Genomic DNA, 55,341 nt, shown 5'->3' with positions numbered 1-55,341 from the left:
CTACCAGTACATGCGCGGGGTCGCGGACAAGTACGACCTGCGCCGCTTCATCCGCTTCGGCCAGGAGATGACCGGCGCGCGCTGGGACGCCGAGGAGAACCGCTGGCACGTCAGCACCCGCGGCGGCGACGAGTTCGTGGCTCCGGCGCTGGTGGCGGGCGTCGGCGCGCTGCACCGGCCGATGATCCCGGACCTGCCGGGCATCGAGCGGTTCCAGGGCCGCGCGTTCCACTCCGCCGAGTGGGAGCACGACTTCGACTTCGCCGGCAAACGCGTCGCGGTGGTCGGCACCGGGGCGAGCGCGGTCCAGTTCGTGCCGAAGATCGCGCCGGAGGCGGCCGAGCTGACATTGTTCCAGCGCACGCCGCCGTGGGTGATGCCGAAGGCCGACCGCGACATGCCGGGCTGGCTGCGCGGGCTGTTCCGCGCGGTGCCGCCGGTGCAGCGGCTGTACCGGAATTTCCTTTACTGGACACTGGAAGCGCGCGCGATCGGGTTCAACGGCCAGCCGTGGATCATGAAGATCGGGCAGCGGCTCGCGAAGAGCAACATCGACCGCGCGGTCTCGGATCCGCAGCTCCGCGCCAAGCTGACCCCGGACTACACCATGGGCTGCAAGCGCGTGCTGATCTCGAACGACTACTACCCGGCGCTCGCCCGCGACAACGTCGACGTGGTGACCGACGGCGTGGCCGAGGTGCGCGAGCACAGCGTCGTCGACAACGCCGGCGTCGAGCACGAGGTGGACGCGATCGTCTACGGCACCGGGTTCCACGTGACCGACGCGTTCGACAGCCTGGAGATCGTCGGCCGCGACGGGCGGAACCTCGCGAAGGAGTGGGCGACCGAGGGGATGCGGACGCACCTCGGGATCACCGTGAACGGCTTCCCGAACCTGTTCTTCCTGCTCGGCCCGAACACCGGGCTCGGCCACAACTCGGTGGTCTTCATGATCGAGGCGCAGATTTCCTATATCGCGCAGGCGTTGCGGCTGGCCGGCGGCCGGGCGCTTGACCCGCGCGAGGAGGTGCAGGAGCGGTTCAACGCCGAGATGCAGCGGAAGCTCGACAAGGGCATCTGGACCCAGGGCGGCTGCAAGAGCTGGTACCTGGACGCGAAGGGCGTGAACCGGACGCTGTGGCCGGGATTCACCTGGCGGTACTGGCTGGACACCCGGACGGTGCGGCGGGAGGACTACGAACTGCTCGGGTGAGCTGGCACGAGGGGGACTTTCGCGACGGGGGATGGCGTCGCGAGGGTCCCCCTCGTGGTCTCGGTGGCAGTCCACAGTGGACTGCTCGGTACGAGGGGAACCTTCGCGGCAGGGGAGGAGTCGCGAAAGTTCCCCTCGTAGTACTGGGGGCGGCAAAACGGCAGCATTGAACAGGGAGCGGGCGCTCCACAATGGACGCGGGCAAGGCAGCGTTGTCGTTGAGCGGAAAGAAACCTGCGCGGACGAGTGCGCGCGGAGGTTGAGCAGAACGAGGGGGACTTTCGCGGCAGGGGAGGAGTCGCGAAGGGTCCCCCTCGTGGTCTGTGGGTGCGGGTCAGGCGGGAGCGAGCTTGCGCAGGTGCGAAACCAGCTCAGCCGTCGGAAGGCCGCAGAGTTCGGCCATCCGCTCCAGTGCGGCGAAATCGAACGACACCTCGTCGGTCGAGGCGCTCGCCGAAGCGGGCTGGCCCGAAGCGGCGGGAGCGGAAGTGCTTGGCGTGCTTGAGGATCCGGGTACCGCGACCGGCGGCCGGGCGGCGGCGCTCGCGCGGGCGGGCGACCCCGGCATCGCGACTCCGTTCTGCCGCAACCGTCCTTCGGCCCAGCGCCGCAACGGAGTCAGCTCCGGACCGGCCTCCGCGACGACCCGGCGCAGGTCCACGCGGACCCGTCCCGGTTCCTCGGTGAAGACCCGGCTGTGCACCTTCGCCAGCAAATCCTGCGGAAGCTCGTCCATCGCCACGCACAGTTCGACCAGGCGCACCACGGAACACTGCCGGGTGCCCAGTTCGTACGTCGCCAGCGTCTGCAGCGAGATTTCGCTCTGCAGATGCGCGTTCAGCTCTTTGCGCGTCCATCCCCGGCCACGCCTGAGCTTGCGCAGCTCGTCTCCCAGCACTCGCTGGTAGTGCTCAGCGTCGATCACGGCCCCTGCCCCTCAACCAACTTCGCGGACGCGGGCTTGCGTCCCGATGGTGAAAGGGCCGAAGCGGCCGCTCATTACGCGGGTTTCGGGAAGATTTTCGACTTTCCCCGAATGGAGCAACGCGTCAGTTGACGCAGGGCACTCCGTCAGCGGTGATCGGCTGCTCGTCGCTGCCCGGACCCGACGGCGTCGCCGGGGGCGCGGCCTGCTGCGCCGGAGGAGCTTGCGCGGCACCGGTTCCGCTCGAGGCGCCAGCGGAAGGCTGGTAGTCCGAACCGAGGAACACCTTCACGTGGCCCTTGGGCACGCTCTTGTCTTCCTGCACCGTCGCCTTGGTGCCGAGCGCGTCGGCGACCGCCTGCCCGGCCGCCTCGCCGCCGCTTGGGACCCAGATCACAGTCGTCTTCCGCGAGGACGCGTTGTCCGTGTCGCCCGCGGTGAAGCCCTTGTCCACCAGTTGCTTCGACACAGTCGCCGCGAGACCGGTGCGGTCCGAGGCGTTGCGCACGTCGACCGTCGTGTCCTTATGCGACTGGTCCGGCTTCTGCTGCTGTTGCTGTGCCGGGGCGCCGTCGGCTCCGGCCTGCGGACCGGTCAGCCCCTGCACGAAGGCCTTCACCTTCGCCGGGTCGACCTTGACCGCGACGCCGTCGTTCGGCGTGCGGTACTCGACGTTGTCGACCGGGATGGTGCGGAACTCCAGCTGTCCGCCGGTGAGGCCCTTCATCTGCTGGGCGAAGCTGAAGATGTCCCAGTTCTGGTTCAGCACCACGGACTTCTTGATGGCGTCGACCAGCGAGTTGAGCTTGCCCGGGTCGGTCAGCGTTCCCGCGGACAGGATCTTGCGCGCCATGCCCGCCATGAACACCTGCTGGCGCACCACCCGGTCGAGGTCGCCGCGCGGCAGGCCGTGCCGCTGCCGGACGAACTCCAGCGCCTGCACCCCGTCGATGGTGTGCTGTCCCTTGGTGAACTGCGCGCCGGAGTACTCGTCGTCGACGTTGTCCTTCAGGCAGACGTCCACGCCGCCGATGGCTTTCGTGATGTCGCTGAAGCCGAGCAGGTTGATCGCCGCGTAGTTGTCGATCGTGGACCCGGTCAGCTCCTGGATCGTCGCGATCAGCAGCTTCGCCCCGGCCTGGTTGGCCTTGACGTCGAGTTCCTTCGGATCGGTGACGCCTTGCGCCTGCAGGTCCTTGCGCGCCTGCAGCATCGCCCGCGCGTACGCCGAGTTGATCTTGTGTTTGCCGTAGCCGGGGATGTCCACGTACGAGTCGCGCGGCAGCGACATCGCGACGGCTTTGCTGCCGTCGTTCGGGATGTGCACCATGATCAGCGTGTCGGTGTTCAGCTCGCCGTCCGATTCGCCCGCGCGCAGCTGGGCGAGCAGGTCCGGCGACAGCGGGTTGCCCTGCGCGTCGGTGCGGCTGTCGAGGCCGACCAGGAGGATGTCGCGGGCGCCGTCGGCCGGTTTGTCGCCGCCCGCGCCCTCGCCGATCACGTCGGAGTAGCTCAGCCCGTTGACCAGGCCCTGCAGCGACGCCCATGCGTACCCGGTGAGCCCCATGACCAGCAGCGACACCACCGCGAGAGCGATTTTCGCGCCGCGCATCCCGCCGCGGCGGGACCGTCCGGCGCGGTTGCGCGGCGGTGGTCCGGGACGACGAGCCGGCCCTTGCGGTTCGCGTCGCGAGCGGGGCGGTGGCCCGGGCCGCCGCGCCGGTCCCCGGCCGGGCTGGTCCTGCCACGAGCGGGCGGGGCGGCGATCGCCTTGCCCGTTCCGAGGCGGGTAGTCCACGCGGTCGGCTCCTTCTCGTCGTTCTGGTCGTCCGCTTCTGAAGACGCATGGTGCCGGGCGGGGGTTGCGGCGGATTCGCACCTCCCCCGGACGGTGTGGCGCGCACCACCTATCGTCCGGTATCCGAAGCATTTTCGCCCGGTCGGCGGTACGCGTGTCGCGGGTCAGGGCGCGGCGGCGGCAGGCCTCCTCGTCGGCACCATGCACGTACCCGCTCCGACCAGGGCGAATACCGCGGTGAGGGTGTGCAGGACGACAACCGCCGAGCCGTGCGTCTCGCCGCCCGCGGCGGCCACGAGCGACGGCACACAGGTCAGCGCGGCGGCGAACCACGTCGCGGCCGAGGTCGCCGCTCCGCCGGTCCGGACCGCGTGCAGCAGCAGGACGCCGAGGAGCATATGCACGAGGCTCTGGACCGGGTCCAGCCGCAAGCCGAGCACGTCGGCGTCCGCGGCTACCGCGCCGAACCGGGCCAGCGCGAGACCGAACACGCCGAGCGTCGCGTAGCCGATGCCCAGCGCGGCGGCCGCGCGAGTGAGCAGCACCGGACGACGGCCGGTCGGGGTGTACGGAAGCGGCGCGGCCGGTGCCTCGGTGCTGGGCTTGCCGGGGTGTCGCTCGAACCACCAGAAGACCAGCGCCGCGGGCACCAGCAACAGCGCCACCGCGGCGAGCATGCGCGGACGCAGCAGCCAGCTCAGGCCGTTCGCGATCGGCCCTGGCAGGTAGACCACGGCGACGAGCAGCAGCATCGCGGCCAGGAACGCCAGATACAGGCTCATCGGGGCGCGCAGCATGAGCGCGGCGGTGCGGGTGACGCGGTCGCGTGCGGCCCAGCGACGCAGCGGTGTCGCGAGGAGCCCGATGAGGCCGAGTTGCGACACACCCAGCAGCAGCACGGTCCACGGCCTCGCGGACAACGCGGCAGGCGCGCCCGGGTTGCCGAGCAGCACCGGCGAAGCGTCGAAGGCGAACACTGCGACCGCGAGGGCCGCGACGCCGCTTACGGCGGCTACAGCGAGCACTACGCGGCGAAGCCGGACGCCCTCTGCGTACGCGAACGCGACCTGCTGCGCGAGGAGCGCTAAGGCGAGCGTGGCGGCGTAGCGAGGCCAGGACACGTCTGTCCAGCTCGCGGCGAGTTCTCCGGCTACGACGACCGCGGTCAGCGCCGCGACCGACCACAGCCGCGTGCGGCGGTAGAGCGCGAGCAGCATCGGCGCGCCGACGACGGTCAGCAGGTAGACGCCCAGCAACCACAGCGGGTGCAGCGCGATCCGCATGACGGTGGCGTTAGTTCCGGCCGGGATGCCCAGCAGCTCCAGCGCCAGCGGCACGATCAGGGCGACCACGGCGAAGATCAACGCCGGGCGCAGCAGCGGGCTGGACCGCTCGGCCAGGTAATGCCGGTAGCCGCGGTCGCGTTCGGCCCGCCAGCCCGCCGCGTTGGCGAGCCCGCCCGCGAAGAAGAGCAGTGGCGTGAGCTGCGCGAGCCAAGTCAGCGGCCACCAGGTCGCCTCCGGCGCGCCCGCCCAGTCGGCCAGCGCGGTCGCCGATTCGCCGACCATCAGCGCCACGGCGCCGGCGATGCCGAGCACCGCCCATGGCCGGGGGACGCCGCGGGGCAGGCGCGGACGCGGGGTCGTGCGGCGGGCGGTGTGCCAGCCGCGCAGGCGCATCACGAGCAGGCAGCCGATCACCAGCACGCCGGCGACCATCGGGCCGATCGGGTCGCCGACCGGCGGGCCCCAGCGCTGGTGCCACGAGTTGACCACCAGCCCGCCGGTGAACACCGACGCGACCAGTTGGCAGGTGCGCTCGGAGTTCATCGGGTTCAGCTCGCAGGTGCGGTGCATGTCCTGCTCCAGCCGGTCGTCGAGCGACGCCCGGGCGGACTGGTCGAGCGGGTGGCCCTTGTCGTTGGCGTAGCGGAGCAGGTCGTAGCCGAGGTCGTGCGCCTTGCACGGGACGGAGAAGTCCCACTTCGTGTTGTCGTCGCCCCACGGGGCCGAGCAGCCGCCGTCGAGGTGCGCCGCGCGGACGGTGCCGTCGCGGGCGGGCAGCGGGCCGGGCTTCACGCCGGTGACCGCGGTGAAGTCCTTGGGCAGCAGCGCCAGCGCGGTGGCCTCCCCGTCGGGGTGGGCGAGCGCGGCGACGGCGTTGCGCGCCGCGAGCACGCCGCCGGTCGGCGGGCCCTGGTCGGGCGGGGACGCGGGCCGGGAGGCGATCAGGCCGAACCCGAACACCACGAGCAGGACGAGCAGCAGCCAGCCGGACGTCGACCAGGGTCGGCGAACGCGAACGGCGGCCGGGGCACGGTCGTCGGTGGCTGGCATGCGCTCCAGGGTGCCAGCCCGGCACCCGACGCGGGAGGCGGCTGTCCCCCTCACCCGCGCGGGGGGTAACCCCCGGGGTGCCCGCCGTCGAGGTCCGTGAAGGGAACCCTGGGGGAATCAGAGTCCCTCAGGGTTCCCCTCACGGACCTTCGCGGGTACGCAGCCGCACGGTCCGCGGCCGGGTGCGGGGCGGGTGCGAGTCGAGGGTGGACGGAGCGCGGTTGAGTCCGATGCGGTCGCGAGGGATTTTCGGTCTTCGGCCAACCGGGTTCGCCCGGCCCGGCGGCTTTCGTTCCTTCCCGAAAACCGGCGGTCGCGGTTAGCGGTCCGGCGGGCAATTAACCCGGCGGCCCAATCCGGCGGCGGAACGGGGTGCGCGCCGTTGCGCACAGTTGCTGAATCGGTTTCGCGATTAATCGAAAACAGTGCCGGTGATCGGAATTGTTGATCACTCCGGAGGCGGATTCGCATCCGCGAAGCGCACCTGGTTCCGGCCGCCTTCCTTCGCGGTGTAGACGGCCGCGTCGGCGGCTTGCAGCAACTGTTCCAGTGTCGTTCCGTTCACCCCGAGCAATGCGACGCCGATCGACCCGGTGCGCCCGGTGATCAATGCCGAACCGCCGCGTTTGTCGGTCGTCACGATGCGCTGATCGGCGATTGCGGTACGGATCCGTTCCGCGGTCACCTTCGCCGCCGTGGTGTCCGCGTCGGGCAGCAGGATCAGGAACTCCTCGCCGCCGAAGCGGCCGATGATGTCCTTGGGACGCGTTATCTCGTCGAGAGTTTGCGCCACCGTGCGGAGCACGTCGTCGCCCGCCGGATGGCCGTACGTGTCGTTGATCCACTTGAAGTGGTCGAGGTCGATCATCAGCAGCGCAAGGGATTCCCCGCCGCGCGCGGCCCGCGCCAGCGCGCGTTCCGCGGACTCCGACCACCCGCGCACGTTGAAGATCCCGGTCTTCGGATCGGTGCGCGCTTCGGACTGCAGTTGGTTGATTTCCGCCAGCCGGTTGCCCAGCACCGTGATGAGCACGAGGATCACGATCGCCGGCGGGATGTTCACGAGCAGGATCGTCGCGATGGTGCCGAGGCTGATCGTCGACAGCTCCAGCAGGTTGTCGTCCTTGGTGCCCAACACGTTGCGCAGGGTGGGCGCGGACGTGCCGCCGAGCGCGAGCAGCCCGCCGATCACGATCGCCTGCAGCGCCGCGTAACTGAACCCGACGAGCATCAGGATCCCGAAGACCTGCAACGAGTTCGCGGGCGAAAGCCGGGCCAGTTCGGCGGACGCGAAAGTCTGGTACAGGTGGTGCGCCAGCAATGCCGACACCGCATGCGTGAACGAGGTGAACACGAACTTGTGCGGCGGTCGCCGGGAGTTGAACCACCGCTGGACGCGCAGCAGCGCGATCAGCAGCAGCGTCAGCGGGATCGGCAGCAGCAGCGCGGCCGGGAACACCCAGATGCCGGTCAGGTCGATGTGGACGGCGGTGACCCGGTTGCGCCGCCGTTCCTCTTGCCGCCGGGTGAGCTGAATGTGCACCGTCGCGCAGCCGGCGAGGATCGCGAACCGGCCCCAGTCCACGAAATCCGGGCTCGGCGACGTGACGACGCCGAAGGTCAGCAGCGCCACCGCGATCGCGTCCCAGGCGAGCAGGAACGCGATCATCCGGCGCGGTTTCGTCCAGAGATCCCAGGAGGGAATGGGGTTCCCGGCGATCAGCGCGCGCAGCCTTCCCGCGACGCCCTTCGCGGCGGGCGGTTCCTCCCCGGGCCCGCGGTCTTCACCGCGCGCCGGTTCGGTTCCGGGCATCGGGCCGTGCCTCCTCCGGTGTCGGATGCGGTTCCCGGACGGTTCCCGGTTCTGCGCCGTTATCAGTTGCCGGTATCATCTCACTCACCGACTTCGAACGCTGTATTCGGTCGTAGTCTCCGAACCCGGAGACGCCTTCCGCGACAACTGCTGCATCCATGAAGTAAATTGCGGAGGAGCGTCCCCGCCGTCCCCCCGAGTGAGGTGTTTTCCCGTGCGCGACCGCGAAGCGTGAATCGAGCTGTTGTCATTTTCCGATGAATTGTCAGCGAGCGGAGGTGAGCAGCTGTGCGTGACCGTGAAGCGTGAGTTCTGTGACCGATCCACGACGGATTCGTGACAATGCGAACGGAGGTGTGTTCCGTGCGTGACCGTGAAGCGTGAAAAGACTTCCCGTCCGGCGTACCCGGACCCATTCGGCCGGTGCCTCGACCCCGGCCACAGTTCCCTTCGGCAACCCACGATCAGGCCCCGGCCGCGACCGCGTGCCGCACCCGGGTCCACGAGAACGCGGTGGGGATCGCCAGAGCCACGCCGGCCAGCCCGGCCAGCGCGATGGCGGTGATGGCAGAACCGGTCGCCTGTGCGACCACCCCGCCGAGAGCCACCCCGATGCCTTGGGCCACGCGCAGCCCCGTGCGGTAGAGCCCGCCGGCGCCGCCGCGCAGTTCGTTCGGCACCCAGGTGGAGAACGTCGCGGTCACGGTGATGATGTAGGCGCCCATCGCACCGGCGAGCGCGAGCAGCACCAGCGCGAACACCAGATTCGGCTGCAGCAGGAACAGCGCGAGCAGGGCCAGCGACGTCGTCGCCAGCACTCCGAGCAGCCGCTGCCGGACCTCGGCGGACGCGAATTTCGACAGCAGATAGGCCCCGGCGACGAAGCCGAGCGGGTCGGCGGCGAGCAGCCAGCCGACCGCCGCGGACGGCGCGTTCAGCTGCTGGGCCAGCGGCGCGGCCAGCCCTTCGGGCACCACGGCCAGCCCCACGAGCCACGACAACGCGATCAGCACCCGCAGTTTGCGCTGCCCGAACACCCAGCGCGTCGCGGAGAACCAGGTGCTGTGGTCGCCGCCGGCAGCGGGCCGGTTGTGCACCCACACCCGCACGATCACCGCGGCCACCGCGAAACTCACCGCGTCGATCGCCAGCGCCCACGACGTGCCCACGGCTGTCACCAGCACGCCGCCGCCGGCCAGGCCGAGCAATTGCACGGTGTTGGTGGTGATCCCGCGCAGGTCTTGGCTGCGCAGGTACAGATGGTCGTCGGTGAACACCTCGCGGGTGATCGCGTTCTGCGCCGCGTTCGCTGGCGACGCGGCCAGTTGCACCGCGACGAGCAGCAGGCACAGAGCGGCCAGCGGCATTCCGGGCAGGCTCATCAGCCCCACGAGCACGGCCTGCGCGGCGGCACTCACGCTCAGCACGGCCCGTCGCGGATAGCGGTCGGCGAGGAAGGACAGCCCGAGCCCGCCGGCGAGCGCGGGCAGGAAAGTCAGCGCGTAGACGATCGCGGCCCACAGCGCGGAACCGGTGCGGTGGTAGACGAGGATGGACAACGCCACCTTCGCCAGCTGGTCTCCCGCGCTCGAGATGGCCTCTGCCGCCCAGAGCACGCGATACTCGACATTCCGCAGCGGCGCCGTCAGCCGAGAGGTCGCTTCGGTCGTCACGAGATGACCACTGCCCCCTCCCCGATCGAGTGAATGCGGCCGACCCGCATTCTGCCTTCGCCTGGTTCGCCCCTGGCCAGGAGTGTCACTGCTCCGGCCAGGGCATGCACCCTCAGTATGCCGCCGATCACACCAGGGTGAACAGTCGGGAAGAATCCGGTGGCCGGAACGCGGAGCCGTTCGGAGTGACCTGCCGCGGGGTACCCGTAGCACTGATCAGCTTTCCTCGTTCGGCGCAGCGCGACCACCGTTCGTCGCGATCGTCCGGTGCGACTGGGCCGAACGGTCCAACACTGGGAGAGACCCGGCGGAGCGAACGTCCTCGCGCCGGGCGCACCAGCGGGGAGTGAGCGTGGACAGACTGTTGCAGGACAAGGCCGTGGTCGTGACCGGGGCCGGGCGCGGGCTCGGGGAGGCGTTCGCCGTGCACGTCGCGCGCGCGGGCGGGGCCGTGGTGGTCAACGACGTGGACGCCGAACTGGCCGAGCGCACCGCGGAGACGATCCGCGACCACGGCGGGCGCGCGGTCGCGAACGGGCACAGCGTGGCCGATCCGGCGCAGGCGCAGGCGATCGTCGACCAGTGCGTCGCCGAGTTCGGCCGGATCGACGGGCTGGTCAACAACGCGGGGCTCAACTACGAGGCGCTGCCCTGGGAGGACGACGCGGAACAGGCCCGCCAGCTGGTCGAGGTGAACGTGCTCGGCGTGATGTACACCGGGCTCGCCGCGATCCGGGCAATGGTCGGCGCGGGCGGCGGCGGGTCGATCGTGAACATTTCTTCCGGCGCGTCGCTCGGGCAGCGCAAGCTCGGCGTGTACTCGGCGAGCAAGGGCGCGGTCGCGTCGCTGACCTATTCGTGGGCGCTGGACCTCGACGATTCCGGGATCCGGGTGAACGCGGTGTGCCCGGTGGCGCACACCCGGATGGTCTGGAAATCCGAGCGGGCGCTGCGCGCGTGCCCGCCCGAGCGGACGCCGGCGAAGATCGCGCCGCTCGTGCTGTTCCTGCTCGGCGAGGGATCGCACGGCATCACCGGGCAGATGATCCGGTGCAACGGGCCGCAGCTGCACGTGATGGGGCAGCCGTACCTGAAGCAGCCGATCCTGGAGCGCCCGGACTGGGACACCGAGACCGTGCAGCAGGCGTTCGACGAGGTGTTCTCCGCCCACCTGGAGAACTACGGACTGGAGAAGCGCGTGCCGCCGAGGCTGCGCAAGTGGTCCCGGCAGGCCTCGTGAGTGGCGACGCCGGTTAGAACCGGCATCAGCACTCACGAGACAGCCGCGCATGGGCCAGGAGTGCAGCTATGAGGTGGCGTGGCGGGTAATGGTGGCCTCGCTCCGATGGGCGTCGTGAGTGGCGTTGCCGGTTCTAACCGGCCTAGCCGCTCACGAGGAGTAGAGCGAGGCGATGTCGGAGCCGTAGCGGTCGTTGATCACCCGGCGCTTGAGCTTGAGCGTCGGGGTGAGTTCGCCGGTTTCGGGCGTCCACGCGGTGGTGATCACGTGGTAGCGCTTGATCTGCTCGGCCCGCGCGAGCCTGCTGTTGGCTGATTCGACGGCCCGGGCGATCTCCGCTTGGACCGCCTCGTGCGCGGCGAGCGCGTCGATCCCCTCCGCTTCGACGCCGTTGGCCGCCGCCCAGCCGGGGGCGATCTCGTCGTCGAGCACGATCAGCGCGGTCACGTACGGCCGCGCGTCGCCGATCGCGACCGCCTGGCCGATCAGCGGGTGTTCCTTCAGCAAACCCTCGATCCGGGTCGGCGCGATGTTCTTGCCGCTCGAGGTGATGATCAGTTCCTTCTTGCGGTCGGTGATCGTGACGTACCCGTCGTCGTCGATCGTGCCGATGTCGCCGGTGGCGAACCAGCCGTCGGCGTCGGTGGCCGGTTCGATCGTGCCGTCCGGCTGCAGGTAGCCGAGGAAGACGATCGGGCCGCGGACGAGCAGTTCGCCGTCCTCGCCGGTCTTCACCTCGACGCCGTCGATCGGGCGCCCGACGGTGCCCGCGCGGAACGCGTCGGCGCTGTTCGCGGTCGCCGCGCCGGTGGTCTCGGACAGGCCCCAGACCTCGCGGATCTCGACGCCCAGCCCGGCGAGGAAGTACAGCACCTCCAGCGGCAGCGCGGCCGCGCCGCTGGACGCGATGTGCAGCTGGTCAAGGCCGAGCAGGCCGCGCACCGGCGCGAGCACGGTCTCGTCGGTCTTCGCGATGCGCTCGGCCAGATCGGCGGGCAGTTCCTCGCCCGCGCTGCGGAGTTTGTAGCCCTCTTGCAGGAGTTCGTTCGCCGAAATGAGCGCCTCGCGCCGGTCCTCGGGCACGCCGGCGAGCATGTTCTTCAGGCCCGCCACCATCTTTTCCCACACCCGCGGCACGCCGAAGAAGCTCTGCGGATGCACCTGGCCGAGCGCCGCGACCACGCCGGACGGATCGCCGACGGTGTGCACGTGGCCCGCCGCGACGATCGGGAGATAGATCGACAGCTCGCGTTCGGCGATGTGCGCGAGCGGCAGGTACGCGATGTTCGTGGGGTGCATCGGAGCCTTGTGCAGAGTGTGCACGGCGATGCCCTCGTGGATCGCGTTGCGGTGCGACAGCACGACGCCCTTGGGGTCGCCGGTGGTGCCGGAGGTGTAGATCATCGCGAGCGGGTCGTCCGGGCGGATCGCCTGCCACGCTTGATCGAACGCCTCGGGGTCGGCGGCGAGCGCGGTGCGGCCGGCTTCGCGGACCGCGGAGTACGCGACGAACCGGTCGTCGCCGTCCGGGATCGAGGATTCGTCGATGACCACCACGCGGCGCAGCGCGGGCAGGTCGTCGAGCACCGGGAGCCAGCGGGACAGCTCGTCGGCGCCGGCGAGGACGACGACCGGCGCGGCGCTGTGCCGGGCGACGTAGCGGATCTGCTCCGGGCTGAGCGTCGCGTACGCCGTGCACGGGATGGCCGCCAGGTGCACCGCGGCGAGGTCGGCGACCAGGTGGTCCGGCGAACTCGGGGCCATGATCAGCATCCGATCGCCCGCGGCGAGGCCGAGCCCGGCGAGCCCGCGCGACACCTCGGCGATCGCGGTCCGGAACTCGCTCCAGGTGAGCGTCGGACGGCCTTCGAGATCGAGCGAGGTGAGCGCGGGCCGGTCCCCGTACTCGACGGCATTGCGCCGCAGCAGCGACGGGATGGTCTGGCCCTCGGCTTGTTCGGCGATCGACTGGGTCAACGCTGACCTCCTCCGGTGGTGCCTGGTCAGGTCACTGTAGGTCGTCGAAGCGGCGGCCGATAGAGAATCCCGGCCAGCCTCGGCGCTCGATAGACCGGCCCGCCTCCTGTTAGAAAGGGAGCGAACCGGGACCCGAGGAGCGTCGATGACCGAATCCGCTGTGCGCGGCCAGAGCCTTGCCGACGAGGCGGCCGTGCTCGACGCCGCCGACCCGCTCGCCGCGAAACGCGCGGAGTTCGACCTTGACCCGGAAGTCGCGTACTTCGACGGGAATTCTCTTGGCGCGCCGCCGAAACACGTCGCGGAGCGGCTGACCGAGGTGGTTCGGCAGCAGTGGGGGCGGCGGCTGATCCGCTCGTGGACCGAGGGCTGGTGGGAGGCTCCGCAACGGGTCGGCGAGCGGATCGCGCCGTTGATCGGGGCCGCCGCCGGACAGGTCGTGGTGGCGGATTCGACGAGCGTGGACCTGTTCAAGACGCTCGTCGCGGCGGTGCGGGCGAATCCCGGCCGCGACGAGGTGCTGGTCGACGCGGCGACTTTTCCCACCGACGGTTACGTGGCCGACCAGGCGGCCCGGCTCACCGGGCACACCGTGCGGCGCGTGCCGGTGGCGGAACTGCCCGGCGCGGTGAGCGAGCGGACGGCGGCGGTGCTCGTGAATCACGTCGACTACGTCAGCGGACGGCTGCACGACATGCCGTCGGTCACCGAGGCCGTGCACGCGGCCGGCGCGCTCGCGGTGTGGGATCTCTGCCACAGCGTCGGCGCGATTCCGGTTCAGCTCGACGCGAGCGAGGTCGATTTCGCGGTGGGTTGTACGTACAAATTCCTCAACGGCGGACCGGGGTCGCCCGCGTTCATCTATGTGGCACAGCGGCATCAGGCGGAATTCGATCAGCCGCTGGCCGGATGGGCCGGGCACGCGGATCCGTTCGGAATGGAACCGGGTTACCGCGGCAGCGCGGGGATCGCCCGCGCCCGGGCAGGCACGCCGGACATCCTGTCGATGCTGGCGCTCGACGCCGCACTGGACGTCTGGGACGACGTCGACCTTTCCGTATTGCGCGCGAAAGGCTTGGCACTGGGCGATTTCTTCTTCCGGTGTGCGGACGAACTGCTGCCGGGAGCCGACATTCCGACGCCGCGCGACCACGTTCGGGGACACCAGGTTTCGGTGCGCGACGCTGGCGGGCAGCAGACGATGGACGCGCTGCACGAACGCGGTGTCCTCGGCGATTTCCGGCCGCCGGACGTGCTGCGCTTCGGGCTGGCCCCGCTGTACACGACTTACGCCGAGGTGCTGCGGGCGGTGACCGTGCTGCGCGAGGTGCGCTGAAAAGAATTCGCGCAATGTCCCCGCGGATTCGCGGGGATCCGGCCGGATTCGCGGGTCCTGGGTGAACAATCGGTGTCGTGCTCGCCCCTTTGGGTGATCGACGGGGGCGCCGCGCGCTGCCCGGCGGGTATGCTCGGTGCCTGTTTTTTCGCGGGCCGGAGCCGACCGGGGAACGGTACCGCCGGGCGAATCCGGGGCGGAAGGGGCCGAAATGATCGAGACCCGCGGTCGGGAAGTGCCGCTCTCGTATGTCGTGACCCTGCTCGTCGGCGTGGCTCTCGGCTTCCTGCTCGCGCGTTTCGGCGACTTCATCGGGCGCTATCCGGTCGAATCGACGCTGGTGGCGGTGCTGATCGCGGCCGTGGCCGTGCTGGCGTGGGCGTGCCGGGAGATGCTGCACGATCTGCTGCGGCGCGACCGTCCGGAGGTCGCTCCGGAAACGGAACCGACTCCGGTCCCGCGGCTTTCCGCGCACCGGCCGCCGAATGGCGTCCGGCGCTGAATTCCGGAAATCGATCTCGGTTTCCCGTTCGATTCCGCCGCTGATGCGGAAATGCGCATGAGTTTCCGGTGAGTTTTCGCGCGGGCCGGGTCGTGACCGACCTCACGCGCGGGCTCCCGGCGGACGGCGGCGCGGCCGGTGCGACCAAGGTCACGTCCGGTGGTGATCAGTTTTCCAAGCACCGCAGTGGGTTACTAGCAGGTAACAAGAGGATGACGGCAACGCGGGTCCGGACTTGACTCGCCCGTCCGGGTTGCTTACCGTCGTCGCGGGCAACGCAGACCACGGTGAACTGTGATCCGGCTGGTCGGACCGGTGCAACGAAAACACCGAGGACCCGAATACCACAGCAGTGCCGGAAGGAAAACGGATCACGGTGAAGCAGAATTCCGGGCGAAAGGGCCGCGGCTCCTCGATTCGCTCTCGCGTGCTCGCGATCGCGTTGATTCCTAGCGTGGCGTTGCTGATCGTCGGTATCGCGCTCGCCGGATACCTGATTTTCGACGCGTCGCAGGCGCGGAGTTACGCGCAGAAGATTCGCGGTTCGGAAGGCCCCGGCATTCCGTTCCTGCTCGCCGCGGAACAGGAACGCCAGCTGTCGATGAGCGTGCTCGCCGGACAGGACGCCGCGCGCGCCGCGCTGCTGGCCACCCGGCCGAAGACGGACGCGTCCGCCGCGCAGATCACCTCGGTGCTGCAGGGGAACTTCGCGAGCGACTCGAACGTGCCCGCGAGCGTCAAGCAGAACATCGCCACGTTCGCCGCGCTGGAAGCGAAACTGCCGCAGCTGCGCCAGCAGGTCGACTCCGGCCAGGTGCCGCGGCTCGAGGTGTTTTCCTTCTACAACCAGATCATCGACCAGTTCACCCAGGGCGTCGCCGGGCTCGCGCAGGCCGCGCGCGGCGCGGACAACGCCTACGCCCGGCTGTCCGCGATCCCGATTTTCAACGCCGCCGAGGAAATGCAGCGCAGCGACGCGCTGGCGTCGGCCGGGCTCGCCTCGGGCGGGCTGTCCGGCGACGAGCAGCGCGCGTACCTCGGCCAGATCGGCGCGTACCACGCGCAGCTCGAGCAGTCGGTGCCGCAGATGGTGCCCGAGGTGCGGGCGAACTACGACAAGCTCGTCTCGAGTCCCGCGTGGACGACCGTGACGCAGGTCGAGAACGCCCTGCTGTCCGGTGCGAAACAGCTTCCGGTGCCGCTGGAGCAGTGGCGGACCGACGCCAAGCAGGTCGCCACCACGCTGATGACGATGTTCGCCGCGCAGAGCGCGCACGCGACCAACGCGGCGATCACCGACGCGGACGACACCCTGCGGAACTCGATCATCGCGGGCGCGGCGGCGGTGCTCTTCGCGCTCGCCGTGGTGCTGATCGCGCTGCGGCTGTCGAACCGCTTCATCTCCCGGCTCGCCCGGCTGCGCGAGGACACCCTCGACGCGGCCGAGGTGCGGCTGCCGGAACTCGTCGGCCGGGTGCGCGCGGGCGAACCGGTCGACCTCGACGAGGGCGGGCATCTGCTCGACCACGGCACGGACGAGATCGGCGAGGTGGCCGAGGCGTTCAACCTGGCGCAGCAGTCCGCGCTCGCCGCCGCGGTCGAGGAGGCCAAGACCCGGCAGGGCACGAAGGCGGTGTTCCTCAACATCGCGCACCGCAGCCAGGTCATCGTGCACCGCCAGCTGAAGGTGCTGGACGCCGCCGAGCGCAAGCAGGAGGACCCGGACCAGCTGGACACGCTGTTCCGGCTCGACCATCTCTCCACCCGCGCGCGGCGCAACGCGGAGAACCTGATCATCCTCGGCGGCGGCCAGCCCGGACGGCAGTGGCGCAATCCGGTGTCGCTGGTGGAGCTCGTCCGCGGCGCGGCGGCGGAGACCGAGCACTTCGCGCGGGTGAAGACGGCGAAGCTGCCGGAGGTCGCGGTGCGCGGTCCGGTCGTCGGCGACCTCGTGCACCTGCTCGCCGAGCTGATCGACAACGCGACGTCGTTCTCGCCGCCGGAATCGCGCGTCGAACTGCGCGGCAACGTCGTCGGCAAGGGCGTCGTGATCGAGGTCGAGGACCAGGGTCTCGGCATCGAGCAGGAGCAGGCCGACGAGTTCAACGCGATGCTCGCCGACCCGCCGGACTTCGGGATCATGGCGCTGTCCGACGAACCGCGGCTGGGCCTGTTCGTGGTCGCGCGGCTGGCGTCGCGGCACGGGATCTCGGTGCACCTGCGCGAATCCGCGTACGGCGGAACTCGGGCGATCGTGTTGGTGCGCAAGGATTTGCTCGCGCCGATCAGCGAGACGGAACCTTCGGACACCGAGGCTGACACGGAATCGGACGGGACGCCGGAGCTGTCCCGGCTCGCAGTGGAGCCGTCGCGGCCCGCGCCGGAACCGCAGCGGGCTGAGCCGCAGCGGCCGGAACTGCCGCAACGGAAAGCGTCGCGCCCGGAACCAGTGCAAGCGGAACTGCCGCAGCCGTCGCGGGTCGCGCCGGAGCCTCGGGTCGCACCCGAGCCGCGGGTCGCGCCGGAGCAGCAGCGGCCGGAGTTGCCGACCCGCCGTGCCATGCGTCCGGTCGCCGAGGCGCCGCCGGTCCGGCCGCAGCAAACCCGTCCGCAGCACGAGCAGCGTCCGCCCGCGGACAACGGCCGGGCGCCGCGTCCGGCGGTCGAGAACGGCCGCGCCGCGCCGCCGCGTCCGCCTGGTCGTCCGCCGCTTCCGCAGCGGCGACGGCAGCAGAACCTGGTTCCGCAGTTGCGCAGTGACCGGCCGGCCCCGGAATCCGACGACGTCCGCGAGGATTCGCCGGAGGAGGCCCGCTCCCGGCTCAGCGCGTTCCAGCAGGGCACCCGGCGGGCCCGCGAGGCCGATCCCGGGCACGACAACAGGTACGGAGATCGCGACTGATGGCGAACAACGGAGTCAACGAGCTCGACTGGCTGCTCGACGACCTCGTGCAGCGGGTCGCCGGCGCGGACCGCGCGGTGGTGCTGTCCGCCGACGGGCTGCTGATCGGCCGGTCGGGCAACCTGTCCGAGGCGGACGCGGAGCACCTGTCCGCGGTCGCGTCGGCGTTCCAGAGCCTCGCCCGCGGCACCGGACGGCACTTCGGCGGCGGCAACGTGCGGCAGACGATGGTCGAGATGGACCACGCGTTCCTGTTCGTCACCGCGGCGGGCCGGGGCGCCTGCCTCGCGCTGCTGGCCGGGGTCGACGCGGACATGGGGCTCGTCGCCTACGAGATGAACCTGATGGTCAAGCGGGTCGGCGCGGTGCTCACCGCGGCGCCGCGGGCCGGAGCGGTCCAGCGGACCTCGCCGTGATGGCGCAGGGCCGCGAGTCCTGGTACGAGGACGAGGCCGGTCCGCTGGTGCGGTCCTACGCCGTCACCGGCGGGCGGACCCGGTCCGACACGCGCGGGCTCGATCTCATCACGCTCGTCGTCGCGCTGCGCACCGCGAGCGAGACGCCCGGCCTCGAACCGGAGTACTCGCGCATTCTTTCCCTGTGCCAGCGCCCGGTTTCGGTCGCCGAGGTGGCGGCTCGCGTCGACCTGCCGCTGCCCGTGGTGAAGGTGCTGCTGAGCGATTTGATAGAACGCAACCTCGTGCTCTTCCGCACCGCGACGCCGGTGACCGACGCCCCCAGCCCCCACGTACTCCAGGCGGTTCTCGATGGCATCCGGAAACTCTGAGCCCCGCCGGTCGCTCACCGCGCAGGCGGTGAAGGTGCTCGTCGCCGGCGGCTTCGGGGTCGGCAAGACCACCCTGGTCGGTTCGGTGAGCGAGGTGCCGCCGCTGCGCACCGAAGAGGTGATCACCGCCGCGTCCGAGGGCGTGGACGACCTGTCCGGCGTCGAGGGCAAAACCACCACGACGGTCGCGCTCGACTTCGGCCGGATCACCATCAACCCCGAGCTGATCCTGTACCTGTTCGGCACCCCGGGGCAGGACCGGTTCTGGTTCATGTGGGACGAACTGGCCGAAGGCGCGCTCGGCGCGGTGGTGCTGGCGGACACGCGGCGGCTCGAATCTTGTTTCCCCGCGGTGGATTTCTTCGAGCAGCGCGGGTTGCCGTTCGTGGTCGGCGTGAACTGCTTCGACGACGCTTACCGGTATGGGACCGAGGAAGTCCGCGGGGCGTTGGATCTTGATCCGCAGGTGCCGTTGCTGCTGTGCGACGCGCGGGAGCGGGATTCGACCAAGCAGGTGCTGACGGTGTTGATGGAGCACGCGCTGGGGCGGGCGATGCTGGTGAGCGGCAACCCCGGTTAGGTTCCCGGGATTGCCGCTCTGTCGCGGGTTTCAGCGACGGCGCAGGTTGTCCAGTGCGGCCGCCCCCGGCCCCACCACGGCGATGGTGAGGAAGATCCAGGCGAACAGGGCGGCGGGTTCGCCCATGTTGTGCAAGGGGAGAAGGCCTTCCGGGGCGTGCACGGTGAAGTAGGCGTAGGCCATGACGCCGGAGAGCACCGTCGCGGAGATTCGGGTGAAGAGCCCGGCGAAGACCAGGATCGCGCCGACCACCTCGATCACGCTGGCCCACCAGCCCGGCCACTGGCCCAACGGGAGTGCGCCGCCCGCGTTGTCGATGCCGCCGAAGAGGCCGAAGCCCATCAGGCCGTGGCAGAGGAAGAGGAACGACACCACGGCGCGGAAGAGGGCCAGGACGGTGGGGCGGGCCTGGTCTGCCAGGGACTTCTTGCCTTCGGTGATCGCCGTGGTCTTCGGGGCGGTGGTGGTGGTCATGGTGGGGTCCTTCCCGGGTGGCTGTTGGGGTGCTTCTGCCTAGGCGTCGAATGGGGTTGGCTTGGATCGACACATCGCCGGGAAGTTTTTTCCGTGGGGGTGTTTGGGCTGGTCAGTGGGGGGCTGGCAGGGTGGGGGGATGGTTGTCAGGCGTAGTGCTGGGGTGTTGGTTTTTCGGCGGGGCGCGGCTGGGGTCGAGGTGTTGCTCGCGCATATGGGCGGGCCGTTTTGGGCTAAGAAGGATTTGGCTGCTTGGTCGTTGCCCAAGGGGGAGGTTGAGGACGGGGAGTCTCTTGAGGTGGCTGCTCGGCGGGAGTTTGAGGAGGAGTTGGGGGTGCCGGTGCCTTCTGGGGAATGGGTTGCGTTGGGGGAAGTTCGGCAGTCCGGGAAGGTTGTGACTGCTTGGGCGGTGGAGGGGGAGCTTGATCCGGCTCAGGTGGTGCCGGGGGTGTTTGAGATGGAGTGGCCGCCTCGGTCTGGACGGATGCGGGAGTTTCCTGAGGTGGATCGGGTGGAGTGGTTTTCTCTCGAGGTGGCTCGGGAGAAGTTGGTTAAGGGGCAGCGGGGGTTTTTGGATCGGTTGAGTGAGTTGGGGTGACTGCTCGTCGCCTGGCGGCGACATCGCTGGTGGTTGCAGGGGAGCTTCGTATCGGGGTGCGGGGGAGGGGCTGGGTGCCTCGATAGTTGGGTGCAGCGGTGCGGTTTGGGTGTTGTTACTGGGCGAATTGTTGCAGTAGCGCGCTTAGTGTTGTGGTGGTGAAGGTGGGGAGGACTAGGTCTGCTTTGGCGAAGTCCAGTGTTGCGGTGATGGGGTTGGGGACTGCGATGGTGGTGATTCCGGCTGCTTTCGCTGCGCTTACGCCGTGTGGGGAGTCTTCGAAGGCCAGGGCCTCTTCTGCGGTTACGCCTAGGGTGCGCAGGGCTGCCAGGTAAGTATCTGGGTCCGGCTTTGGTTTGTGGCGGTCGCCCGTTTCTACTGCGGTGAAGCGGGATGCCAGGCCTAGGCGTTCTAGCTGGCCGTGTACCCAGGTTCCAGACGAGCTGGAGGCGACGCCCAATGCCAGGCCGCGGCGGGCGGCCTCGTTCAGGTAGTCGAGTACGCCTTCTCTTGGGCCGTCTTCGGCTAGGAGTTCGTGTACTCGCTCTCGCATTGCGGGGCGCAGGGTTTCCGGGTCGATGTCTGCTGCTTGTTCGGCCAGGAGTGTGAACATCGTCGCGGCGGTGTTCTGGGTGCCGATGACTGTGTGCCAGACGTCCAGGGGCAGTTCGACTCCGTGCCTGGCGAACATTTCTTGCCAGGACCGCAGTACCGCCGCTTCCGTGTCGGCCAGGGTGCCGTCGAAATCGAAGATCAATGCTCGCGTAGCCACGTTTCGCAGCTTGCCTCACCTGGTCCGGCGGCGGGATCAGTTCGTGGTGAAGAACTCCGCGAGCACCGGGGCCAGTGCGGCGGTCTTCACCAGGTGCGTCTGGCCGGGCAGGGTGCGGTAGTCGGCGTGCGGCAGTTGGCTTGCTGCCGCTGCGACGCCGTTGCGCATCCACGCTGGGCTCTTGCCGCCGTCGAGGATCAGGGTGGGGGCGGTGATTCCGGACCAGCGGGCTTCGGGCAGCGGGCGGCCTGACTGGTTGTCGTCCATGATCTGTGCGTCGTAGGCGAGGGTGTGGGCGACGCGCTTCATGCGCGGCCAGGCTGGCATCAGGCGCATCGCCCAGACCATCGGGGCGGGGAGGCCGACGCCTTCGACCATGAAGGTCTTGATCGCGTTGCCCGGCTTTCCGGCGGCGACGGCTGCTTCGAGTTTTGCCTGGTAGTCGGCGGGAACTCGCTTGCGGGTGCCGTCGACGACGAAGGGCGGTTCGTACACCGCGACCTTCTTCACCGGCACGCCGCGGTGAGCGGCTTCCAGGACCAGGGCGGCGCCGGACGAGATGCCGTACAGGGAGATCTCTCCGCCGGCTTCTTTGGCCAGCGCGGTGATGTCTTCGATCTCGCGCTCGACGTCGTACGGGCTCGTGTCGCCGCTTTCGCCTCGGCCTCGGCGGTCGAAGGTGTAGACGGTGAAGCGGTCGGAGAGGGCTTTGGCGAGGTCGTCGTTGGGGGTCGAGGTGCGGTAGCAGAGCGCGCCGTCGACGAGGACCAGTGCGGGGCCGGAGCCGATGCGGGAGTAGGCGATCTGGGTGCCGTCGGCGGACGTGACGGTGGGCATGGGGTTCCTCCTCGGGGTGGTGCCGTTGGAAGAACTCTCGCATCCGACTAATTGAGTTGTCAAGACAAAAAAATTATTCGGTGGGGCACGCGGTGACGGCGAGGGGGGTGTGCGAGGGGTTAGGCGCTGCGCAGGGTCAGCAGGGCGATCTCGTTGGGGGCGAAGACCCGGAACGGCGGGCCCCAGAAACCGGAGCCGCGGCTGTTGTACAGCTGGGTCGGGCCGTGCCGGGTGAGACCGGACAGGGTGGGCTGGTCCAGGCGCACCAGGAGGTGGAAGGGCCAGATCTGGCCGCCGTGGGTGTGGCCGGAGATCTGCAGGTCGACGTTTTCCTCGCGGGCCTGGGCGACCTGTTTGGGCTGGTGGGCCAGCAGGACGACGGGAACGTCCGGATCGGAGCCGTCGAGGGCGGCGGCGAGGTCGGGGCCGTGGCCGGGCAGTCCGGAGGCGGCTCCGGTGGGGTCGTCGATGCCGGCGAACAGCAGGCGGGCGCCGTCTCGTTCGATCAGGGTCGAGCGGTTGTGCAGGGTGTCCCAGCCGAGGCTCGCCATGTGGTCCAGCCAGGCCTGGGCTTCGCCGAAGTACTCGTGGTTGCCGGTGATGTAGAACCGGCCGAGCGGCGCCTGGACGCCGCCGAGCGGGTCGACCTGCTTGCGCCGCTTGGCGACCGACCCGTCGGCGAGGTCCCCGGCGTGGCAGACGACGTCGGGCTGCAATCGGTTCAGCTCGGCGACCAGGCGTTCGGACCAGCGGGTGCGGTCGAGCGGGCCGTAGTGGGTGTCGGTGATGACTGCGACGCGCAGTCCGTCGAGCCCGGGGCCGAGCTTCGGCAGCACGACGTCGACCGCCTTCACCGGCGGCACCCGCATGGCGATCCGGTTCCCGCTGACGAGCAGCACCGCCGCGACGGCGAGCGTGGCCGCGGCTACGATCCGTGGCCGCGCGGGATCGTCCACTCCGGACACCAGCAGGACCAGCCGCAGCACGTGCGTGAGGACGCTCCAGGTGAACAACACCCAGACCGTGCCGAGCGTGACGTCCCCGATCCGCGCGGCGGCGTCGCTCTGCTTCGGACCGTGCCCGAGCACCATGAGCACCGGAAAACTCAGTGCGGCCACGCCGAAAACAACCGTGCCGACGACGGTGCCCGCGACCGGCCAGTCCGGCAGCAGCACGAGCACCGACCACGGCTCGCCGAACAGCAAAAGCACCGCGGCGACCACGAAGGCAACCCGACGAACTCCAACCACGGTTCTCTTCCCTTCGCCCAGGTACTACCCAGCGTAGCCGCAGTCCGAAGGTAGGCGTGGTGGTGCCGTTGGGTGGTTAGGGCGAGGCGGGCAGCAGCGGTTCGACGGGGGTGAAGTCGCGGGCCCTGCGACCGCTGGGGATTCGGTCAACCGACACGCGACCGGGCAACCTGCTGCTCAGATTTCGCGTGGCTCAGGATTCTCCGCGACCCGCGCGCCAGCTGGCCACCGTTTCCTCCACGTCCAGCGGCCTGGCCCGCAGCACCGGGCCGTCTTGCGGCATCGCGTGTGCCTTGCGGATGCGGTCGTTCAGGTCCTCGACGATCTCCCGCACCTTGCGTTCGGAGTGGACTTTCGCCAGTTTCCCCGGCAGGTCTTGGATTTCCCTCGGCAGGGCGAGCGACGGCGGCAGGAATGCGGACACGTCGAGGTCGCCTTCGCGGGCGCGGCGGATCGCCCAGTCGGTCGCCGCGTCGCGGCCGGTGGGCGGCGGCAAGGGTTTTCCGGCTCCAGGCAGGTCTTCGAACTCGCCGCGGGATTCGGCGGCGGCGATTTGCCGGTCGACCCAGGTGCCGTACGACACGCCCGGTGGTTTGCGTTCCGTCACGGGAACCACCTCCCTCGCTGCCCAGCGTAGCGGCCAGTGCGCCGGTGCGGAGGGGACGAAGGTCCTGAAACGGCAGGTAAGATCCCACGCTGACCGCACGGAGGGCCGGGAGGGGACGCGATGATCGTCGAGCAGGAGGGCGACGGTCCCGAGGCTGCGCGCGAGGAAGTCGCGCGCACGCTCGCCTTGTTGTGGCGCGACCGCACGGGCGCCCCGGAACCCTCAGCGCGCGGTAGGCGCCCGACGCTCACCATCGAACGGATCATCGTGGCGGCCATCGCGGTCGCGGATGCCGAAGGGCTTGTCGCGACGTCGATGCACCGCGTGGCCAAGGAACTCGGGGTGGGCACGATGACGCTCTACACCTATGTTCCCGGCAAAACCGAACTGATCGACCTCATGGTGGACACCGTTCTCCTCGAACGGAATCTCCCCGGCCCGGGCGAACCTCGGCCGGAGGACTGGCGTGCGCAGGTTCGCGTCTACGCCGACCGGACGCGCGATATTTACCGTCGGCATCCGTGGCTGCGGGAGCGGTCCCGGGTCCGGCCCGCGCTCGGTCCGGGACAGCTGGCCGGTCAGGAATATCTACTGTCCATTATGGATGGACTGGGCTTGCCTGCACGTGAAGTCGTTGCGGCGGCTAGTTCTGTCGCCGGATACGTGGACGCGAACGCGGCGGCCGAAGCGGAGAGTGTCCATCTGGAACAGACCACGGGGCAATCCAACGACGCGTGGTGGGGACAGCGTTCTTCGTTCTGGTACACGTATTTCGACGTCGAATCCCATCCGGCGATGAACCGGACCTGGCTCGCGGGCGGGTTCGACAAGCCTTCCGCGAAGCAGGCGTCGGACGCGTCGGAGTTCGGATTGGACCGGCTTCTCGACGGGATCGCTGACCGGATCGACCAGGTCGGCGAATAGGCTCAAGCACTCGCTCCGCCTGCCGGGTCGCCATCACTTGGGCGATCATGCGCCGAGAGAGACGCCTACGACGTGGAAACCCTTGTGGGTCAAGGCTTCGCAGACCCATCCAAGTTGCGGGCGAGTCAGGAACCCCCGAGCGCGAACCGGATCCCGGTCGCTTCCTCGGAAAGCGTCCACAACCGACCGCCCCGCGCCGCATCCCGCGAAGCGCCCAACGCCGTCCCCAACCGTGGCCGACCCACTCCGCCGAACGCCGGACCGTAGTAGGAACCGCCGGTCGCGGCCGGATCGATCGCGGCCCGGACGGCGGGCCAAGCGCCGTGATCCTTGCCGTGCGTGTAGGGCGCAAGCAGCCGCATCACCGGCACCGGCTTGGTGATTCCCGGCCGGGCGGGGCTGGTGCGTTCGAGGCTGAACCCCGGGTGCGCGAGGATCGACTGCACCGGCGAACCCGCCGCCCGCAGCCGTCGGTCGAGCTCCATCGCGAACGACTGCACGGCGTGCTTCGACAACGCGTACGCACGAAAGTCCGAATACTTGTGCGAGCTCTGCAGATCGTCGATGTCGTACGGATACATCCGGGTGATCAGGCTGCCTGCCAGCACTATCCGCGCGGCCGAGGCGGTCAGTACCGGCATCGCGAGCGCGGTGAGTGCGAAGTGGCCAAAGTGGTTGGTGCCGACCGCCAGCTCCAGGCCCTGTTTCGTGGTCCGGCGCACGGGGCCGGGCGCGGTGATGCCGGCGTTCTCGATCAACGCGTCCACGCGGTCGAGCCGTCCGAGCGCGTCGACGGCGGCCGGAATGGAGTCCAGGTCGGCGAGGTCAAGCGGGATCGTGCTCAGCGAGGCCGAACCGACGCGGGTGCGCACCATCTCGACGGCCGCGCGCAGCCGTGAAGGGTCGCGGCCCAGCAGCGCGACGTGGGCTCCGGCGGCGGCCAGTTGCTCGGTGATGAAGTAGCCGATCCCGGCGTTGCCCCCGGTCACCGCGTAGACCCGGCCGGCGAGGTCGGGCAAGTTCCGGGGATTCCACGCCACGATCGCCCCCAACAGTCCGGTTTCCGGTCGGTCCGGACTATACGAACGCCGCGGTCAGTGCGTCGGCGCGGCCTCCGTAGTGGTGCTGGAAGTCGTCGTGGTGGTCGACGTGGCCGGGTTCGCCGGGGCGGAGCTGGACGGCGTGGTGCTGCTCGTCGGGGTGGTCGGCGTGCTGCTCGTGGGCGTGGTGCTGGAAGGCGTGGTCGGCGGAGCGCTGGTCGGCTTCGCGGGAGTGCTGCTGCTCGGCGCGGTGCTGCTGCCAGGAAGCTGCGTCGGCGTGCCGGGCTGGTTCGGCGTGCCAGGCTGGGCCGGGGCGACCGGCGGCGGAACGGGCGGGGCGACGTCGCCCGCCGGGCTGCCCGCGGCGGCTTCGACCGCGCCGGGGCCGGGCGGGGCTCCGATCGGGACCTTGCTGTCCGGCAGGTTCGAGACGCCGCTGCGGTAGCCGTTCGCGTACGCCAGCACTGTGTCCACATAGGACTGCGAGTTGTTGTACCGGCGCACCGCGAGGCGCTGGTTGGCGTCGGTGGAGAGGTCCAGACCTCCCGAGCACAGGTAGCGCGCGGTGGCGAGGGTCTCGTCGTAGATGTTGTTCGGGTCGGAAATCCCGTCGCCGTTGCCGTCGGAGGCATACGACGCCCAGGTCGACGGGATGAACTGGGTCGGGCCGACCGCGCGGTCCCACACCGGGTCGCCGTCGTAGCGGCCGTGGTCGGTGTCGCGGATCGCGGCGAATCCGCCGGAACCGTCGAGGACCGGGCCGAGAATGCGTTCGAGGGTGTTGCCCTTGGCGTCGACGTAGCCGCCGCGCGCGTGGTTCGACTCGACCCGTCCGATGGCCGCGATCAGCGCCCAGTCGACGTGGCAGCCGGGCTGTTCGCGGGCCATGATGTCGGCCGCGTTGCGGTAGGCGCGCAGCATGCTCTCCGGGATGCCGAGCGGACCGGCGGTGGTGGCCGAACCGGGGCCGTTCGGGTAGCCGGGAACGCCGAGCGCCTGCGGGACCGGCGGCTGCGGGAGGCTGCCGTCCACGCCGATCGGCGGGAGTGTGATGCCGGGCGGCAGGCCGGGGAAGTTCGGCGCGGGCTGGGCGGCAGACGGCGGTTCCGCGGCGCGCAACGCCACCGGGATGCCGGACGACGTCACCGTCGGCAGCACCACGAGCGCGCCTCCGGCGAGGGCGGCGAAAGCCCGGCTCCGGGCGTTCCGTCCCTGCGGGCGGCGTCTGGCCATGCGTGTCTCCCCGTTCGTTCGGCCGGTCTGCGGCCAAAGCTAGCGGATCTGTGCGCGATCCGGTGAGGGGTCGCCGGAATTCTGTCCGTTCCGGCCAACTTTCGTTCGTCTGGCATAAAACCTTCGGTGGGTTCCGGTCATCGGTGCTTAACCGGGATTTTGCTGAATAGGCCGAATGGAGTAATCCGTTCGTCGGGTCCACAGTGGACCACAGCGGACCCGGGGGCGATTTACGCCGCCGGGCCGAATCGTTTCCGGTATTCCGACGGCGACAGCCCGGTGTGCCTGCGCAGCCGCAGCCGGAGGTTCGCGCCGGTGCCCAGCCCGGTGCGGGCGGCGATGCGGTCCAGACCATGTTCGCCGCGCTCGATGAGGCGCCGGGCCAGCGTGACGCGTTCGGCGGTGAGCCAGGCGAGCGGCGTCGTGCCCAGTTCGGCGCGGAACCGGCGGTGCAACGTCGCGGCGCTGGTCGCCGCGCGGGCGGCGAGATCGGCGACCGTGAGCGGTTGGTCGAGGTGCTGCCGCGCCCATTCCAGCACCGGCGCGAGCGAGGCGTCCGGAATCTCCGGCACCGGGCGTTCCACGAACTGTTGCTGGCCGCCTTCCCGGTGTCCGGTGAAAACGAGGCGACGGCTCACCGCGTTGGCGATTTCCGCGCCGTGGTCACGCTGGATTACATACAGCGACAGATCGAGCGCGGCCGCACTTCCGGCGGCGGTGAAAACTGTGCCGTCCTCGACGAAGAGGACGTCCGGCTCCAGCCGGACCCGCGGGTAGCGCGCGGTGAACGCCTCGGCCCATTGCCAGTGCGTGGTGGCGCGGCGATCGTCGAGCACGCCCGCCTGAGCGAGGGTGAACGCGCCGGTGCAGAAGCTCATCAGCCGCGCGCCGCGGGCGTCCGCTCGCTGGATCGCGGCAATGATCTCCGGGTCGGCGGGGGTCTGCGGATCCGGCCGGTTCGGCACGATCACGGTGTCCGCGGCGTCGACCGCTTCGAGACCGGCGACGTCGGCGAGAGTAAAGAACCCGAGGTGCATCCGGGCCTGCCCGCCGGGCGCCGCGAGCGCGAAGTCGTACCACGGCGTCGGCAGTTCCGGCCGGCGCAAGCCGAACAGTTCCGTCGCGACGCCCATCTCGAACGGGTTCGAGCCGTCGCCGGCGATCATCACGACGCGGTGCGAGGATCCTTTCGACATGTGCGATTCCTAGCACTCCCGGCCGCCGGAAACCAGGCCCAAGATCGAACCCATGACAACTCAGCCCCTCGATTTGCAGGCGGTGCTCGCCGGATTCGACGCTCCGTGGAGCCCGCGGATCGTCGCCAACGTCAACGACTACGACATCCGCCTCGCCCGGTTCGCCGGCGAACACGTGTGGCACAAGCACGACAACACCGACGAGTTTTTCCTTGTCCTCGACGGCAGCATCGAGATCGGCCTGCGCGAAGCGGACGGCGAACGGACTGTGACGCTGACGCGCGAGCAGGGGTTCGTGGTCCCGCGCGGCACGTTCCACAAGCCGTCGTCAAAGGAGGGCGCGGTGGTGCTTCTGGTGGAGCCGTCCGGGACGCTTTCGGTCGGCGACGAGCACGAGGAAGTGCCCGACACTGTCGACGTGACCGTCGGGCATCGCGTCTGACCTGCTGGGTTGCACCGTGGGACGGCGTATCCTCGCCGTCATGAAACGCACTTCCTTCGCGCAGTGGCCGTGCTCGATCGCCCGGACCATGGACCTGCTCGGGGACTGGTGGACGCCGCTGGTGCTGCGGGACGCGTTCTACGGCGTCCGCCGCTTCGACGAGTTCCAGCAGGCGCTCGGCATCGCACGCAACACCCTCGCCGACCGGCTGCGCAGGCTGGTCGACGAGGGTTTGCTGGAGAAGCGCGCCTATCAGGCCGAACCGGTGCGCTACGACTACGTGCTCACCGAGAAGGGCCGCGATTTCTGGAGCGTGCTGGCCGCGATGACGGCCTGGGGCGACCGGTGGCTGGCCACCGAAGCAGGCCCGCCGATCGTGCTGCACCACGACGCCTGCGGGCACGACACGACCGCGACCGTCGTCTGCGCTGATTGCGGCGAGCCGCTATCCGCCGACGACACCCGAATGCGGCGGGGCCCAGGCTTCCCCGAACGCCTCTCGCAGCGCCCCGACGTCCAAGCGCGGTTCGCGCCCCAGGAGTAGCCGTCCGTGAGGGGAACCCTGAGGGACTCTGAGTCCCTCAGGGTTCCCCTCACGGCTTTTGGGCATCCCCCGTGATTGACATGGTTAGTCTTGTTACGCAACTATGCTGGTCGAGACGCCAACGGAGGAGGACTCGCCATGGAGTGGACCGGCGCGCGGTACGCGGACGCCCCGACTGTGCAGGTGGACGCGTGGATCGACGGCTCGCCCGAGCAGGTCTGGCGGTTCGCCTCGGACGTTGTGCTGATGCCGGAGCTGAGCGGCGAACTGCAGTCGGTCCGGTGGTGCGACGAGGGCTCGGCGCCGGCGCTCGGACGGTCCTTCGTCGGGCATAACCACCACGACATGCGCGGCGACTGGGAAACCACGTCCTACATCGTCGAATGCGAGGAACCGCGCGTTTTCGCCTGGGCGGTCACCGATCCGGCCAATCCGACCGCGGTCTGGCGGTTCACCCTCGCCCCGGAGAACGGCGGCACGCGGCTGACGCAGTGGGCGCAGATGGGACCGGGGCCGTCCGGCGTGACCGAGGTGATCGCGCGGATGCCGGAGAAGGAACAGAAGATCGTGCACGTCCGGCTGAGCGAGTTCGAGGCCTCGATGACCGCCACGCTCGGCGCGATCAAGGACCGCGTGGAGACCGCCGGATGATGCGCACGGCCACCACCGTCGAGGCGTCGTCCGGCTGGCCCGGAACCCGGGATTTCGTGCTGGAGGCGGAAAAACTGGGTCTCGACGAATGCTGGGTGGCCGAGGCGTGGGGTTCGGACGCGCCTTCGGTGCTCGGCTACCTCGCCGCGCGCACGGACCGGATCCGGCTCGGCTCCGGCATCATGCAACTCGGCGTGCGCACGCCGGTCGCGCTCGCGCAGGCCGCGCTCACGCTCGCCGAGATGTCCGGCGGACGGTTCGCGCTGGGGCTCGGTCCGTCCGGCCCGCAGGTGATCGAGGGGCTCCACGGGGTGCCGTTCGCGCGGCCGCTGACCCGGATGCGCGAGACCGTGCAGATCATTCGCAGCGCGTTCGCCGGAGAGAAGATCTCCTTCGCCGGCAAGGCTTTCCAGATTCCGTTGCCCGGCGAATCCCGCCCGATGCGGCTGTCGGCGAAACCGAACGAGAACATCCCGATCTACCTGGCCACGCTGTCGCCCCGAATGCTGGAGCTCACCGGCGAACTCGCCGACGGCTGGCTGGGCACGAGCTTCGTCCCGGAAGGCGCCGACGCCTACTTCCGTCACCTCGACGCCGGGCTCGCGAAAGCCGGCCGGAGCCGCCGCGATCTTGTGGTGTGCCAAGGCGCGGAGGTCGCGTTCGCGTCCGATGAGGACGAACTGCGGACCATGGTCGCCGGGCGCAAGAAGGAACTGGCCTTTTCGCTGGGCGGCATGGGTTCGGCGAGCACGAACTTCTACCACGACGCCTACGGCAGGCAAGGCTGGGCCGAGGTCGCCGCTGAGGTGCGGGAACGCTGGCAGTCCGGCGATCGCGACGGCGCGGCCGGGCTGGTGACCGACGAGATGGTGCTCGCGACGACGCTGATCGGCACCGAGGACATGGTCCGCGCGCGGCTGAAGGTGTGGCGCGCCGCCGGAGTCGACACGGTCCGGCTGTATCCGGCGGGCGACACCTTGGAAAACCGGCTCGCGACGCTCGGCCGGGCACTCGAGTTGGTAACGGAAGTGCCCTGACAGACCAAGCATTGGGCCAACCGGCTGCGTCGGCGGGTCCGGCTGCGCCATAGTGTCGGCGATCCCGAACACCAAGGAGTCGCTCGATGCGCAAGATCGTGTCCACCCTGTTCGTCTCGCTTGACGGCGTGGTCGAGGCGCCGGACCAGTGGTCGCTCTCGTACTGGAACGACGAGCTCGAACACGCGGTGGGCGACGGCATGGCGGACGCCGACGCGATGTTGCTGGGCCGCGTGACTTACGAGGGCTTCGCCGAGGCCTGGCCCGGCCGCACGGACGACCCGGGCGCGGAGTTCATGAACAGCGTGCCGAAGTACGTCGCGTCCACCACCCTGACCGCGGCGGACTGGCACAACACGACCCTGCTGCGGGGAGATCTCGGCGAGGCGATCGCGGAGCTGAAGTCCAGCGAGGGCGGCGACATCATGACCAGCGGGAGCACGACGCTGGTGCGCTGGCTCCTGTCGCACGGGCTGGTGGACGAGCTGACCCTGCTGCAGTACCCGGTGGTGGTCGGCAAGGGACGGCGGCTGTTCCCGGCGGAGGGACCGCAGCTGGACTTCCGGCTCACCGACACGACAGCGTTCCGCAACGGGGTGCTGCGGTTGGTGTACCGGCCTTCTGACGACTGACAGTCCAAAGAGGACTGTCCGCGCGGCCCCGAATCCCGCTCGGTTCGCCGAGCGGGATTCGGGGCATCTCCGGGTCATTCCGCCAGACGGGCGCCGCGACGCCAGATGGCGCGGGTGTTGAGCGTGTCGCTGATGTCGCTGGTCGGGTCGCCGTCGACGAGCAGAAGGTCGGCGCGGAGTCCCTCGGCGACGCGGCCTCGGTCGCTGAGGCGGAAGCGGCGGGCGGTGGTCGCGGTGGCTGCCCGCAAGGCGCGTTCGGGCGTGAGACCGGCTTCCACTAGGTACTGCAACTCGTGGTGCAGGCTTGCTCCATGCGCGAGGCCGCCGAAGAACGTCTCAGGCATGGATACGTCGGTGCCCGCCAACACGTCGACACCGGCGGCGTCGAGCGCGCGCACGGTGTCGTACACGTCTTCGAGTTTGCCCTGCGGATAGCGGTTGTAGCTGGAGCGCAGGGTTTCTTCCCACTTGTCGTCGAGGCGCGCGGCGACCCGGGGGTCGTCGGCGAGCGCGCTGCCGGTGATCCCCATCAGCGAGGCGTTGAGGCTGATGCAGGGAACGACGAACATCCCCGCGTCCTTGACGAGGCTGATGATCTCGGCGGTGTGCGGCTGGTCCATGAAGACGTGGGCAAGGCCGTCGATGCCCGCCTCGACGGCCATCTTGGTCGCCTCCACGGTGAGCGCGTGAGCCACGGTGAGAGCGCCGTGCTTCTTGGCTTCCGCGACCCCGGCGTTCACGGTGGCCTGGTCGAGACACGGCAGTCCTGGATGTCCTTCCACGCTGCCGTCGTCGATCATGAACTTGATGAAATCGGAGCCTCTGGCGAGGAGTTGCGGGACGAAGGCGGCCGCTTCCTCGGGCGTGGTGGAGAACGGCATCACGGGCATCACCGGCGGGAGGTCCCACTTCGGCCGGAATCCTTCGGGCATCAGCTCGCTGGGATGACCGCCGGGCGGGGTGATGCCGAAACCGGCGGACCGCACGTCGGCGACGGTGTCGTCGTCGGTGATGTGGCCCCGGTTCTCCCGGGTGTTCATCCCCTGCATCTCCAGTTCGGTCGTGACCCCGAACCGCAGGGCCAGCGCCAGCGAGCCCGGGGCGGAGTGCACGTGGGCGTCGATGAGCCCCGGCAGCAGGGTCGCGCCAGTGCCGTCGACGGTTTCGCTGCCCTGGGGGATCTCGCCGCCGACCTGGGCGATCCGCGTGCCGTCGAGGACCACGGTCTGCACGCCGAGGGACTTCTCCCCGTCGAAGACCCGGGCGTTGGCGATGGCGGTGAGTGTCATGGCGGTTCGTCTCGTTTCCTTGCATCGGGTATTTACATACCTAATGCTATGTACTTGCTCTCGGGTATGCAAATGGGCTGGTGCGGCCTAGGATCAAGCGCATGAGCAGCTCTCCCGACCCGGTGCTGGACCAGATCGGCCCGGCCCTGTCCCGCTTGCGGCGGCGCACCCCGGCGTCGAACAAGGACCTGTCCCGCAATCTCGTGCTCAACGTGATCGCCGACGCGCCGGACGAGACGACAGTCGGCGGGCTCGCCGTCGAGATGGGGGTCGCGCAACCGGTGGCCAGCCGGACTGTCGCCGCGTGCATCGCCGACGGGTTGCTGCGCCGGGCGGCATCGCAGACTGATGGACGCCGGACGGTTCTCGAACTCACCAAGCAGGGCGAGGCGGAACGGAAACGTTTCGCCGCCGAACAGCGAAAGGCGTTCGAGGAGATCACGGCTGGCTGGTCGGCGGAGGAACAGGTCCAGTTCGCGCGGCTGTTGACCCGGTATGGCGCCGATGCTGCGGAGTGGTCGAGGAAACAGGCGGCGAGCAGGGACTGACGGGTCTCAGTGCGCCGGCGTAGCCGACCTCAGTTCACCTGCCGCCCCTGTCCCTCCCAAAACGGCTGGCGCAGCTTGAACTTCTGGATCTTCCCGGTCGCCGTCCGCGGCAGCTCCGCGAGGAACTCCACCCGCTTCGGGCATTTGTACCCGGCCAGGTGCTGGCGGCAGTGCGTGATCAACTCGTCCGCCGTCACCTCGCTCCCGTCCGTCACCACCAGCGCGGTGACCAGTTCGCCCCACTTCTCGTCCGGGATGCCGATCACCGCGGCCTCCCGGACGGCCGGGTGCGAGCTCAGCGCGTCTTCCACCTCGATCGACGACACGTTCTCGCCGCCGGTGATGATGACGTCCTTCTTGCGGTCGGCGATGGTCAGGTAGCCGTCGGTGAAGGTGCCGCCGTCGCCGGTGTGGAACCAGTTGCCTTCCTGGACGCGGGCGGTCTCGTCCGGGTTTTCCCAGTAGCCGTCGAGGTTGTGGTTGCTTTGGGTGAGGACCTCGCCGTCGGTGTCGATCGTGACGCGGACGCCGAGGGCGGGGGCGCCGGCGCGGCCAAGGAGCTTCGCCTGCTCGTGCGGGTCCAGGTCGGCCCATTCGCTGCGGAAACGGTTGACCGTGACCAGCGGCGAAGTCTCTGTCAGGCCGTAGATCTGGATGAACTCCCAGCCGAGTTCCGCGCGCACGCGTTCGATGGTCCGGGTCGGCGGCGGCGCGCCGGCGACCACGATCCGGACTCGGTCGCGGCCGGGGATTTCGCCGTCCCAGGAAGCGGCGCCGTCCAGGGCCGCGGTGACGACGGCGGGGGCGGCGCACATGATCGTCACGCCGTGTTCCTGTACGCGGCGCAGGATTTCGGCGCCGTCCACCTTGCGGAGCACGATGTGCCGTCCGCCGAGGCCGGTGACCGCGTACGGCATGCCCCAGCCGTTCGCGTGGAACATCGGCAGGGTGTGCAGCAGGACGTCGTTGTCGCTGAGCGTGGTGTGCAGGCCGAAAGTCGTTGCGTTGAGCCACAAATTGCGGTGCGTGAGCTGGACGCCCTTCGGCCGCGCGGTGGTGCCGGAGGTGTAGTTGATCGTGGCGGTCGCGGATTCGTCGGCGTTCCACGGGCGCGGTTCGCCGTCGCCGCCCCAGATCTTGTCGTCGTCCTCGCCGAGGACGAACACGTGTTTCGCGGTTACGCTGTCCAGCAACGGTTTCAGCTCGGGGTCGATCATCAGGACCTCGGCCCCGGAATGCTCGACGATGTACCGCACTTCGGCGGGCGCGAGGCGGAAATTCACCGGCACCAGGACGCGGCCCCAGCCGGAGACGCCGAAGAACGACGTCAGCAGCCGCGCGGAGTTGTGCGAGACGATGGCGACCCGGCCGCCGACGGGAACGCCGAGCGCGTCGAGGTTCGCCGCCTGCGCGCGGGCGCGGCGGGCGAGTTCGCGGTAGGGCACCGAGCCCCAGGACTCCGCGGGCTGGGCGGGTTCGTCCACCACCGCGATCCGGTCCGGGTACACCGTTTCGGCGCGGTCGAGGAAGTCGCGGACACTCAGGTCATAGAACACGTGCCGATCCCTTCGCGTCTGCGGGCCGCACTGCCCGCGCGGGTGATTTTCGCTCACCGCCTCGGATACAGCCACCCCACATGGAGGGTGTATCCGATGTGGACCACGTCCTAGCGCAGCAGCCCGGCGGCGCGAGCCCGGTTCACCGCCTGCACCCGGTTCGACACCGCCAGCTTCCGCATCGCGTGCTTGAGATACGACTTGACCGTGTTGGGCAGCAGGCCGAGCCGGTCGGAGATCTCGTCGTTCGTGCAGCCCTCGCTGACCAGCCGCAGCACGTCGACCTCGCGCGGGGTCAGCGCGACGCCGGGCAGGTCCAGCTCCGGACGAAGCCGTTCGCACACCGCGAGCAGCCGCTGCCGGGCGCTTTCGTCGTGGATCGACCCGGCGATGGCGGTCAGCTCCGCGTGCAGGTCGCCGCGTTCGGCCGCGGGGACGACCGACGGCGCGGCCAGCCGTCTCTGTACCTCTTCTTCGACCTCGATGTCACGTCCCAGCCGAGTCGCCACCGCGGTCGCCGCGTGCAACAGCCGATCGCCGAACGTGATCGAATCCCGCGACGCCGCATACAGCACCGCGCGCGTGGTCTCGCCGACGCGCACCGGCAGGGCCACCATCGCGCGCAGCCGCTCAGGCGCCACCGCGTGGTCGTATTTGTGCGTGATGCCCTGTGCGTTGAGATAGTCGACGACCGTCGACGGCCGGGCCAGCGCCACCGCTTTGCCGCCGAGCCCGGCCCCGGTGTCGACCTGCACGTGCTGCATCGACCGGGTGGCGGTGCCGCGGAGCTGGTCGATCACGTGCGAACGGGAGGCCGCCGACACCGGTCCGCCCATCGCGACCGGCAGCTCGGTCGCGATTTGCAGTGCTTTGAGCGCGCCGGCGACCAGGGGGCTGGCCGTCAGCGCGAGCCGGCCCGGAGGCGTCATGGGCACCGTCCCGCTTCACTCGACCTTGTGGGGTGGACGTCCACGTTACGCGTTGCGTCGCGTTCGGACTACTCGTGTGGTTCGGTGGCACACGTGGCAACCACGGATTTCGATACCGTCGCCGACCGGCTCTACGCAGGTGAGCCGGCCGACTTCGTCGCGGAGCGCACCGCGGCCGCCCGCGCGGCGAAGGAAGCGGGCGACGTCGAGCTGGCGCGCCGGATCCGCGCGCTGCGCAAGCCGACCGCGGCCGCGGCGTACGTCAACCGCCTGGCGCGCGACGGTTCCGCCCCGCTGTCCGAGCTGGCGGCGCTGGGCGAGAAGCTGCGCGACGCGCACGAGCAGCTCGACGGCTCGCGGCTGCGCGAACTGGCGCACCATCGGGCGGAGCTGGTGCAGCGGATCGTGCGGGACGCGACCGACTTGAGCGATTCCGTCGAGCGCGAGGTGGAGGAAACGCTGGAGGCGATCGTCGCGGACGCCGACGTCGCCCGGCTGGCGCTGGCCGGACGGCTGACGTCGAAGGCCCGCCAGGACGCCGACCGCTGGCTGTCCCTGCCGACGAATCCCGCGCCGGCCAAGAAGACCCGACAGTCCGAAAAGGACCGTAAGGCCGAGGAGGAAGCCCGGGTCCGCGCACTGGAACGGCGTCAGGCGGTGCGCGCGCGAGCGGAAGCCGAACGGAATTTGCAGCGCGCGGAGCGGACCGCCGAACAGGCCGACGAGCGGGTGGCCGAATTGCGGGAGCGGCTCGCCGAGGCGGAGCAACGCGCTGCCCGGGCGGCCGACGAGCTGACCAAGGCGCAGAAGACATTCGAGGAAGCCGACGATGCGGTTCAGCGGTCTTGACGGCGAACTCGCCTTGTCGCCGCTGCGTCCGGACGACGCCGAGGCGCACTTCGCAGGCGAGGACCCGGAGCTGATCCGCTGGCTCAACGGCGGGCCGGGGACGCTGGCCGGGACCCGGGAGTATTTCCGGCACTGCCAGGAGGAATGGGCTTCCGGCGGGTCGCTGCGGGCGTTCGGCATCCGGGTGAACGGAGTCTTGGCGGGGACGGTCGACCTGCGGTTCTCCGGCGAGCATCTCGCGCCGGGGGAGGCGAACGTGGCGTATGGCTTGTATCCGGCGTGGCGGGGGCGCGGATTCGCGACGCGGGCGGTGCTGCTCGCGGTCCGGTACGCGGCCGGCGAGGGCGCGAGGCGGGCGGTGATCATGGTGGAGCCGGAAAACGCGAACTCGAGTGCGGTGGCGCGGCGGGCGGGGTTTGAGCTGAGCGGCCAGGTAACCGAGGACGGTGAAGTGTTCGACCGTTACTTCCTAGACCTCCGCTAGCGGGAGATTTCCCTTCCCGCACACCACACCGCGCGAATCGCCCGCGTCGCCGACAGATCCGCCACCGGATCGCCGTCGACCAGCACCAGGTCGGCTCGCCGCCCAGGCCGGATTTCGCCTCGATCGGCCAGCCCGAACGCCCGCGCCGGGGCGATCGTCGCGGCGCGCAAAATCTCCACCGAGGTCAACCCGGCCTCGGCCAGCAGTTCGAACTCGTGGTGCAGGCTCGACCCGTGCGCGACCGCGACCGGGGCTCCGGACCCTCCGTTGGCGTCGGTCCCGGCGAGGATTTCGACCCCGGCGGCGTGCAAAGCCGCCACGTTGGCCACGAAATCGCCGGCGGCGCCGGTGAAGAAGTCGAGCGCCCCTTCCATCATGGTCAGCGTCGGGATCGCCGTCTGCCCGGCGGCTTTCATCGCGGCGACGTCCTCGTCGGCGATCCGGCCGACCACCGGCACGTGCGTCACGAATCGCGCACCGGTCGCCACGGCCAGGTGGTACGCGCCCGAGGTCGCCGCGTGCAGGACGGCGTCCAGGCCTCGCTCCCGTGCCGTGTCGACCAACGCCTGCAAGGCCTCGGCGGGCAGCCCGCCGTCACCGGGAGCTTCGGCGACGCCTTTGACGTAGTCGACGCCCTCCGCGGCCCGCGCTTCGACGAACTGGACGGCGGCTTCCGCGGTCGTCACGATCGCGGACGCGGGCATCTCCGGGATCGTGGAGTGGAGGCCGTCCGGGCCGATCGCGGGAAGCCCGGCGCTGCGGAAATCCGCCGGACCGGCCGACCGCAGTTCGGTTACCCGAGAGACGGGCCAGCACGCCATGTCGAGCCCGGTCGTCACGCCCCATTCGGCGAGGTCGGCCAACTGCGCCGGCCTTTCCAGGTGGACGTGCGAATCGATGAACCCGGGCAGCAGGGTCGCCCCGGCGGCGTCGATTTCCCGTGCCCCGGCGGGATCTGTGCCGAGCACCGGCCCGTCGATCACGACGGTGCGCGGTTCGCTGAGCCCTCGCCCGTCGAAGACGCGCGCGTTGCGCAGAGCGGTCTTGGCCACGATCCCTCCCCGGGTCAGTGGACGCGATACCGCAAGAGTACTGAGTTGTCGTCTACCAGGGCGGACATTAATTCGAGCTGTCGAGGGTCGATCGCCGCGCCCATCGCGACCCGCGGCGCGTCTCCGGCGATCAGCATCGGCGCGACGGTCAGGCGCAGTTCGTCCACCACGCCCGCGGCCAGCAGCGACGCGAACAGGTGCGGTCCGCCCTCGCAATCGATCCGGCGCAAGCCTCGCCGGGCCAGTTCGTCCACCGCTGCCGCGAGGTCGACGTCGCCGTGCCGGGGGCGCGGACGCTGGTCGTCCGGATCGGCGTGCAGGGCCGGGTCGCCGGTGGCCTCGTGCAGAGTTGGGTCGCCTGTCCCAGCGACCAGGACATCCGCCCCAGCGGACGCCCACGCCGCGCGCAGGTCCGGGTCCGTCGCCGCGCTGGTGATGACGATCGTCGGCACCAGCGCCTTGGTGATCACCGGTGCGTCCGGCGGCAGCGAACGGCCGGTGCTGACCACGGCGATCGGCGCGATCGGGGCCAGCCCGTGCCGGCGCCGCCGCTGCGCGGTCTTCTCGTCCGGCCGCAGGCCCTCGAAACCCTCGGCCAGCGCGGTGCCCGCGCCGACCAGCAGGACGTCGGCGAGGTCGTTGCCCAGCCGGTAGACGATCCGGTCCGCGGGCGTCGACAGCCCGCCGGAGCGGCCGTCGATGGTGATCCCGCCGTCGGCGCTCGACACGAAGTTCACCGCGAGCCACTTCGGCACGTCCGGATAGACGTAGAGCTGCTCGACGTCGGCCTCGGTGCGGTCTTGGTTTCCGGGAAAGACTTCGCGCATCAGACCGACCGTACAACGTTTGCCGGCGGCCGGGTGCCGATGATGCTGGCCACCATCTCCGCGACCTGCCGCGTCTCGCGGACCTGGTGCGCGCGGAACATCGCCGCTCCGTGCAGCGCGGACACCGCGGTGGCGGCGAGCGTGCCGATCACCCGTTCGCCGACCGGGAGGTCCAGCGTTTCGCCGATCACGTCCTTGTTCGACAGCGCCATCAGCACCGGCCAGCCGGTCGCGACCAGCGCGTCGACGTGCCGCAGCAGCTCGAGCGACTGGTAGGAGTTCTTCCCGAAGTCGATGCAGGGGTCGATCATGATGCCCTCGCGCGGCACGCCCGCGGCCAGCGCGCGCTCGGCCAGCTCGGTGGTGCCTTCGACCACCGCGGCCACCACGTCGTCGTACACCGGCCGGAGCGCTTCGGTGCGCGGCACGAGACCGTTGGTGTGCGAGCAGATGTAGCCCGCGCCGTGCTCGGCGGCGACGTCGAGGATCTCGGGTTCGATCGCGGCCCAGTTGTCGTTGACGAGGTCCGCGCCCGCGCGGCAGACGGCGTCGGCGACCTCGGCGCGGTAGGTGTCCACGCTGATGACCAGTTCGGGGAAGTTCTCGCGGGCCCATTCGACGGTCGGCACGACGCGGCGGATCTCCTCCGCCGCCGTGACCTCCGGGCCCTTGCCCGCCGGTACGCCGCCGATGTCGATCAGATCGGCGCCCTCGGCGTGCGCGCGGCGGATGGCCGCTTGCGCGGGGGCTTCTTCGAAGGTCGCACCGTTGTCGTAGAACGAGTCGGGAGTGCGGTTGATGATGGCCATCACCAGGGCTCGGTCACTGGTGAGGCGACGGCCTCGGAACACGAGGTCGGGCGTATGCATGCGGTCTCCCGGGCCGGAACGTCAATCTCGCGTGATCATAGGCGAGTTCGCGGCGGGAGTACGTCCGGCAGGTGGCGGGCGGAGCGGTCCGGAGGCCACCTGCGTCCGGGCGTTCGTCGATCTGCGTGCGCGGTGCGATCAGGAGGCGAGCGCCTCGTTGACGGTCAGGAACTCATCAGCGGTGCGGGTGGCGGAGAATTCGATCACGCGGTAATGCGCGAGGCGTTGCAGCACGAGCGGGTCGGTGGCGAGCACGGCGTCGAGCTTGCCGCGCAGGCACGGGCGGGAGATGATGACCTGGTCCGCGTCCTCGTTTCCTTTTCCGGAAACGAGGAACAATCCGTGCGCGAAGTGGCTTCGCAGCCAGTCCGCGTGTTCGGCCAGTGCGTAGTCGACTTCGTTTCGAGGCGCTGTGTAGGACAGCAATGCGATGTACATGACCTCAGCGTAGGACGCTCGGTCGGATGGTGCATCCTCCTCCCGAGTGCCGTCGTGCTTCATCGAATGGTCAAGTATTCCCAATAATTCTTTACGGATAAGCGTACTGCTGGGAATTCCGTTACGGGGTACGGGAAATCACGCTGGCCGGCGTTTCCGCAGGACATTTCGGACGGATGGTCAAGACCACCCCCAGTTCTGCGTGAAGCAGCCTGCCAGATAAAGATCCACGCGGTCGGCGAACCGGCTCGGATCGCGTCCGGTGAGTTCGCCGATCCGGGTGATGCGGTATCGCAGGGTGTTCACGTGCAAGTGGAGCGTGGCCGACGTCTGTGTCCAAGATCCCGAATGTTCCAGGAACGCCTTGAGCGTCGTTATCAATTCGGAACCGTGTGCGGCGTCGTACGCGAGTACCGGCCCCAGTACTTTTTCGCCGAATGTCCGGCGCAAGTCTTCCGGCACGGCCGCGAGCAGCAGCAAATGAGACGCCACTTCGTCGCCGGACAGCACCGTCGCGCGGCCCGGCGTCAACGCGGCCAGTGTGCGCGCGTGCCGGGCTTCCTGCACGCCGGCGCGCAGGCCGGCGGCGTCGGCGGCCCGGCTGAGGCCGAGCGTCAGCCGCGCGGACCCGAGCGCGGGCTCGATGGTGTGCACGGCTTCCCGCAACGTTTCGGTGTCGCGCGAGGAGAAGAGGCCGAATGTCTCACCGTCGACAGTCGCCACCAGCACCGGCTGCCCGGTGGTCGAAAGCAGCTCCTCCACCAGCACCTGCGCGAGTCCCGGCCCGCCGCCGCGGACCTCGGCGGACAGCGTGGCGACCGGTTCCTGCGGCGCGAACCCGGCGGCGGACAGCCGGGAGGTCAGCTCGCCCGGCGCGGCGTCGTCGGAGAGCACCAGTCGCAGCAGCGGTTCGGCCGCCCGGTTCTCGATCCGCCGGGCCTCGTCCACCCGGGACCGTTCGAGCCCGACCAGCGCGGCCAGTTCCAGCGCCAGCTCGCGGCGCGCGGACGGCCACTGCGCCGGATCGCCGTCCACCACCAGGAACCAGCTCGCGATCCGGTGCCCGGAGCGGCCGGCCGCGCCGAGCAGCGTGACCGGGCCGTCCTGGCACGGCAGCCGTTCGGCGCGCAGGAATCGGCGGGCCAGCGCGGTGCGGCGCGCGGCGGGCAGTTCGGGGCCGCCGGCCAGCTGGTGCCCGGTCGCGCTCAGCACGACACAGCCGGTTTCCAATTCCTCCGCACCGGCCTTGACCAGCGCGGACAGCCCGCGTCCGGAGGTCACCGCGGCCACCAGCCGCCGGTGCGAATCGCGGGCGGGCGCCGAGCGTTCCGCCGCCAGTCCCAGGATCACCTTCTCGGCCACGGTCGCGAACGAAACCGACACCGGCACCTCGAACAACGGCAGGCCGACGCGCTCGCAGGCGGTCACGAGGTAGTCCGGCACCGGCCCGCCGACCTCGGCGGTCCCGGCCCCGAGCGCGGTGACGCCCGCGGCGGCGAGTTTGCCGACGAACGCGTCCGCGTCCGACGGTCCCGGCAGCCAGCGCATTCCGCACAGCACGATCTCGCCGCCGTCGAGGTACCGCGTCGGATCCTGCAGGGTCGCCTGGAAGACGCGGCCGAACTCGCGGTCGCGCGCCTTCTCGCCCGCCAGCAGCCGCAACCCCAGCTCCGGGGTGTCGAGCAGTGCACCCAGCCGCATGCGCGCCTCCTTCCGCCCATCAGTACCGCACACCAGAGGGGTTTGGCGGAAACTACGAAAAACCGGCCGTTCGCGCTCGCCGCTTTCGGCGGATCTGCCGTGGCCCGGGCCACGCCGCGGCAGGTGTACTCACTCGGCGAGCGAAGAAGAAGGGATGACAATGGCGATCGTTCTTGGCGACAACCGCTACGGGAAGGCCGAAAACCGGCTGGTCCGCGTCGACCGGGACGGTGACGAGCACCGGATCACCGACCTCACCGTGAGCGTGTCGCTGTCGGGCGACATGAGCGACACCCACCTGACCGGGGCCAACGACAAGGTGCTGGCCACCGACACGCAGAAGAACACCGTCTTCGCCTTCGCCCGCGACGGCATCGGCGAGATCGAGGACTTCGCGCTGCGGCTGGCCCGGCACTTCGTGTCCACGCAGGGGAGCATCCACGCCGCGCGCGTCGGGATCGTGGCTCATCCGTGGGAGCGGCTGCAGGTCGGCGGACGGCCGGCGCATCACTCGTTCGCGCGTTCCGGCGCGGGCACCCGCACCGCTCGCGTCACCTACGACGGCGAGCGGGCCTGGGTGCTCGGCGGGGTGGAAGACCTGACCGTGCTCAACTCCACCGGCTCCGAATTCTGGGGCTTCCCGCGCGACGAATACACCACGCTCGTCGAGGTGAAGGACCGGATCCTCGCCACCGCGGTGTCCGCGACCTGGCGGTACTCCGTCGAGGAGGCCGACTGGGCGAAGGCGCACGAGACCGCGCTCGCCACGCTGCTCGACGCGTTCGGCGGCACGCACAGCCAGTCTCTGCAGCAGACGCTGTACGCGATGGGGCAGGCGGTGCTGGAGGCCGTCCCGGAAATCGCGGAGATCCGCTTCGCGCTGCCGAACAAGCACCACTTCCTCGTCGACCTCGAGCCGTTCGGCCTCGACAACCCCGGCGAGGTGTTCTACGCCGCCGACCGGCCCTACGGCCTGATCGAGGGCACCGTCCTGCGCGACGACGCCCCGCCGGCCGGCCCGGCCTGGTCCTGAAAACCGACCTCCGATCTGTTGGGAGCGCTACCGTTATGACCGTGTCCATCGATGCCGACGTCGAACGCGCCTGGCTCGCCGAATGCGTGCGGATCGCCGAGAAGAACGTCGCCGACGGCGGCGGTCCGTTCGGCGCGCTGGTGGTGAAGGACGGCGAGATCGTCGCGACCGGCGTCAACCGCGTCACCCCGTCGCTCGACCCGACCGCGCACGCCGAGGTGGTCGCGATCCGCGCGGCCTGCCAGGCGCTCGGCACGTTCAGCCTGGCCGGCTGCGTGCTCGTCTCCTCGTGCGAGCCGTGCCCGATGTGCCTCGCGTCGTCGCTGTGGGCTCGCGTGGACCGCGTGCTGTACGCGGCCGACCGGGACGACGCCGCTCGCGCCGGATTCGACGACCGGGCGTTCTACGAGCTGTTCGAGCACCCGCGCGAAACGTGGCAGACCCCCGTTTCGCGAGTGTCCACACCGGAGGCTTTCGCCCCGTTTTCCGCCTGGCTCGGCCGATCCGACCGGATCGAGTACTGAGTCTCGGCGAGTGCTGAATGCCGGTCAGAATCGGCTTCAGCGTCCACCGCCCCACCCCACCGGGCCACCATCCCGGTGCTGACCGGAGCACCAGAAAAACGCAAACGTCCCGCCGCCCCGCCCCTTGCGTGTGCCAGGGGTGCGGTGCGGCACACCCACCGGCAAGGGGAGGACGCATGACCCAGGTACGCCTCGACGAAGCGGTGACCTCGGCTCCCGGACCACAGCGCAAGTCCATTGTGGAGCGACTGTTCGAAATCCGCGCTCGCAATACCTCGGTAGGCCGGGAAGTACGCGGCGGCATCACCACTTTCGTCGCCATGGCCTACATCGTTTTGCTCAACCCGCTCATCCTCGGCGCTTCCGCCGACATCACCGGCGCGAAACTCAGCGCCGCGCAAGTGACCACGGCGACCGCGCTCGCCGCCGCCGTGATGACTGTCCTCATGGGACTCGTCGGCAACGCGCCGCTCGCGCTCGCCGCCGGGCTCGGCATCAACGGCATCGTCGCGTTCCAGATGGCCCCGTCGATGACGTGGGCACAGGCCTTCGGACTTGTTGTCCTGGAGGGCGTCTGCATTGTGCTGATGGCGGTCAGCGGCGTCCGGGAACGCATTATGAACGCGATTCCCGGACCGCTGAAAACCGCGATCACCGTCGGAATCGGCCTCTACATCGCGCTTGTCGGATTGGTGAGCGCCGGGTTCGTCACTCGTATTCCGGACTCCGCGCACACGACTGTCCCGGTGCGCCTCGGGACCGACGGGCATCTGTCCGGCCTGCCGCTCGCGGTCTTCTGCTTCGGCCTGCTGCTGATGACCGTGCTGATGTCCCGGAAGGTGCCCGGCGCGGTGCTGATCAGCATCGCCGCCGCCACCGTGCTCGCGGTGGTGCTGCACGACGGATTCGGCGTCGGCGACTGGGGGTTGACGACGCCGACGCTGCCGCATTCCGTGGTGGCGGCTCCTGATTTCGGGCTGCTCGGACACGTCGATCTGTTCGGCGGATTCGCCAAAGCGGGTGCGCTGACCGCGACGATCTTCCTGTTCACCCTGGTGCTGTCCGGCTTCTTCGACGCGATGGGCACCATCACCAGTGTGTCGGCCGAGGCCGGGCTGTCGAAGAACGGCCGGGTGCCGCGGATGGGCCGGATCCTGTTCGTGGATGGGGCAGGCGCGATCGCGGGCGGGATGTCCGGCTCGTCGCCGAACACCGTGTTCCTGGAATCCGCGGCCGGCGTCGGGGAGGGCGCGCGGACCGGGCTGGCGAGTGTCGTGACCGGACTGCTGTTCGGGGCGACGCTGCTGTTCACGCCGATCGCGGGCATCGTGCCGGCGCAGGCCGCCGCGCCCGCGCTCGTGGTGATCGGCGGGATGATGGTGGCGCAATGCCGCAATATCCCGTGGAACGACCCGGATTACACGATTCCGGTGTTCCTGACGGTCGCGCTCATTCCGTTCACTTACTCCATCACCAACGGCGTCGGCGCGGGCCTCATCGCGTTCGTGCTGATCAAGACCTTCCGCGGGAAGTGGCGTGAAGCAGGGTGGATCCTCACCGTGCTCGCGCTCGTGTTCACCGTCTATTTCGGAATCGACGTGGTGAAGGCGATCCTCTAAAAGAAAGGGACCGACATGCCTCTGATGTTCCTCAACGGCGGCGCGATGCGCGGCGAACCCCTGCACCACCTGCTCGACGGCGCTCCACTGGTGGCCGAGACAACGACGGCCGCGAAGTACCGGTTCTATTCGGTAGGCGGGCAATGCCCGGCGCTGGTCCCGGTAGCGCACGGCGGCGCGGCGATCTCCGGCGAGGTCTACGACCTCACGCTGGACCAGCTGCGCGACCGGGTGCTCCCGTCCGAACCGCCGGAGCTGGAGCTGGGCGTGATCGAACTGGCCGACGGCAGTTCGGCGTTCGCGATGCTGCTGCGGCGGCCGCAGACCTCGCACGTGCAGCTGCGGGACATCACGGAAATCGGCGACTGGCGCGCGTTCAAGGCCGCCGCGTGACGGTTCTGGTGGCTCCGGACAAGTTCAAGGGCTCGCTCACCGCGGCGGAGGTCGCGGAGGTGGTGGCCGCGGCGTTCGCCGAGGTGGCGCCCGGCGAACCGGTGCGGCAGCTGCCGGTGGCCGACGGCGGTGACGGAACAGTCGCCGCCGCCGTCGCGGCCGGGTTCCAGCGGATTCCGGTGCGGGTGTCCGGCCCGACCGGCCGCCGGATCACCGCGTACTACGCGCTGCGCGAGACGGTCGCCGTGGTCGAGCTGGCGGAGGCGTCCGGCCTCCACCGGCTGCCCGGCGGCCGGCTGGAACCGCTGACTGCGTCGAGTTACGGCACGGGCGAGCTGATCGCGGCCGCCCGTGCCGCCGGTGCCACCCAGATCGTGCTCGGCGTCGGCGGCAGTGCCTGTACCGACGGCGGGGCCGGCTTGCTGACCGCGTTGGGCGCACGAGTGCTCGACGCTTCCGGTGCGCCGCTTCCGCCGGGCGGTGCGGCGTTGGCCGAGTTGTCCACAGTAGATCTTTCTGGACTGCCCGAAGTGGACATTGTCCTGGCGTCCGATGTGGACAATCCGCTGCTGGGTGTGGATGGCGCTGCCGCGGTGTACGGGCCGCAGAAGGGCGCTGGCCCCGCCGAGATCGCCTCGCTGGAACGCGGGCTGGCCCGGTGGGCCGAAGTGTTGGGCTCCGCGCACGCCACCACCCCGGGCGCCGGCGCGGCAGGCGGCGTCGGGTTCGGTGTCCTCACCGGACTCGGCGCCCGTATTCGGCCGGGCATCGAGTTGTTGCTGGAGCTGCTGGGTTTCCCGGCCGCCGCGCGCGACGCCCGGCTGGTGATCACTGGCGAGGGTTCGCTGGACACCCAGTCGCTGCACGGGAAAGCGCCGGTGGGTGTTCTTCGAGCGGCGGGCGGCACTCCGGTGGTGGCGTTGGCGGGTCGGTGTTTGCTGTCCGCGCCGGAGTGGCGGTCGGCGGGGTTCGCCGGGGTGTATGCGCTGACGGATGTCGAGCCGGACGAGTACCGGTGTGTGGCGGAGGCTCGGTCGTTGTTGCGGGATCGGGCTGCGCAGCTGGCTCGGGATTTCAGCCGAGCAGTACCTGCCTGACGTGGTCGGACAGGGGGAGTCCGGCCGCGTCCGCGGGGGTCAGCCAGCGGCGGTCGTCGTGTTCGGCCGGGTTGAGCTGAAGGTCGCCGAGGAATTCCGGGTGCGCGTCGTAGTAGGAGGCGTGCACGGTGAACGGTTTGCCGGTGCGGTCCGGCCAGGATTGGCGGGCCCGTTCCCTGGCGAGCCGTACCCGCAGCCCGGTTTCCTCGGCGACCTCCCGTACCGCGGTGGTCTCCGGGGCTTCGCCGGGTTCGACGGTTCCGCCGGGGAATTCCCAATGTCCGCCTAGGAAAGTCTCGGCGGCGCGGCGGATCAGGAGGATGGTTTCGCCTCGGGGGACCAGGACGTAGGCGAGGTGTTTGTCGTTCATGCGGCGCCTCCGTTGGCGACTAGGATTTGGCCGTTGACCCAGCCGCCTTCGGGGCCGCACAGGAAGGCGACTAGTCCGGCGCAGTCGCGCGGGGTGCCGATTCGGCCCAGTGGGGTGTGCTGGGTGATTGCTTCGCGCAGGGGTTCGGTGATCCAGCCGGTATCGGTCGGGCCGGGGTTGACTGCGTTCGCGGTAATTCCCAGGTGACCGAGTTCTCCGGCTGCGGCCAGGGTGATTCGGTCCAGCGCGCCTTTGCTTGCGCCGTAAGGCAAGTTGTGTACTACGTGGTCGCTGGTCAAGGTGACGATCCGGCCCGCGCCGTGTGGTCCTCGGTAGCGTTGGGCGAACTCCCGGATCAACAGCCAGCTTGCGCGGGCGTTCACCGCGAAGTGCCGGTCGAAGCTGTCCACTGTGGTGTCCAGCAGGCTGGAATCCACGGACTCGCAGTAGGCGAGCACGAGCGCCTGGACGTCGTCGATCTGGTCGAACAGCCTCGCCGGAGTTGCCGGGTCGGCTAGGTCGGCTTCGATGCCCTGCACGTTTTCGTCGGCGCCCCAAGGCATCCGCCGGTCGAAGCCAGACCAGTAGGTGGTGACGACGTCCCAGCCGTCTTCCTGCAGCCGGGTCGCGATCGCCGCGCCGATTCCGGCTTGTCTGCCTACACCCGTGACCAGAGCGGTTTTCTCATTCCTCAATGGCGCTGTCTTTCGCACGAAGGTGCTGCCGGAACGTGTAAGTCGGGTCGCTTTCCCGGTGGGCCAGGAACTCGCTGAACCGGACCTGTTCGCGCAGGGTTACGCCGTCGCGGATCTTAGCTGCCTGGCGGTGTTCCGTGTCGCGGATGGATTCGGCGAGCCGGAACACATCGTCGGCTTGGGCCGCGGGGATGAAGAGGACGCCGTCGTCGTCGCCGAAGACCAGGTCGTCGGTGGTGACCGTCCATTCGCCGACGGTGGCGGATTCCAGGGCGTCGGCGGCGCGGTCATTGAGGTGCAGCGGGCCGGTGGAGAGGGAGCCGAGGCTGAAGACCGGGAGGCCGATTTCGCGCAGTTCGGCGGTGTCTCGGTGCAAGCCCCAGATGACGATGCCGGTGAGCCCGGCAGCGGCGACTTCTGCGGTGATGAGGTCGCCGACGCAGCTTTCGTCGTGGCGGCCTCGGTTGTCCACCACGAGGATGTCGCCTGGGTTCGCGGTGGTGATCGCTTCCAGGAAGACGTCCACGCTGCCCGCGTGTTTGGCCGGGAGGACTCTTCCGGCGAGCTTCTGGCCTGGGATGACTGCCTTGGTTCCGGCCGGCGCGCACCGCATGGACAGGCGGGCGCGCAGGCAGCCGTCGGCCAGATGGGCGGTGGTCAGGCTTGCGAAACGCTCGGTTAGTTCGGTGTGGTTCATGCTTCCCGCCCTTCGTGCGAACTGCTTCACGCTAGCGGGAATCCGTGCCGAGGGGCGCCGGTTTATCAGCCGAGTCCTTGAGTCTCGGCCGCCACTTCCTCCTGGCTGGCCGCCCACGACGCCAGGAGGGCCAGTCCGTCCGCGGTCGCCGTGCCGGCGGGGGCGGTGTAGACGTTCAGGATCAGGCCGGGTTCGGAAGGCAGGTCCATCGACTCGACGTCCAGGTCCAGTTGGCCCACGACGGGATGGTGCAGGCGTTTGCGTCCGGACCGGTGGAGCCGGACGTCCTGGGACGCCCACTGCCGCCGGAACAGTTCGCTGCGGGTCGACAACTCGCCGACCAGGGCGATCAGCTCCTCGTCGTGCGGGTTGCGGCCGGCTTCCATGCGCAGCTTCGCGGCCACGTCGCGGGCGACCCGGTCGTAGTCGACGAAGAACGCCCTCGCCGCGTCGGGATCCAGGTACACGAACCGCGCGGTGTTCGCCGGTCGTCGCGGGTCGGCCAGCACCGGGGAATACAGCGCGCGGGCAAGGGGGTTCGTGGCCAGCACGTCGTAACGGCCGTTGCAGATCCACGCCGGGGCGTCGGTGATGGCGGCGAGCACCTGCAGCAGCGCGGGACGAAGCGTCGCGGCGGGTCGACGGCGGCGGCCAGGGGCCTTGGACTGCCTCGCGAGGTGGAACAGGTGATCGCGCTCGGCCTCGTCCAGGTGCAAGGCGGAGGCCAGCGCGTCCAGCACCCCGTCGGAGGCGCCGACGAGGCTGCCGCGCTCCATCCGCACGTAGTAGTCCACCGACACCCCGGCCAGCAGCGCGACCTCTTCGCGACGCAGGCCTTTGACCCGGCGGTTGCCGCCGTAGGCGGGCAGCCCGGCCTGCTCGGGCGTGATCCGCGCACGACGCGAACTCAGGAACTCCTTGATCTCGGTGCGCAGATCGATTGTGGCCACCTCCTCACCGTAAGCCCTGCCCACAGGCCGAGGGAGGCCCTGCCGGTACCCCGATCCCCGGAGGCTTAGGTTCCCGAGGCGGTCGTGGCGGTCCCGCCGTCGACCGGAACGATGGCTCCCGTCAGATAAGACCCAGCCCGGCTGGCGAGAAACACAGCAACACCAGCCATGTCGTCGTCGCGGCCGAGCCGGCGCAGCGGGGCCTTCGCCGCGATCGTGTCGCCGATGGCATCGATCGTGGCCGCCATCATCTGCGACGGGAACACTCCTGGAGCCACCGCGTTCACCGTGATGTGCTGGGGGCCGAGTTCCCTGGCCAGCACCCTGGTGAGCTGATGGAGTGCCGCTTTGCTGCTGGCGTACGAGTAGTTGGGCGCCTCAGCCACGTGTATGGCGGCGATGCTGCCGATGTTGATGATCCGGGCGGGATCGTCGGCGGCGCCTGCCCTGCGCAGTGCCGGAAGCAGTGCCTGCACCAGCCAGAACGGCGACTTGAGGTTGAGGTCGAGCACTGTGTCCCAGGCCTCGGCCGGGAATGTCTCCAGCGGCTCTCGCCACATCGCTCCCGCGTTGTTGACAAGGATGTCCAGGCGTTCCGAATCGGCCGTGACCAGATCGGCGAGGCGCTGACATTCGTCGTGCCTGGACAGGTCGGCGGGGAATGCTTGAACGTCGCCGAATTCAGACAGCAGACGCTGTACTTCCGCGCACGCGTCCGCCTTGCGGGAACTGACAATGACGCGGGCGCCCGCCTGCAGAAGGCCGCGCGCGATCATCATTCCGATGCCCCGGGTGCCGCCGGTGACAAGTGCGTGCTTTCCGCTCAGATCGAAAAGGCCTGAGTGAGTGGTGAAACCCGCCATGGTTCTTCGTTCCTTTTGCCGTGGAAGCAGGTGCTTATCCAGGTTGGCGGGATTCCCGGACGGCTGGGAGACCCTGGCGATACCGGCACTGGGAGACCTCCCTTGCCCGACCTTGTCCGGCCATTGAGCGAAAGTGGCATACCCGGCGAATCGGGCAGTGCATTACCACACGCTTTGGCGGCTATGTCCGGCTTCTTCCGTTCTCTGGTTGAAGTCCTGGTGAATTCCCGGGTGGGCGACGTTCTCGACCAGGGTTTCTTCACTTTCCGCACGCATAATTCCGTCCCGGTAGTCCGAACGTGTGGCAGGAGGAAAGAGTGCCGGGGTCTGTGCGCGCCCGCTGGATCGGCGGTGGGGTCGCGATTGCGGTCGTGGCGGCGGGGATCGCGTTCGCGGTCTGGCCGGACGGGGCTTCGGCGCAGGATCCGGAGATCCAGATCTCCCGGTCGGCCTGCGGGCAGGGCTGGGCGGATCCGCACGCCGGGGTCCAGACCTTTCACCTGCACAACACCGGAACCGTGACCGCCGAGGTGGATTTGATCGACCCGGCGACCGGCGTGGTCTACGGCGAGGTCGAGGGGCTGGGCAGCGGGACGACCCGGCCCATGCAGGTTACGCTCGGCAACGGAAGCTACGCATTCCGTTGCCTCCCTGAGGATTCGTCGGCGATGGTCGGGCCGACGGTCACGGTGAGCGGTGGCGCTGAACGCGGTCCGGGCGTCGCGCCGGTGACGCAGAATGATCTGCTCGGGCCGTTGAAGTCCTATCAAGCCCATGTGACACAAGGGCTCGGCCAGCTGGCCGCCGATGTCGGCAAGCTGAAGGACGCCATCCGGAGCAACGACCGCGGTGCGAGCCAGAGTGCCTGGCTTGTCGCGCATCTCGACTACGAGCGGCTCGGCGCGGCCTACAACGCCTTCGGCGACTCCGACAAGGCCATCAACGGCACCGCCGCCGGACTGCCGGACGGGATCAAGAGCCCGGACTTCACCGGGTTTCACCGGCTCGAATCCGGCTTGTGGCACAACGAGGATCTCGCCGCCCTCGGGCCGGTGGCCGATCAGCTGGACAGCGACGTGCAGAAACTCCGCAAGTCCTTTGCGGACAGTCAGGTCGATCCGAACGACCTTGGCCTGCGCGCGCACGAGATCGTGGAGAACACCCTGCAATTCGAACTGACCGCCCGCACCGATTACGGCAGCGGCACCAATCTCGCCACCGCGCGGGCGAATCTCGACGGGACTCAGTCGGTCCTCGACGTCCTGCGCCCGGTGCTCGCCCCGCGCTATCCGGCACTGTCCAAGGTGGACAGCTGGATGCAGCGGACCAAAGCGACGCTGGACAGCGCCAAGAAGCCGGACAACTCGTGGACGCCGGTGAGTCAATTGTCCGCGCCGCAACGGCAAAAGCTCAACGCTGACGTCAGCGAGTTGACCGAGCTTCTCGCTCCGATCGCGGCCATCGCGGAGCCGAGGAGGACCTCGTGACGACGGAATCCTCTCGCCGGTCCTTCCTGCGTCGTACGGTCGTGGGCGCGGGCGTCACGGCGGCCGCCGGTTTCGGCGTGACGGCTAGTGCGAGCGAGGAGCCGGGCACGGTTGCCTTCCACGGCCCCAAGCAGGCCGCGATTCTCCGCCAGCCCCCGGCGCAAAGCATCGTCGCGTCCTTCGACGTGGTCGCCGAAAATCGCGCGGAATTGGCGCAGCTGTTCCAGGAAATCACCGACCGCGCTCGGTTCCTCACGAACGGCGGCGCCCCGGCCGCGCTCGGGATCACTGCCCCGCCCGCCGACTCCGGCGTGCTCGGCCCGGTCGTGCCGCACAGCGATCTCGGCGTGATCGTCGGCGTCGGATCGTCCCTTTTCGACGGACGCTACGGGCTGGCCGACCGCAAGCCCAAGAAGCTCAAGCCGATGACCATGTTCCCCAATGACGCGCTCGACGCCCCGCAATGCCACGGGGATCTGTCGCTCACGCTGTCCGCGGGAGACACCGACACCGTGTTGCACGCACTGCGTGACATCGCCCGCGCGACCCGTGGCGGAATGCAGTTGCGCTGGAAGATCAACGGTTTCAGCTCGCCCTCGCGCCCGTCCGGCACTCCGCGCAATCTGATGGGATTCAAGGACGGCACCGCGAATCCGGGCGAGTCCGAAATGGACCGGCTGGTGTGGGTGTCGGGTGCGGGCGAACCCGCGTGGACGACCGGCGGCAGCTATCAGGTGATCCGGCTGATCCGGATGCTGGTCGAATTCTGGGACCGGGTCTCGATCGCCGAGCAGGAGAACATGTTCGGCCGCCGCCGCGACACTGGTGCTCCGCTCGACGGGGCGTCCGAAAAGGACGAACCGCGCTACGCCGACGACCCGATCGGCACCGTCATCCCGCTCACCAGCCACATCCGCAAGGCGAATCCGCGCACCCCGGAAACCGACGGCCAGCGGATCCTGCGCCGGGCGGTCAACTACGACCGCGGCGTGGACGCCAACGGCAACCTCGACATGGGCCTCGTCTTCACCTGCTACCAGCAGGACCTCGAGCGGCAGTTCGAGGCGGTGCAGAAGCGGCTGATCGGCGAGCCGCTCGTCGACTACATCTCCCCGTTCGGCGGCGGCTATTTCTTCGCGCTGCCCGGCGTCACCGGTCCCGGCGACCACTTCGGCCGGGCGCTCCTCGCCTGAGGCGCGCCCCGATCCCCACCCCGCGAAAACCAGGAGGAATCCTCAGTGGACACAGCATTCGGCAGACGGCGCCGTCGCCTGCTCGGTGCGGGCGCGCTCGTCTCGGCGGCCGTGCTCGCGATCGTCACCGGCTCCGCGGCGTCGTCCGCGCAGGCCCAGCCGCTGCACCAGTTGCCTGCGTCGTGGCTGCCCACGCTCACCCCGATCAAGCACGTCGTGGTGATCTTCGGCGAGAACATCTCGTTCGACCACTACTTCGGCACCTACCCGAACGCCACCAACGAGGACGGCACACCGTTCCAGGCGGCGAAGCACACGCCGAAGGTCAACGGCCTCGACGACAAGCTGCTGACGCACAACCCGAACGCCTACAACCCGAAGCGGCTCGGGCCGGACAAGGCGCTGACCTGCGACCAGAACCACAGCTACGGCGCCGAGCAGGCCGCGTTCAACGGCGGCAAGATGGACAAGTTCGTCGAGAAGACCGAGACCGACAAGTGCAAGGGCCAGCCGGTGCTGTTCGGCGAGCCGGGTCTGGTCATGGACTACTACGACGGCAACACCGTCACCGGCATGTGGAACTACGCCCAGCACTACTCGATGGGCGACAACTCGTTCAACACCGTCTTCGGCCCGTCCACCCCGGGCGCGATCAACCTGATCTCCGGGCAGACGCACGGGATCCAGGCGGTCGACCCGGTCACGCACGAGCCGAAGAGCGACCCGTACGTCGTCGCGTCGCCCGATGAGAACGGCGTCGGCACCGTGATCAACGACCCGGACCCGGCGTGGGACGACTGTTCGGACAAGAACCACACCGCCAAGGACAACCTCGGCGCGATGCAGGGCCGCAACGTCGGCGACCTGCTGAACGACCGGCACGTCACGTGGGGCTGGTTCCAAGGCGGCTTCAAGCCGACCGGCACCGAGAACGGCTACGCGGTCTGCGGGCAGAAGCACGCGAACATCGGCAATCAGTCCTCCGTGGACTACAGCCCGCACCACCAGCCGTTCCAGTACTACAAGTCCACTTCGAACCCGCACCACCTGCCGCCGTCCTCGGCGCAGGCGATCGGGCAGACCGACCAGGCCAACCACCAGTACGACACGAGCGACTTCGACGCTTCGCTCAAGGCCGGTTCGATGCCCGCGGTGAGCTTCCTGAAGGCCCCGGAGTACCAGGACGGGCACGCGGGCTATTCCGACCCGCTCGACGAACAGCATTTCGTCGTCGACGAGATCAACAAGATCCAGCAGTCGCCGGAGTGGCGTTCGACCGCGGTCGTCCTCGCCTATGACGACTCCGACGGCTGGTACGACCACGAGAACTCGAAGATCGTCAACGGTTCTCAGGACGCTTCGCAGGACCAGGCCGTCTGCACCGGCAAGCCGGCCGGTCTCGGCGGGCACGCCGACCGCTGCGGCTACGGCCCGCGGCTGCCGCTGCTGGTCATCTCGCCCTACAGCAAGACGAACTTCGTCGACCACACCCGGACCGACCAGACCTCGGTGCTGAAGTTCATCGAGGACAACTGGTTCTCCGGCCGGGTCGGCGACGGCTCGTTCGACACTCGCGCGGGCGGACTGTGGAACATGTTCAACTTCTGGTGGCCGCAGGCGGGCAAGCTCCCGCTCGACCCGAAGACGGGTGCGCCGACCGGGCGCAACTAGCTCGCGTTTCTCGCACGACACCGAAGGCCGCCGGGTTTCGACCCAGCGGCCTTCGGCCGTTTCCGGGGCCGGTCTCCCAGTCCGCTCAGCGGGAAACCGCGTGCGAATACCGCGAGACTGGAAATTTTCCAGTGCCGGAGAACTGTGCGCGCAGTCGCGGATTGGGCGCCGAAGGTGTTCGGGAACCGCCGGGGAAAGCGCGGGCGGCGCAACCGGAATGGACTCGCGCTGCGCGGACCCTCACTCGACACGATAGGGTAATCGCAGGCACATCCTGTAGAAGGTGAAGGAACGCGAATCATGGCGCAAAAAGTCCTTGTCGAGATGGTGGACGACATCGACGGCAGCATCGCCGAACAGACCGTCCCGTTCAGTCTCGACGGCGTGAGCTACGAGATCGATCTGTCCGAAGACAACGCCGCCGCATTGCGGGAAGAGCTGGCCCGTTACGTCGCCGCCTCGCGCCGGGTCGGCGGCCGCAAGGTCCGCATGGCCGCCGGGCAGGCCCCGCGGCCGGCCTCGACCGCCGCGGACCGCGAGCGCAACAAGGCGATGCGCGAGTGGGCCGAGAACAACGGTTTCACCGTGTCCGACCGCGGTCGGCTCCCGGCGGAGATCGTGAAGGCTTACGAGGAGCGCGACACCGAGGCTCCGGCCAAGCCGGTGCGCAAGCGCGCGACGCGCAAGAAGGCCAGCGCCTGAGCGTTCTTTTCGGCAGCTGTGCCGCGGGGGCCGCGGCGTGTGATCAGCGGTGAGGGCGCCGCCGGGATTCCCGGCGGCGCCCTTCTGGCTGTCCGGGGGGAATAGCGCATTCCCCGCACCGGGACGATGAGACGTCCGTGAAGGGCTCCTTGAGGGAATCAGATTCCCTCAAGGAGCCCTTCACGG

The 55,341-nt window shown here is 69.5% G+C and carries 54 protein-coding genes (1 of these 54 only partly in view); 27 read left to right on the top strand and 27 right to left on the bottom strand.

Annotated features, from left to right (window positions below; genetic code table 11):
* Nucleotides 1–1,213, top strand: the 3' portion of a protein-coding gene (locus tag ACFXI3_RS16910; RefSeq protein WP_378400240.1) for a flavin-containing monooxygenase. The gene continues 248 nt to the left of window position 1, outside the view; only the last 1,213 of its 1,461 coding nucleotides appear in the window; the start codon falls outside the window, past its left edge; it ends in the stop codon at nt 1,211–1,213.
* A gap of 334 nt (nt 1,214–1,547) precedes the next feature.
* On the opposite strand, the gene ACFXI3_RS16905 is transcribed toward ACFXI3_RS16910, so the two are convergent.
* The 5 genes from ACFXI3_RS16905 to ACFXI3_RS16885 form a co-directional block, all read right to left on the bottom strand.
* The gene (locus ACFXI3_RS16905; RefSeq protein ID WP_378400239.1) at nt 1,548–2,138 is read right to left on the bottom strand and encodes a helix-turn-helix domain-containing protein; all 591 of its coding nucleotides are present in this window, start codon (nt 2,136–2,138) and stop codon (nt 1,548–1,550) included.
* 124 nt (nt 2,139–2,262) lie between these two features.
* Complete coding sequence (locus ACFXI3_RS16900) at nt 2,263–3,705, bottom strand: LCP family protein (protein WP_378400306.1); 1,443 nt, start codon at nt 3,703–3,705, stop codon at nt 2,263–2,265.
* 395 nt (nt 3,706–4,100) lie between these two features.
* A complete protein-coding gene (locus tag ACFXI3_RS16895) occupies nt 4,101–6,272 on the bottom strand; it encodes a phospholipase A2 (protein WP_378400238.1) in 2,172 nt (723 codons plus the stop codon).
* A 448-nt stretch (nt 6,273–6,720) separates the two neighbouring features.
* A complete protein-coding gene (locus ACFXI3_RS16890) occupies nt 6,721–8,085 on the bottom strand; it encodes a GGDEF domain-containing protein (protein WP_378400237.1) in 1,365 nt (454 codons plus the stop codon).
* A gap of 464 nt (nt 8,086–8,549) precedes the next feature.
* A complete protein-coding gene (locus ACFXI3_RS16885; protein ID WP_378400236.1) occupies nt 8,550–9,758 on the bottom strand; it encodes an MFS transporter in 1,209 nt (402 codons plus the stop codon).
* Nucleotides 9,759–10,110: 352 nt separating this feature from the next.
* Here ACFXI3_RS16885 and ACFXI3_RS16880 point away from each other — a divergent pair, with 352 nt between their 5' ends.
* Nucleotides 10,111–10,998, top strand: a complete 888-nt coding sequence (locus tag ACFXI3_RS16880; protein WP_378400235.1) for an SDR family NAD(P)-dependent oxidoreductase — start codon at nt 10,111–10,113, stop codon at nt 10,996–10,998.
* Nucleotides 10,999–11,148: 150 nt separating this feature from the next.
* Here ACFXI3_RS16880 and ACFXI3_RS16875 read toward each other — a convergent pair whose 3' ends face one another.
* Nucleotides 11,149–12,975: an AMP-dependent synthetase/ligase gene (locus tag ACFXI3_RS16875; RefSeq protein ID WP_378400234.1), complete on the bottom strand. Its 1,827-nt coding sequence runs from the start codon at nt 12,973–12,975 to the stop codon at nt 11,149–11,151.
* Between the two features lie 145 nt (nt 12,976–13,120).
* On the opposite strand from ACFXI3_RS16875, the gene kynU reads away from it, so the two are divergent.
* The 6 genes from kynU (at nt 13,121) to ACFXI3_RS16845 (ending at nt 19,082) form a co-directional block, all read left to right on the top strand.
* A complete protein-coding gene (gene kynU / locus ACFXI3_RS16870; protein ID WP_378400233.1) occupies nt 13,121–14,311 on the top strand; it encodes a kynureninase in 1,191 nt (396 codons plus the stop codon).
* A gap of 211 nt (nt 14,312–14,522) precedes the next feature.
* Nucleotides 14,523–14,813, top strand: coding sequence for a hypothetical protein (locus ACFXI3_RS16865; RefSeq protein WP_344271708.1), 291 nt, complete (start codon nt 14,523–14,525; stop codon nt 14,811–14,813).
* Between the two features lie 376 nt (nt 14,814–15,189).
* Nucleotides 15,190–17,715 (top strand): nitrate- and nitrite sensing domain-containing protein, encoded by a 2,526-nt coding sequence (locus ACFXI3_RS16860; RefSeq protein ID WP_378400232.1) that lies wholly within the window; start codon nt 15,190–15,192, stop codon nt 17,713–17,715.
* A complete protein-coding gene (locus ACFXI3_RS16855) occupies nt 17,715–18,131 on the top strand; it encodes a roadblock/LC7 domain-containing protein (protein WP_009082431.1) in 417 nt (138 codons plus the stop codon). The genes ACFXI3_RS16860 and ACFXI3_RS16855 overlap by 1 nt, the downstream gene beginning before the upstream one ends.
* Complete coding sequence (locus tag ACFXI3_RS16850; protein WP_344271717.1) at nt 18,131–18,502, top strand: DUF742 domain-containing protein; 372 nt, start codon at nt 18,131–18,133, stop codon at nt 18,500–18,502. The genes ACFXI3_RS16855 and ACFXI3_RS16850 overlap by 1 nt, the downstream gene beginning before the upstream one ends.
* On the top strand, nt 18,483–19,082 hold the full coding sequence (locus ACFXI3_RS16845; RefSeq protein ID WP_009082429.1) for an ATP/GTP-binding protein: 600 nt from the start codon (nt 18,483–18,485) through the stop codon (nt 19,080–19,082). Before ACFXI3_RS16850 ends, ACFXI3_RS16845 begins: the two co-directional genes overlap by 20 nt.
* Nucleotides 19,083–19,112: 30 nt before the next feature.
* Here ACFXI3_RS16845 and ACFXI3_RS16840 read toward each other — a convergent pair whose 3' ends face one another.
* Complete coding sequence (locus ACFXI3_RS16840; protein ID WP_344271723.1) at nt 19,113–19,556, bottom strand: DoxX family protein; 444 nt, start codon at nt 19,554–19,556, stop codon at nt 19,113–19,115.
* A gap of 139 nt (nt 19,557–19,695) precedes the next feature.
* Between ACFXI3_RS16840 and ACFXI3_RS16835 the strand changes: the two genes are divergently transcribed.
* The gene (locus tag ACFXI3_RS16835) at nt 19,696–20,154 is read left to right on the top strand and encodes an NUDIX domain-containing protein (protein ID WP_378400231.1); all 459 of its coding nucleotides are present in this window, start codon (nt 19,696–19,698) and stop codon (nt 20,152–20,154) included.
* A 115-nt stretch (nt 20,155–20,269) separates the two neighbouring features.
* On the opposite strand, the gene ACFXI3_RS16830 is transcribed toward ACFXI3_RS16835, so the two are convergent.
* The 4 genes from ACFXI3_RS16830 to ACFXI3_RS16815 form a co-directional block, all read right to left on the bottom strand.
* Complete coding sequence (locus ACFXI3_RS16830; protein WP_378400230.1) at nt 20,270–20,926, bottom strand: HAD family hydrolase; 657 nt, start codon at nt 20,924–20,926, stop codon at nt 20,270–20,272.
* Nucleotides 20,927–20,962: 36 nt separating this feature from the next.
* Nucleotides 20,963–21,763, bottom strand: coding sequence for an alpha/beta fold hydrolase (locus ACFXI3_RS16825; protein ID WP_378400229.1), 801 nt, complete (start codon nt 21,761–21,763; stop codon nt 20,963–20,965).
* Between the two features lie 119 nt (nt 21,764–21,882).
* Nucleotides 21,883–23,013: a metallophosphoesterase gene (locus tag ACFXI3_RS16820; RefSeq protein ID WP_378400228.1), complete on the bottom strand. Its 1,131-nt coding sequence runs from the start codon at nt 23,011–23,013 to the stop codon at nt 21,883–21,885.
* Between the two features lie 193 nt (nt 23,014–23,206).
* A complete protein-coding gene (locus ACFXI3_RS16815; protein WP_378400227.1) occupies nt 23,207–23,620 on the bottom strand; it encodes a DUF1992 domain-containing protein in 414 nt (137 codons plus the stop codon).
* A gap of 120 nt (nt 23,621–23,740) precedes the next feature.
* Here ACFXI3_RS16815 and ACFXI3_RS16810 point away from each other — a divergent pair, with 120 nt between their 5' ends.
* Entirely contained in the window at nt 23,741–24,544 is an 804-nt protein-coding gene (locus tag ACFXI3_RS16810; RefSeq protein ID WP_378400226.1) for a TetR/AcrR family transcriptional regulator C-terminal domain-containing protein, read from the top strand.
* A gap of 125 nt (nt 24,545–24,669) precedes the next feature.
* Here ACFXI3_RS16810 and ACFXI3_RS16805 read toward each other — a convergent pair whose 3' ends face one another.
* From ACFXI3_RS16805 to ACFXI3_RS16795, 3 genes are all read right to left on the bottom strand, one after another.
* The gene (locus ACFXI3_RS16805; RefSeq protein ID WP_378400225.1) at nt 24,670–25,563 is read right to left on the bottom strand and encodes an SDR family NAD(P)-dependent oxidoreductase; all 894 of its coding nucleotides are present in this window, start codon (nt 25,561–25,563) and stop codon (nt 24,670–24,672) included.
* 75 nt (nt 25,564–25,638) lie between these two features.
* Nucleotides 25,639–26,817 (bottom strand): lytic transglycosylase domain-containing protein, encoded by a 1,179-nt coding sequence (locus ACFXI3_RS16800; protein WP_378400224.1) that lies wholly within the window; start codon nt 26,815–26,817, stop codon nt 25,639–25,641.
* 230 nt (nt 26,818–27,047) lie between these two features.
* A complete protein-coding gene (locus ACFXI3_RS16795) occupies nt 27,048–28,013 on the bottom strand; it encodes a helix-turn-helix domain-containing protein (RefSeq protein WP_344271749.1) in 966 nt (321 codons plus the stop codon).
* 52 nt (nt 28,014–28,065) lie between these two features.
* On the opposite strand from ACFXI3_RS16795, the gene ACFXI3_RS16790 reads away from it, so the two are divergent.
* From ACFXI3_RS16790 to ACFXI3_RS16770, 5 genes are all read left to right on the top strand, one after another.
* Complete coding sequence (locus ACFXI3_RS16790; RefSeq protein WP_344271752.1) at nt 28,066–28,455, top strand: cupin domain-containing protein; 390 nt, start codon at nt 28,066–28,068, stop codon at nt 28,453–28,455.
* 40 nt (nt 28,456–28,495) lie between these two features.
* A complete protein-coding gene (locus ACFXI3_RS16785; protein WP_093573414.1) occupies nt 28,496–28,999 on the top strand; it encodes a helix-turn-helix domain-containing protein in 504 nt (167 codons plus the stop codon).
* 138 nt (nt 29,000–29,137) lie between these two features.
* Nucleotides 29,138–29,650 carry an SRPBCC family protein gene (locus ACFXI3_RS16780; RefSeq protein ID WP_344271758.1) on the top strand — a complete coding sequence of 171 codons (513 nt, stop codon included), beginning with the start codon at nt 29,138–29,140 and terminating at the stop codon, nt 29,648–29,650.
* The gene (locus ACFXI3_RS16775) at nt 29,650–30,687 is read left to right on the top strand and encodes an LLM class flavin-dependent oxidoreductase (RefSeq protein ID WP_378400304.1); all 1,038 of its coding nucleotides are present in this window, start codon (nt 29,650–29,652) and stop codon (nt 30,685–30,687) included. The genes ACFXI3_RS16780 and ACFXI3_RS16775 overlap by 1 nt, the downstream gene beginning before the upstream one ends.
* 86 nt (nt 30,688–30,773) lie before the next feature.
* Entirely contained in the window at nt 30,774–31,319 is a 546-nt protein-coding gene (locus ACFXI3_RS16770; protein WP_344271761.1) for a dihydrofolate reductase family protein, read from the top strand.
* A 74-nt stretch (nt 31,320–31,393) separates the two neighbouring features.
* Here the strand turns inward: ACFXI3_RS16770 and ACFXI3_RS16765 are convergent, their stop codons facing one another.
* On the bottom strand, nt 31,394–32,608 hold the full coding sequence (locus tag ACFXI3_RS16765) for an amidohydrolase family protein (protein ID WP_378400223.1): 1,215 nt from the start codon (nt 32,606–32,608) through the stop codon (nt 31,394–31,396).
* Nucleotides 32,609–32,709: 101 nt separating this feature from the next.
* Here ACFXI3_RS16765 and ACFXI3_RS16760 point away from each other — a divergent pair, with 101 nt between their 5' ends.
* Nucleotides 32,710–33,156, top strand: a complete 447-nt coding sequence (locus ACFXI3_RS16760) for a MarR family winged helix-turn-helix transcriptional regulator (protein WP_378400222.1) — start codon at nt 32,710–32,712, stop codon at nt 33,154–33,156.
* A 29-nt stretch (nt 33,157–33,185) separates the two neighbouring features.
* Here ACFXI3_RS16760 and ACFXI3_RS16755 read toward each other — a convergent pair whose 3' ends face one another.
* On the bottom strand, nt 33,186–34,712 hold the full coding sequence (locus tag ACFXI3_RS16755) for an AMP-binding protein (RefSeq protein ID WP_378400221.1): 1,527 nt from the start codon (nt 34,710–34,712) through the stop codon (nt 33,186–33,188).
* Between the two features lie 110 nt (nt 34,713–34,822).
* Entirely contained in the window at nt 34,823–35,641 is an 819-nt protein-coding gene (locus tag ACFXI3_RS16750) for a response regulator transcription factor (RefSeq protein WP_378400220.1), read from the bottom strand.
* A 93-nt stretch (nt 35,642–35,734) separates the two neighbouring features.
* Between ACFXI3_RS16750 and ACFXI3_RS16745 the strand changes: the two genes are divergently transcribed.
* The gene (locus ACFXI3_RS16745) at nt 35,735–36,490 is read left to right on the top strand and encodes a hypothetical protein (RefSeq protein ID WP_344271779.1); all 756 of its coding nucleotides are present in this window, start codon (nt 35,735–35,737) and stop codon (nt 36,488–36,490) included.
* A complete protein-coding gene (locus tag ACFXI3_RS16740; RefSeq protein ID WP_378400219.1) occupies nt 36,471–36,974 on the top strand; it encodes a GNAT family N-acetyltransferase in 504 nt (167 codons plus the stop codon). Before ACFXI3_RS16745 ends, ACFXI3_RS16740 begins: the two co-directional genes overlap by 20 nt.
* On the opposite strand, the gene ACFXI3_RS16735 is transcribed toward ACFXI3_RS16740, so the two are convergent.
* The 5 genes from ACFXI3_RS16735 to ACFXI3_RS16715 form a co-directional block, all read right to left on the bottom strand.
* Nucleotides 36,971–38,026, bottom strand: a complete 1,056-nt coding sequence (locus ACFXI3_RS16735; protein WP_378400218.1) for an amidohydrolase family protein — start codon at nt 38,024–38,026, stop codon at nt 36,971–36,973. The two genes, ACFXI3_RS16740 and ACFXI3_RS16735, sit on opposite strands and share 4 nt — an antisense overlap.
* A 14-nt stretch (nt 38,027–38,040) precedes the next feature.
* A complete protein-coding gene (locus ACFXI3_RS16730) occupies nt 38,041–38,853 on the bottom strand; it encodes a pyrimidine reductase family protein (RefSeq protein WP_344271788.1) in 813 nt (270 codons plus the stop codon).
* Nucleotides 38,853–39,722: a dihydropteroate synthase gene (gene folP / locus ACFXI3_RS16725; RefSeq protein WP_344271791.1), complete on the bottom strand. Its 870-nt coding sequence runs from the start codon at nt 39,720–39,722 to the stop codon at nt 38,853–38,855. Before folP ends, ACFXI3_RS16730 begins: the two co-directional genes overlap by 1 nt.
* A 138-nt stretch (nt 39,723–39,860) precedes the next feature.
* Entirely contained in the window at nt 39,861–40,160 is a 300-nt protein-coding gene (locus tag ACFXI3_RS16720) for a YciI family protein (protein ID WP_116198492.1), read from the bottom strand.
* A 180-nt stretch (nt 40,161–40,340) separates the two neighbouring features.
* A complete protein-coding gene (locus tag ACFXI3_RS16715; protein WP_344271798.1) occupies nt 40,341–41,861 on the bottom strand; it encodes a helix-turn-helix domain-containing protein in 1,521 nt (506 codons plus the stop codon).
* Nucleotides 41,862–42,021: 160 nt separating this feature from the next.
* Between ACFXI3_RS16715 and pucL the strand changes: the two genes are divergently transcribed.
* The 5 genes from pucL (at nt 42,022) to ACFXI3_RS16690 (ending at nt 46,527) form a co-directional block, all read left to right on the top strand.
* Nucleotides 42,022–42,894, top strand: a complete 873-nt coding sequence (pucL, locus tag ACFXI3_RS16710; protein ID WP_378400217.1) for a factor-independent urate hydroxylase — start codon at nt 42,022–42,024, stop codon at nt 42,892–42,894.
* Between the two features lie 35 nt (nt 42,895–42,929).
* The gene (locus ACFXI3_RS16705) at nt 42,930–43,418 is read left to right on the top strand and encodes a nucleoside deaminase (RefSeq protein WP_378400216.1); all 489 of its coding nucleotides are present in this window, start codon (nt 42,930–42,932) and stop codon (nt 43,416–43,418) included.
* 176 nt (nt 43,419–43,594) lie between these two features.
* Nucleotides 43,595–45,037 (top strand): NCS2 family permease, encoded by a 1,443-nt coding sequence (locus tag ACFXI3_RS16700; protein WP_344271806.1) that lies wholly within the window; start codon nt 43,595–43,597, stop codon nt 45,035–45,037.
* 15 nt (nt 45,038–45,052) lie between these two features.
* The gene (locus ACFXI3_RS16695; RefSeq protein ID WP_009082380.1) at nt 45,053–45,430 is read left to right on the top strand and encodes a gamma-glutamylcyclotransferase; all 378 of its coding nucleotides are present in this window, start codon (nt 45,053–45,055) and stop codon (nt 45,428–45,430) included.
* The gene (locus tag ACFXI3_RS16690) at nt 45,427–46,527 is read left to right on the top strand and encodes a glycerate kinase (protein ID WP_344271812.1); all 1,101 of its coding nucleotides are present in this window, start codon (nt 45,427–45,429) and stop codon (nt 46,525–46,527) included. Before ACFXI3_RS16695 ends, ACFXI3_RS16690 begins: the two co-directional genes overlap by 4 nt.
* On the opposite strand, the gene ACFXI3_RS16685 is transcribed toward ACFXI3_RS16690, so the two are convergent.
* The 5 genes from ACFXI3_RS16685 to ACFXI3_RS16665 form a co-directional block, all read right to left on the bottom strand.
* Complete coding sequence (locus ACFXI3_RS16685; protein ID WP_378400215.1) at nt 46,505–46,897, bottom strand: NUDIX hydrolase; 393 nt, start codon at nt 46,895–46,897, stop codon at nt 46,505–46,507. The two genes, ACFXI3_RS16690 and ACFXI3_RS16685, sit on opposite strands and share 23 nt — an antisense overlap.
* Entirely contained in the window at nt 46,894–47,592 is a 699-nt protein-coding gene (locus ACFXI3_RS16680; protein ID WP_378400214.1) for an SDR family oxidoreductase, read from the bottom strand. The genes ACFXI3_RS16685 and ACFXI3_RS16680 overlap by 4 nt, the downstream gene beginning before the upstream one ends.
* The gene (locus ACFXI3_RS16675; protein ID WP_378400213.1) at nt 47,582–48,289 is read right to left on the bottom strand and encodes an RraA family protein; all 708 of its coding nucleotides are present in this window, start codon (nt 48,287–48,289) and stop codon (nt 47,582–47,584) included. The genes ACFXI3_RS16680 and ACFXI3_RS16675 overlap by 11 nt, the downstream gene beginning before the upstream one ends.
* A gap of 65 nt (nt 48,290–48,354) precedes the next feature.
* Entirely contained in the window at nt 48,355–49,239 is an 885-nt protein-coding gene (locus tag ACFXI3_RS16670; protein ID WP_378400212.1) for a helix-turn-helix transcriptional regulator, read from the bottom strand.
* A gap of 65 nt (nt 49,240–49,304) precedes the next feature.
* Nucleotides 49,305–50,102 (bottom strand): SDR family oxidoreductase, encoded by a 798-nt coding sequence (locus ACFXI3_RS16665; protein ID WP_378400211.1) that lies wholly within the window; start codon nt 50,100–50,102, stop codon nt 49,305–49,307.
* A 317-nt stretch (nt 50,103–50,419) separates the two neighbouring features.
* Between ACFXI3_RS16665 and ACFXI3_RS16660 the strand changes: the two genes are divergently transcribed.
* From ACFXI3_RS16660 to ACFXI3_RS16645, 4 genes are all read left to right on the top strand, one after another.
* Nucleotides 50,420–51,589 (top strand): EfeM/EfeO family lipoprotein, encoded by a 1,170-nt coding sequence (locus tag ACFXI3_RS16660; protein WP_378400210.1) that lies wholly within the window; start codon nt 50,420–50,422, stop codon nt 51,587–51,589.
* Nucleotides 51,586–52,782 (top strand): Dyp-type peroxidase, encoded by a 1,197-nt coding sequence (locus ACFXI3_RS16655; protein WP_378400209.1) that lies wholly within the window; start codon nt 51,586–51,588, stop codon nt 52,780–52,782. Before ACFXI3_RS16660 ends, ACFXI3_RS16655 begins: the two co-directional genes overlap by 4 nt.
* A gap of 45 nt (nt 52,783–52,827) precedes the next feature.
* Nucleotides 52,828–54,453 carry a phospholipase C gene (locus ACFXI3_RS16650; RefSeq protein ID WP_378400208.1) on the top strand — a complete coding sequence of 542 codons (1,626 nt, stop codon included), beginning with the start codon at nt 52,828–52,830 and terminating at the stop codon, nt 54,451–54,453.
* A gap of 300 nt (nt 54,454–54,753) precedes the next feature.
* Entirely contained in the window at nt 54,754–55,155 is a 402-nt protein-coding gene (locus tag ACFXI3_RS16645) for an Lsr2 family protein (protein ID WP_344271835.1), read from the top strand.
* Nucleotides 55,156–55,341 lie beyond the last annotated feature (186 nt).

This window comes from Amycolatopsis sp. NPDC059235, assembly GCF_042754125.1.
Classification (GTDB): Bacteria; Actinomycetota; Actinomycetes; order Mycobacteriales; family Pseudonocardiaceae; genus Amycolatopsis; species Amycolatopsis albidoflava.
The sequence above is the reverse complement of the archived record's forward strand: the minus strand, read 5'-3'. Positions and strand labels throughout refer to the sequence as shown.

Excerpts from the sequence above, each read along its gene's own strand:
- ACFXI3_RS16900 (WP_378400306.1), bottom strand. The coding sequence starts at position 3,705 with ATGGGGCTCACCGGGTACGCATGGGCGTCGCTGCAGGGCCTGGTCAAC.
- ACFXI3_RS16895 (WP_378400238.1), bottom strand. The coding sequence starts at position 6,272 with ATGCCAGCCACCGACGACCGTGCCCCGGCCGCCGTTCGCGTTCGCCGA.
- ACFXI3_RS16890 (WP_378400237.1), bottom strand. The coding sequence starts at position 8,085 with ATGCCCGGAACCGAACCGGCGCGCGGTGAAGACCGCGGGCCCGGGGAG.
- kynU (WP_378400233.1), top strand. The coding sequence starts at position 13,121 with ATGACCGAATCCGCTGTGCGCGGCCAGAGCCTTGCCGACGAGGCGGCC.
- ACFXI3_RS16865 (WP_344271708.1), top strand. The coding sequence starts at position 14,523 with ATGATCGAGACCCGCGGTCGGGAAGTGCCGCTCTCGTATGTCGTGACC.
- ACFXI3_RS16855 (WP_009082431.1), top strand. The coding sequence starts at position 17,715 with ATGGCGAACAACGGAGTCAACGAGCTCGACTGGCTGCTCGACGACCTC.
- ACFXI3_RS16850 (WP_344271717.1), top strand. The coding sequence starts at position 18,131 with ATGGCGCAGGGCCGCGAGTCCTGGTACGAGGACGAGGCCGGTCCGCTG.
- ACFXI3_RS16845 (WP_009082429.1), top strand. The coding sequence starts at position 18,483 with ATGGCATCCGGAAACTCTGAGCCCCGCCGGTCGCTCACCGCGCAGGCG.
- ACFXI3_RS16840 (WP_344271723.1), bottom strand. The coding sequence starts at position 19,556 with ATGACCACCACCACCGCCCCGAAGACCACGGCGATCACCGAAGGCAAG.
- ACFXI3_RS16835 (WP_378400231.1), top strand. The coding sequence starts at position 19,696 with ATGGTTGTCAGGCGTAGTGCTGGGGTGTTGGTTTTTCGGCGGGGCGCG.
- ACFXI3_RS16825 (WP_378400229.1), bottom strand. The coding sequence starts at position 21,763 with ATGCCCACCGTCACGTCCGCCGACGGCACCCAGATCGCCTACTCCCGC.
- ACFXI3_RS16810 (WP_378400226.1), top strand. The coding sequence starts at position 23,741 with ATGATCGTCGAGCAGGAGGGCGACGGTCCCGAGGCTGCGCGCGAGGAA.
- ACFXI3_RS16800 (WP_378400224.1), bottom strand. The coding sequence starts at position 26,817 with ATGGCCAGACGCCGCCCGCAGGGACGGAACGCCCGGAGCCGGGCTTTC.
- ACFXI3_RS16795 (WP_344271749.1), bottom strand. The coding sequence starts at position 28,013 with ATGTCGAAAGGATCCTCGCACCGCGTCGTGATGATCGCCGGCGACGGC.
- ACFXI3_RS16790 (WP_344271752.1), top strand. The coding sequence starts at position 28,066 with ATGACAACTCAGCCCCTCGATTTGCAGGCGGTGCTCGCCGGATTCGAC.
- ACFXI3_RS16785 (WP_093573414.1), top strand. The coding sequence starts at position 28,496 with ATGAAACGCACTTCCTTCGCGCAGTGGCCGTGCTCGATCGCCCGGACC.
- ACFXI3_RS16780 (WP_344271758.1), top strand. The coding sequence starts at position 29,138 with ATGGAGTGGACCGGCGCGCGGTACGCGGACGCCCCGACTGTGCAGGTG.
- ACFXI3_RS16775 (WP_378400304.1), top strand. The coding sequence starts at position 29,650 with ATGCGCACGGCCACCACCGTCGAGGCGTCGTCCGGCTGGCCCGGAACC.
- ACFXI3_RS16770 (WP_344271761.1), top strand. The coding sequence starts at position 30,774 with ATGCGCAAGATCGTGTCCACCCTGTTCGTCTCGCTTGACGGCGTGGTC.
- ACFXI3_RS16765 (WP_378400223.1), bottom strand. The coding sequence starts at position 32,608 with ATGACACTCACCGCCATCGCCAACGCCCGGGTCTTCGACGGGGAGAAG.
- ACFXI3_RS16760 (WP_378400222.1), top strand. The coding sequence starts at position 32,710 with ATGAGCAGCTCTCCCGACCCGGTGCTGGACCAGATCGGCCCGGCCCTG.
- ACFXI3_RS16750 (WP_378400220.1), bottom strand. The coding sequence starts at position 35,641 with ATGACGCCTCCGGGCCGGCTCGCGCTGACGGCCAGCCCCCTGGTCGCC.
- ACFXI3_RS16740 (WP_378400219.1), top strand. The coding sequence starts at position 36,471 with ATGCGGTTCAGCGGTCTTGACGGCGAACTCGCCTTGTCGCCGCTGCGT.
- ACFXI3_RS16730 (WP_344271788.1), bottom strand. The coding sequence starts at position 38,853 with ATGCGCGAAGTCTTTCCCGGAAACCAAGACCGCACCGAGGCCGACGTC.
- folP (WP_344271791.1), bottom strand. The coding sequence starts at position 39,722 with ATGCATACGCCCGACCTCGTGTTCCGAGGCCGTCGCCTCACCAGTGAC.
- ACFXI3_RS16720 (WP_116198492.1), bottom strand. The coding sequence starts at position 40,160 with ATGTACATCGCATTGCTGTCCTACACAGCGCCTCGAAACGAAGTCGAC.
- ACFXI3_RS16715 (WP_344271798.1), bottom strand. The coding sequence starts at position 41,861 with ATGCGGCTGGGTGCACTGCTCGACACCCCGGAGCTGGGGTTGCGGCTG.
- pucL (WP_378400217.1), top strand. The coding sequence starts at position 42,022 with ATGGCGATCGTTCTTGGCGACAACCGCTACGGGAAGGCCGAAAACCGG.
- ACFXI3_RS16705 (WP_378400216.1), top strand. The coding sequence starts at position 42,930 with ATGACCGTGTCCATCGATGCCGACGTCGAACGCGCCTGGCTCGCCGAA.
- ACFXI3_RS16700 (WP_344271806.1), top strand. The coding sequence starts at position 43,595 with ATGACCCAGGTACGCCTCGACGAAGCGGTGACCTCGGCTCCCGGACCA.
- ACFXI3_RS16695 (WP_009082380.1), top strand. The coding sequence starts at position 45,053 with ATGCCTCTGATGTTCCTCAACGGCGGCGCGATGCGCGGCGAACCCCTG.
- ACFXI3_RS16685 (WP_378400215.1), bottom strand. The coding sequence starts at position 46,897 with ATGAACGACAAACACCTCGCCTACGTCCTGGTCCCCCGAGGCGAAACC.
- ACFXI3_RS16675 (WP_378400213.1), bottom strand. The coding sequence starts at position 48,289 with ATGAACCACACCGAACTAACCGAGCGTTTCGCAAGCCTGACCACCGCC.
- ACFXI3_RS16665 (WP_378400211.1), bottom strand. The coding sequence starts at position 50,102 with ATGGCGGGTTTCACCACTCACTCAGGCCTTTTCGATCTGAGCGGAAAG.
- ACFXI3_RS16645 (WP_344271835.1), top strand. The coding sequence starts at position 54,754 with ATGGCGCAAAAAGTCCTTGTCGAGATGGTGGACGACATCGACGGCAGC.